Source organism: Streptomyces sp. SD15, assembly GCF_054462255.1.
Window position 1 is genome coordinate 1 of record NZ_JBTLMO010000065.1, and the last position, 41,479, is coordinate 41,479.

Annotated in this window: 34 protein-coding genes and 3 pseudogenes; 18 read left to right on the forward strand and 19 right to left on the reverse strand. The window is 70.2% G+C overall.

Annotated elements, in window-relative coordinates; all coding sequences use genetic code 11:
- Positions 1 to 581: 581 nt before the first annotated feature.
- Together rho and ACX28W_RS38270 are read left to right on the forward strand one after the other, a co-directional pair.
- Positions 582 to 1,727, forward strand: a complete 1,146-nt coding sequence (gene rho, locus ACX28W_RS38265) for a transcription termination factor Rho (protein WP_459004715.1) — start codon at positions 582 to 584, stop codon at positions 1,725 to 1,727.
- 114 nt (positions 1,728 to 1,841) lie between these two features.
- Positions 1,842 to 2,681: pseudogene (locus ACX28W_RS38270) on the forward strand (D-alanyl-D-alanine carboxypeptidase family protein); the annotation flags it as partial.
- A 59-nt stretch (positions 2,682 to 2,740) separates the two neighbouring features.
- Here the strand turns inward: ACX28W_RS38270 and ACX28W_RS38275 are convergent.
- From ACX28W_RS38275 to ACX28W_RS38330, 12 genes are all read right to left on the reverse strand, one after another.
- Positions 2,741 to 4,123, reverse strand: coding sequence for a glycosyltransferase 87 family protein (locus tag ACX28W_RS38275; protein WP_459004717.1), 1,383 nt, complete (start codon positions 4,121 to 4,123; stop codon positions 2,741 to 2,743).
- Positions 4,120 to 5,508 (reverse strand): polyprenol phosphomannose-dependent alpha 1,6 mannosyltransferase MptB, encoded by a 1,389-nt coding sequence (gene mptB, locus ACX28W_RS38280; protein ID WP_459004719.1) that lies wholly within the window; start codon positions 5,506 to 5,508, stop codon positions 4,120 to 4,122. Before mptB ends, ACX28W_RS38275 begins: the two co-directional genes overlap by 4 nt.
- A 200-nt stretch (positions 5,509 to 5,708) precedes the next feature.
- Positions 5,709 to 6,641 (reverse strand): glutaminase, encoded by a 933-nt coding sequence (locus tag ACX28W_RS38285; RefSeq protein WP_459004720.1) that lies wholly within the window; start codon positions 6,639 to 6,641, stop codon positions 5,709 to 5,711.
- A gap of 48 nt (positions 6,642 to 6,689) precedes the next feature.
- Positions 6,690 to 8,105, reverse strand: a complete 1,416-nt coding sequence (aspA, locus tag ACX28W_RS38290; RefSeq protein ID WP_459004721.1) for an aspartate ammonia-lyase — start codon at positions 8,103 to 8,105, stop codon at positions 6,690 to 6,692.
- A 93-nt stretch (positions 8,106 to 8,198) separates the two neighbouring features.
- Entirely contained in the window at positions 8,199 to 9,257 is a 1,059-nt protein-coding gene (locus ACX28W_RS38295) for an asparaginase (protein ID WP_459004722.1), read from the reverse strand.
- The gene (locus ACX28W_RS38300) at positions 9,254 to 10,693 is read right to left on the reverse strand and encodes an amino acid permease (protein WP_459004723.1); all 1,440 of its coding nucleotides are present in this window, start codon (positions 10,691 to 10,693) and stop codon (positions 9,254 to 9,256) included. The genes ACX28W_RS38295 and ACX28W_RS38300 overlap by 4 nt, the downstream gene beginning before the upstream one ends.
- Positions 10,690 to 11,367, reverse strand: coding sequence for a FadR/GntR family transcriptional regulator (locus ACX28W_RS38305; RefSeq protein WP_459004757.1), 678 nt, complete (start codon positions 11,365 to 11,367; stop codon positions 10,690 to 10,692). The genes ACX28W_RS38300 and ACX28W_RS38305 overlap by 4 nt, the downstream gene beginning before the upstream one ends.
- 195 nt (positions 11,368 to 11,562) lie before the next feature.
- Positions 11,563 to 12,399, reverse strand: a complete 837-nt coding sequence (locus ACX28W_RS38310) for an undecaprenyl-diphosphate phosphatase (protein ID WP_459004724.1) — start codon at positions 12,397 to 12,399, stop codon at positions 11,563 to 11,565.
- Positions 12,400 to 12,471: 72 nt separating this feature from the next.
- Positions 12,472 to 12,846 carry a fluoride efflux transporter CrcB gene (gene crcB / locus ACX28W_RS38315; RefSeq protein WP_459004726.1) on the reverse strand — a complete coding sequence of 125 codons (375 nt, stop codon included), beginning with the start codon at positions 12,844 to 12,846 and terminating at the stop codon, positions 12,472 to 12,474.
- A 9-nt stretch (positions 12,847 to 12,855) separates the two neighbouring features.
- Positions 12,856 to 13,314, reverse strand: coding sequence for a fluoride efflux transporter CrcB (gene crcB / locus ACX28W_RS38320; protein WP_459004727.1), 459 nt, complete (start codon positions 13,312 to 13,314; stop codon positions 12,856 to 12,858).
- A gap of 265 nt (positions 13,315 to 13,579) precedes the next feature.
- Positions 13,580 to 15,148: a glycoside hydrolase family 53 protein gene (locus tag ACX28W_RS38325; protein WP_459004758.1), complete on the reverse strand. Its 1,569-nt coding sequence runs from the start codon at positions 15,146 to 15,148 to the stop codon at positions 13,580 to 13,582.
- Positions 15,149 to 15,431: 283 nt separating this feature from the next.
- Positions 15,432 to 17,453: a beta-galactosidase gene (locus tag ACX28W_RS38330; protein WP_459004729.1), complete on the reverse strand. Its 2,022-nt coding sequence runs from the start codon at positions 17,451 to 17,453 to the stop codon at positions 15,432 to 15,434.
- Between the two features lie 186 nt (positions 17,454 to 17,639).
- Between ACX28W_RS38330 and ACX28W_RS38335 the strand changes: the two genes are divergently transcribed.
- From ACX28W_RS38335 to ACX28W_RS38355, 5 genes are all read left to right on the forward strand, one after another.
- The gene (locus ACX28W_RS38335; RefSeq protein ID WP_459004730.1) at positions 17,640 to 18,959 is read left to right on the forward strand and encodes a type 2 periplasmic-binding domain-containing protein; all 1,320 of its coding nucleotides are present in this window, start codon (positions 17,640 to 17,642) and stop codon (positions 18,957 to 18,959) included.
- Entirely contained in the window at positions 18,956 to 19,879 is a 924-nt protein-coding gene (locus ACX28W_RS38340; RefSeq protein WP_459004731.1) for a carbohydrate ABC transporter permease, read from the forward strand. The genes ACX28W_RS38335 and ACX28W_RS38340 overlap by 4 nt, the downstream gene beginning before the upstream one ends.
- A complete protein-coding gene (locus ACX28W_RS38345; protein ID WP_459004732.1) occupies positions 19,876 to 20,781 on the forward strand; it encodes a carbohydrate ABC transporter permease in 906 nt (301 codons plus the stop codon). The genes ACX28W_RS38340 and ACX28W_RS38345 overlap by 4 nt, the downstream gene beginning before the upstream one ends.
- Positions 20,778 to 21,809, forward strand: coding sequence for a LacI family DNA-binding transcriptional regulator (locus ACX28W_RS38350; RefSeq protein ID WP_362074864.1), 1,032 nt, complete (start codon positions 20,778 to 20,780; stop codon positions 21,807 to 21,809). The genes ACX28W_RS38345 and ACX28W_RS38350 overlap by 4 nt, the downstream gene beginning before the upstream one ends.
- 309 nt (positions 21,810 to 22,118) lie before the next feature.
- Complete coding sequence (locus tag ACX28W_RS38355) at positions 22,119 to 22,514, forward strand: MarR family winged helix-turn-helix transcriptional regulator (RefSeq protein WP_459004733.1); 396 nt, start codon at positions 22,119 to 22,121, stop codon at positions 22,512 to 22,514.
- A 14-nt stretch (positions 22,515 to 22,528) separates the two neighbouring features.
- Here the strand turns inward: ACX28W_RS38355 and ACX28W_RS38360 are convergent, their stop codons facing one another.
- On the reverse strand, positions 22,529 to 23,377 hold the full coding sequence (locus ACX28W_RS38360) for a LysR family transcriptional regulator (RefSeq protein WP_459004734.1): 849 nt from the start codon (positions 23,375 to 23,377) through the stop codon (positions 22,529 to 22,531).
- Positions 23,378 to 23,729: 352 nt separating this feature from the next.
- Between ACX28W_RS38360 and ACX28W_RS38365 the strand changes: the two genes are divergently transcribed.
- The 9 genes from ACX28W_RS38365 to ACX28W_RS38405 all read left to right on the forward strand — a co-directional run bounded on the left by ACX28W_RS38365 (position 23,730) and on the right by ACX28W_RS38405 (position 32,900).
- Complete coding sequence (locus ACX28W_RS38365; RefSeq protein ID WP_459004735.1) at positions 23,730 to 24,452, forward strand: alpha/beta hydrolase; 723 nt, start codon at positions 23,730 to 23,732, stop codon at positions 24,450 to 24,452.
- The gene (locus ACX28W_RS38370) at positions 24,449 to 25,291 is read left to right on the forward strand and encodes a sulfurtransferase (RefSeq protein WP_459004736.1); all 843 of its coding nucleotides are present in this window, start codon (positions 24,449 to 24,451) and stop codon (positions 25,289 to 25,291) included. Before ACX28W_RS38365 ends, ACX28W_RS38370 begins: the two co-directional genes overlap by 4 nt.
- A gap of 260 nt (positions 25,292 to 25,551) precedes the next feature.
- Complete coding sequence (locus ACX28W_RS38375) at positions 25,552 to 26,448, forward strand: ABC transporter permease (RefSeq protein ID WP_459004738.1); 897 nt, start codon at positions 25,552 to 25,554, stop codon at positions 26,446 to 26,448.
- A 15-nt stretch (positions 26,449 to 26,463) separates the two neighbouring features.
- Entirely contained in the window at positions 26,464 to 27,234 is a 771-nt protein-coding gene (locus tag ACX28W_RS38380; protein ID WP_459004740.1) for an ABC transporter ATP-binding protein, read from the forward strand.
- A complete protein-coding gene (locus ACX28W_RS38385) occupies positions 27,231 to 28,202 on the forward strand; it encodes an ABC transporter substrate-binding protein (protein ID WP_459004742.1) in 972 nt (323 codons plus the stop codon). Before ACX28W_RS38380 ends, ACX28W_RS38385 begins: the two co-directional genes overlap by 4 nt.
- A gap of 44 nt (positions 28,203 to 28,246) precedes the next feature.
- Positions 28,247 to 29,347 carry an LLM class flavin-dependent oxidoreductase gene (locus tag ACX28W_RS38390; RefSeq protein WP_459004744.1) on the forward strand — a complete coding sequence of 367 codons (1,101 nt, stop codon included), beginning with the start codon at positions 28,247 to 28,249 and terminating at the stop codon, positions 29,345 to 29,347.
- A gap of 27 nt (positions 29,348 to 29,374) precedes the next feature.
- Positions 29,375 to 30,379 (forward strand): ABC transporter substrate-binding protein, encoded by a 1,005-nt coding sequence (locus tag ACX28W_RS38395; protein WP_459004746.1) that lies wholly within the window; start codon positions 29,375 to 29,377, stop codon positions 30,377 to 30,379.
- Positions 30,376 to 31,530, forward strand: coding sequence for an acyl-CoA dehydrogenase family protein (locus tag ACX28W_RS38400; RefSeq protein ID WP_459004747.1), 1,155 nt, complete (start codon positions 30,376 to 30,378; stop codon positions 31,528 to 31,530). The genes ACX28W_RS38395 and ACX28W_RS38400 overlap by 4 nt, the downstream gene beginning before the upstream one ends.
- A complete protein-coding gene (locus tag ACX28W_RS38405) occupies positions 31,527 to 32,900 on the forward strand; it encodes an FAD-binding oxidoreductase (RefSeq protein ID WP_459004748.1) in 1,374 nt (457 codons plus the stop codon). Before ACX28W_RS38400 ends, ACX28W_RS38405 begins: the two co-directional genes overlap by 4 nt.
- A gap of 26 nt (positions 32,901 to 32,926) precedes the next feature.
- Here ACX28W_RS38405 and ACX28W_RS38410 read toward each other — a convergent pair whose 3' ends face one another.
- Together ACX28W_RS38410 and ACX28W_RS38415 are read right to left on the reverse strand one after the other, a co-directional pair.
- The gene (locus tag ACX28W_RS38410; protein WP_459004749.1) at positions 32,927 to 33,343 is read right to left on the reverse strand and encodes an SseB family protein; all 417 of its coding nucleotides are present in this window, start codon (positions 33,341 to 33,343) and stop codon (positions 32,927 to 32,929) included.
- 290 nt (positions 33,344 to 33,633) lie between these two features.
- Positions 33,634 to 36,615 carry a carbohydrate binding domain-containing protein gene (locus ACX28W_RS38415; protein WP_459004751.1) on the reverse strand — a complete coding sequence of 994 codons (2,982 nt, stop codon included), beginning with the start codon at positions 36,613 to 36,615 and terminating at the stop codon, positions 33,634 to 33,636.
- A 208-nt stretch (positions 36,616 to 36,823) separates the two neighbouring features.
- Here ACX28W_RS38415 and ACX28W_RS38420 point away from each other — a divergent pair, with 208 nt between their 5' ends.
- Positions 36,824 to 38,086 carry an alpha-L-fucosidase gene (locus ACX28W_RS38420; protein ID WP_459004752.1) on the forward strand — a complete coding sequence of 421 codons (1,263 nt, stop codon included), beginning with the start codon at positions 36,824 to 36,826 and terminating at the stop codon, positions 38,084 to 38,086.
- Between the two features lie 24 nt (positions 38,087 to 38,110).
- Here ACX28W_RS38420 and ACX28W_RS38425 read toward each other — a convergent pair whose 3' ends face one another.
- Both ACX28W_RS38425 and ACX28W_RS38430 read right to left on the reverse strand, forming a co-directional pair.
- Positions 38,111 to 38,506, reverse strand: coding sequence for a GtrA family protein (locus tag ACX28W_RS38425; protein ID WP_459004760.1), 396 nt, complete (start codon positions 38,504 to 38,506; stop codon positions 38,111 to 38,113).
- 55 nt (positions 38,507 to 38,561) lie between these two features.
- Positions 38,562 to 38,799 (reverse strand): annotated as a pseudogene (locus ACX28W_RS38430) (MFS transporter); the annotation flags it as partial.
- Between the two features lie 23 nt (positions 38,800 to 38,822).
- On the opposite strand from ACX28W_RS38430, the gene ACX28W_RS38435 reads away from it, so the two are divergent.
- Entirely contained in the window at positions 38,823 to 40,049 is a 1,227-nt protein-coding gene (locus ACX28W_RS38435) for a PP2C family protein-serine/threonine phosphatase (RefSeq protein WP_459004754.1), read from the forward strand.
- Between the two features lie 29 nt (positions 40,050 to 40,078).
- On the opposite strand, the gene ACX28W_RS38440 is transcribed toward ACX28W_RS38435, so the two are convergent.
- On the reverse strand, positions 40,079 to 40,756 hold the full coding sequence (locus tag ACX28W_RS38440) for a class F sortase (RefSeq protein WP_459004755.1): 678 nt from the start codon (positions 40,754 to 40,756) through the stop codon (positions 40,079 to 40,081).
- A 145-nt stretch (positions 40,757 to 40,901) separates the two neighbouring features.
- Positions 40,902 to 41,479, reverse strand: a pseudogene (locus ACX28W_RS38445) (hypothetical protein); the annotation flags it as partial.

Here is a 41,479-nt window from a genome sequence, read left to right on the forward strand (position 1 = left end):
AGACAGCTCCCACCCCACCGGAGGTCTTCGCCACGTTCAAGACCCGACCAGTGTCAACAACGCTCGTGATCAATACACCTAGGACCGAGCACCTGGGCAGCGCGGTCCGTGGCGCTCGGCGTTCGCCAGGCAGAACTCGCCGCACGACCACACCGGCCGCGTCGAAGCCGATGACGTCCCGGATACGGGATCGGGGGCCTCTCCCGTGGTCGGCGACGACTCGTCACGCATCAACCCTCGTCGATCCGGGGTTCTTCCCGCCTCGGCGAGCCACCACCCCGCGTCTCGCCGCTGAGGCGCACATCACAGCCCGACCCGCCCATCGGGTGGTACAGTGCGGTCAGCACTTGTGTACGCCCAGTCTCGGGCGCCGGTGCCGGTTCCACCTCCTTTTCGCTGATACGCCCGTCGTTGTCCGACCGGTGGACCAGCTTCTCCACATCACCTCTCGAGATCGAGTGCGGTGTCTGCCGTACCGAAGTGATGTTCCCCGCCGCAGCGAGGCGTGAGCACGCCGCCTCCCCCGGCACATCCCCCCTCCTCATGACTTCATGAAACCGTCCTCGAAAGGACCCCCTCTCATGACCACCACACTCGAACACCCTCCTGTACAGCAGAAGCTCCCGGCCCAGGCCGCCACCGGTGTCCTCGACATCGCGCACAACGGGCAGGGGTACCTGCGCGCCGCCGAGAGCCTGCTGCCCACACCGACCGACGTCCAGGTCTCCGCCGCGCTGATCCGCCGTCACGGCCTGCGCAAGGGCGACACCGTCGAAGGTGTACGCGGCGGCCCGCGCGCCCTCGCCGAGGTCGAGCGGATCAACGGACGTACGCCCGAAGAGCTGCGCCGCCGCCCGCACTTCCGCGACCTCACCCCGCTGCACCCGCGCGACCGGCTCCGCCTGGAACACCCGGCGAGCGGCATGGCAGGACGCCTCGTCGACCTGGTCTCGCCCGTCGGCAAGGGTCAGCGCGGCCTGATCGTCGCCCCGCCCAAGACCGGCAAGACGGTGCTGCTCCAGCAGATCGCCGCCGCCGTCGCGGGCAACCACCCGGAATGCCACCTGATGGTGGTGCTGCTCGACGAGCGGCCCGAAGAAGTGACCGACATGCGGCGCTCCGTCCGGGGCGAGGTCTTCGCCTCGACCTTCGACAAGACGCCGAAGCAGCACATCGCGCTCGCCGACCTCGTCATCGAGCGCGCCAAGCGGCTCGTCGAGCAGGGCGAGGACGTCGTCATCCTGATGGACTCCCTCACCCGGCTGTGCCGGGCGCACAACAACGCCGCCGCCGCCGGTGGCCGCACCCTCAGCGGCGGCGTCGACGCCGCCGCGCTGCACGGCCCCAAGCGGTTCTTCGGTGCCGCGCGCCTCGCCGAGGAGGGCGGCTCGCTCACCATCCTCGCCACCGCCCTGGTGGAGACCGGCTCCCGCGCCGACGACTTCTTCTTCGAGGAGCTCAAGGGCACCGGCAACATGGAACTCCGCCTCGACCGGACCCTCGCCTCCCGCCGGGTGTTCCCGGCCGTCGACATCACCCCGTCCGGCACCCGCCGCGAGGAACTTCTCCTGCCCACGGCCGAGTTGACCGCCGTACGGGGTCTGCGTCGTGCCCTGCAGACGCGGGACGGCCAGGCGAACCTGGAAACCCTCCTGGAGCGGATGCGCACCACCCCGGACAACGCGACCTTCCTGCGCCAGGTCCAGCCGACCCTGCCGGCCGCCTGAACCCTCCCAGGAACCCCTGTCGGCGACCCTTTCGCGTGCGGCATCCGGGTGCACGATCCCCTCACCCGGGCCTGGCACCCCGGCATACAGCGACTCCGTTCCTACGTTTGCGGTATGACTATCGGATTCTCATCCCGCGTCGCAGTCTCCCGCGTCACCGTCTCCTGCTCCGCCGTCTGCGTGGTCGGCGCCCTGGCCCTCGCGCCAGGTGCGGCCGTCGCCCGTATCAGCGCGGACCCGGGTCTGCCGAGACCCGTGACCTCCCAGGAGCCGTCGCTCCACCGGTCCGGGACGCAGGTACGGCCACGCACCGAGGCGCCCGAGGTCCCGGACCTCTCCGCGCTGTCGTGGCTGGTGGCCGACGCCCGCACCGGCGCGGTGCTCGCCGCGCACAACGCACACCGCAAGCTGCCGCCCGCCAGCACCCTGAAGACCCTGTTCGCCCTCACCGTGCTCCCGGCGCTGCCCGGCGGCGTCCCCCACACCGTCACCGAGGAGGAGCTCGAAGGGATCGGCGAAGGCAGCAGCCTCGTGGGCGTCCGCGAGGGGCACACCTACCGCGTGGCCGACCTGTGGCGCGGTGTCTTCCTCAACTCCGGCAACGACGCCGTGCACGTACTGGCCGCGATGAACGGCGGCTGGAAGTCCACGGCCGCCCGGATGCAGGCCAAGGCCCGTGCACTCGGCGCCCTCGACACCCACGTCGTCTCACCCGACGGATACGACGCACCCGGCCAGGTCTCGTCGGCGTACGACCTCGCGGTCTTCGCGCGGGCCGGGCTGCGCAACCCGGAATTCGCGCGGTACTGCTCGACCGCCGTGTCCACCTTCCCCGGCGACGGCTACGCGTACGAGATCCACAACACCAACCGACTGCTGACCGGCGCCGACGGAGTGGACGAGTACCCGGGCCTGATCGGCGTCAAGAACGGCTACACCACCGAGGCCGGCAACACGCTCGTCGCCGCCGCGCGGCGGGACGGGCGCACCCTCATCGTCACGGTGATGAACCCTCAGGAGGGCGACGGAGGCACGGTGTACGAGGAGGCGCGCGAGCTGCTCGACTGGGGTTTCGCCGCGAACGGGCGCGTCCACCCCGTCGGGTCGATCCTCGATACCCGGGCCGTACCGGCAGCGGGACCCGGCGCCGAGCCCGTGGCCCCGCTTTCCAAGAACGACGGCCCCGGCTGGCCCGAGGCTGCCGGCATCGTGGGCGCGGCCGCTCTGGGAGCGGCAGCAGTGGCCCTCGCTCTGCGCCTCAAGGTCGGGCGGCTCACGCGCGACTGACCGACCGGCAGCCACAGCAGCAGCCCCAGCGTGATCCACGTATACGTGTTGCTGCCGAGGAATCCGTCGAGGCCGGACGAGTCGTCGAACCACAGCCACACCACGCTGCTGCACAGCACCGCGTACAGGGCGGCGGCGACGCGCAGCCGGTGCCGGTGCAGCAGCACGGCGAAGGACGGCAGCAGCCAGACCAGGTGATGCACCCAGGTGATCGGGCTGACCAGGCAGGCGGCGAGTCCGGTCAGGGCGAACGCGGCCGTCCAGTCCTCGTCGGCCAGGGCACGGGACGTCCGCCACGCCCACACGCACAGGACCACCAGGACGGCCGACGCCCAGGCGGCCCTGCTCGGCTCACCCGGTGCCGCGAGCCGGGCCAGGACGCCCTCCAAGGACTGGTTGGAGACATAGGCCAGGCGGCCGATGCGGTCGGTGTCCCACAACGCCTCGGTCCAGTAGAAGCGCGACGCCTCCGGCGCCACCCAGGCCGCCAGCGCGGTGGCCGCCGCGGCGACGGCCGTGGCGACCCCCGCGGCGCGCCGGCGGCCGGCAAGCAGCAGCAGGGCGATGAAGATCGCGGGAGTCAGCTTGATCGCGGCGGCCAGTCCGATGCCGACGCCCGCCCAGCGGCCCCGGCCGGTCGACAGCAGCCACGCGTCGCTCAGCACGAGGGCCAGCAGCAGGAGGTTGACCTGCCCGAAGCTGAAGGTGTCGCGGACCGGTTCGAGCAGGGCAAGGAGACAGCCCGCGAGCGCGAACCCGAACCACCCGTAGCGGCGCAGCGCGGGCCCGACCAGGATCCACACCACAGCGGCCAGCGCCGCAAGATTGAGCAGCAGCGCGACGGCGATCGCGGTGTGCAGCCCGACCAGCGTCATCGGCAGCATGCCGAGGGCGGCGAACGGCGGATAGGTGAAGCCGTACGTCGTCCCCGGCAGCAGGTAGTCGTAGATCCGGCCGTCGTGATGGGCCCAGGCGTCGACGGTGCCGTAGTAGACACGCAGGTCGAACCAGTCACGGAGCAGCGGCACGGTGGCGGTGAACACACCGATGGCGACGGCCAGTCCGCACACGAGGAGCAGGCGTCGGCCATTCGTGGCGAGCCCCTTCACGCCGTCCGCCCCAGCACCGGTGCCTGCGCCGCCTGATGCGCCTGCCAGAGCACGACGAGGGCGAGCGCTCCCCCGGAGACGGCCAGGATCACCTGGTCGGCGTCCGGTGGGGCTCCACTCGGCAGCACGGCGAGGGCGAGGACTCCGCTGGCGGCCGCGACCCGGTGGCGCACCGAACCGCTCGGCGCCGCCGCGGCGATGAGGAACAGGCCCCACAGGGCGTACCAGGGGCGGATCGCCGGACCGAACACGGCGACCGCCGCCAGGCTCAGGCCCAGCGCGTAGATCGGGCCGGGCTTCAGGCGCAGCCATATGAACAGGACGAGGATCACGGTCACCACCAGTCCGGTCGCGTGCCAGACGGGCAGCGCGAACGGGGCGAGGCCGCTGCCGAGTTCCTTGAGCAGGGAGCCGGTGACACGGCCGAGCACGCTGGTGGGCGACCAGTTGTGCGGGGAGATGGGGGTCTTCAGGGCCGCGATCCAGCCGTAGCCGGTGCCCGCCGCCGCGGTGGCCGCGACGGTGGTGGCGAGCGCGACCGCGGTCGTGGTCAGGACGGTCCGCACCGCTCCGCGGCGTCCGCGCAGCGCCACGACCGCCAGCAGACCGAGCACGGCGGGTGCCTTGACCAGCGCGGCGAGGGTGATGAGGACGACGCCCAGCAGGTGCCAACGGCCGCGCGCGGCAACCAGGCCGAGGCCGAGCAGCCCGAGCATGATGGCGTCATTGTGCGCACCGGCCACCAGGTGCAGGAGGACGAGGGGATTGAGCACGCCCAGCCACAGCGCGGCGGCCGGATCGGCGCCGCTGTGCCGGGCGAGGCGGGGCAGCGCCGCCGCCATCAACGCGACGCCGAGCAGGGCGACCAACCGCATGCCGAGCAGCCCGGCCGGAATCTCCCCGCGCGTCAGCCCGGACAACGTGGACGCGACGGCGAGGAAGACCGGTCCGTACGGCGTGGTGGTCTGCTGCCACACGGGCGCCACCTCGTCGGCGAGTGGCCCGCCCAGCTGGGCGGGCCCGTACGCGTACACGTCGATGTGCGCGTCGACCATGGCGCCCTGCGCGAGATAGCTGTACACGTCCCGGCTGAACAGCGGCGGCGCGAGCAGCAGCGGCGCCGCCCACGCGGCCAGCACCAGGAGCAGGGCGCGCGGGGTGGGCGGCTCGGGACCCCGTACGACGGTGCCGAGCAGCGCCCATGCGGCGATCAGCAGGACGACGCCGAAGTACACACCGACCAGGCCGAGTACGGCGCGGCCGGAGCCGGGGGCGAGGAAGTCCCGCGCGGGCAGGGCTCCGGCCGTTTCGCCGCCGAGGGCGAGGAAGGCCGTGCCGGCCAGGCCCAGGGCCTGGCAACGACGGAGATCGATGGGGAAAGCCATGGCCAACACTCGGGCAGTGTGTCAACTACGGGTGGCCGGAAAGCGACGCGGTGCCCTCCGGGCGGGGGCTGTGGGGTGACCTGCGGGTGGGTCGTCGGGTGCCGGTTCGGCGTGGCTGGTCACGCCCACGCGGCGGAGCCGCACATGGCACAGCCCCGCGCCCCTGACGGGGGCACGGACGAGCCCCACTGGAACACCGACTAGAACACCGACAGCCCCGTCAGTGTCGTGAAGCGGTCCAAGGCCGTCACCCCCGTCACCGAGTTGCCGCGTTCGTCGAGGCCGGGGCTCCATACGCACAGCGTGCAGCGGCCCGGTACGACCGCGATGATGCCGCCGCCGACGCCGCTCTTGCCGGGCAGGCCGACCCGGTAGGCGAAGTCGCCCGCCGCGTCGTACGTGCCGCAGGTCAGCATGACCGCGTTGACCTGCTTGGCCTGGCTGCGGGTGAGCAGCCGGGAGCCGTCGGCGCGGATGCCGTGCCGGGCCAGGAAACCCGTGGCGAGCGCGAGGTCGGCGCAGGACGCGGCTATCGAGCACTGGCGGAAGTACTGGTCGAGGAGTACCGGCACCGGGTTGTCGATGTTGCCGTACGACGCCATGAAATGGCCGAGGGCCGCGTTGCGGTCGCCGTGGGTGGCCTCGGAGGCGGCGACGTCCTTGTCGAACGTCAGCGAAGGGTTGCCGCTCTCGGCACGCAGGAAATCCAGCAGCGTGCCGGCCGCGTCGCCGGTACGGGTCTGCAGTCGGTCGGTGACGACGAGGGCACCCGCGTTGATGAAGGGATTCCGCGGGATGCCGTTCTCGTACTCCAGTTGGACCAGCGAGTTGAAGGGGTTGCCGGAGGGCTCGCGGCCGACGTGCTCCCACAGCTCGTCGCCCTCGCGGGCCAGGTCGAGGGCGAGGGTGAAGACCTTGGTGATGGACTGCGTGGAGAACGGCTGCCGCCAGTCCCCCACTCCGTACACCGTGCCGTCGAGCTCGGCCACGGCCATGCCGAAGCGGCGCGGGTCGCAGGCGGCCAGCGCCGGGATGTAGTCGGCGGGCCGCCCGCGGCCGGGTGTCTGCTCGATCTCGGTGGCGATGCGCTCCAGGACCGGCTGAAAGGGCAGGGACGGGGACATGATCACCATTCTGCCGTCCGCCCGGCCCCGGTGCTCATCGGTTCGGACCTCCTGGGTTCAGACCGCCTGCGGGGTGCCGCTGCCGGCGAGCACCTCGGGGCGCAGCAGGGCCTCGAGCCGCTCGGCGGGCAACAGCCCCTTCTCCAAGACCAGTTCGGCCACGCCGCGCCCGGTCGCGAGGGCCTCCTTGGCGATGTCGGTGGCGGCCGTGTACCCGATGTACGGGTTGAGGGCGGTCACCAGGCCGATGGAGTTCTCGACCGCGGCGCGCAGCACCTCCGTGTTGGCGGTGATCCCGGTGACACAGCGCTCGGCAAGAGTCAGGCAGGCCGTCCGCAGATGGGTGATGCTCTCGGAGAGGGAGTGCAGGATGATCGGCTCGAAGGCGTTGAGCTGGAGTTGACCGGCCTCCGCGGCCATGGTGATGGTGACGTCGTTGCCGATCACCTCGAAGGCGACCTGGTTGACGACCTCGGGGATCACCGGGTTGACCTTGCCGGGCATGATGCTCGAACCGGCCTGCACCGGCGGCAGGTTGATCTCGCCCAGGCCCGCGCGCGGCCCGGAGGACAGCAGGCGCAGGTCGTTGCAGCTCTTGGAGAGCTTCACGGCGATCCGCTTGAGCACGCCGGACATCTGGACGAAGGCGCCGCAGTCCTGGGTGGCCTCGACCAGGTTGGCGGCGGTGACCAGCGGCAGCCCGGTGATGTCGGCGAGATGGCGGCGGGCGGCATCCGCGTATCCGGCGGGAGCGTTGAGCCCGGTGCCGATCGCGGTGGCACCGAGGTTGATCTCGTGGATCAACTCGACGGCCTCGGCCAGTCGGCTGCGGTCCTCGTCGAGCATCACCGCGTACGCCGAGAACTCCTGCCCGAGCGTCATGGGCACCGCGTCCTGGAGCTGCGTTCGCCCCATTTTCAGCACGTCACGGAACTCGAAGGCCTTGGCGGCGAACGCGTCCTGGAGCACGGCCATCGCCTTGAGCAGCCCGCGCACCGCGAAGACGGTGGCGACCTTGACGGCGGTCGGATAGACGTCGTTGGTGGACTGGCCGAGATTGACGTCCTCGTTGGGGTGCAGGTACTGGTACGCGCCCTTGGCGTGGCCGAGGAGCTCCAACGCCCGGTTGGCGACGACCTCGTTGGCGTTCATGTTCGTGGAGGTGCCGGCGCCGCCCTGGATGACGTCGACGACGAACTGGTCGTGCAGCTTGCCGTCCCGGATCTCCCGGCAGGCCGCGACGATGGCCATGGCCTTCTCCGGGACGAGCAGGCCGAGTTCCTCGTTGGCCCGGGCGGCGGCCTCCTTGACGGCGGCCAGGGCGTCGATCAGGTGCGGGTAGGCGGAGATCGGCGTTCCCGTGATGGGGAAGTTCTCCTTGGCGCGCAGGGAGTGGATGCCCCAGTACGCCTCGGCGGGGACGTCGCGGTCTCCGAGCAGGTCGTGTTCGCTGCGGTGGGCTGCGGCGGTCATGGCGGTACGGGTCCTCTTTCGGAGGGCGGATACGGGCGTGCGGGTGTGCGGGAAGGGATCTGCAGGGAAGGCGGAGGGGGAGCGGGTCAGGCGTTACATGGAGCGCGGCGGGAGCGGGTCGAGTGTCCGGGCGGGTCGGATGCTGCCCACCACCGCGCCGCCCCCGAGGAGCGGCACGGACGCGAACTCCGCGAGTGCCGCCGGGTCGACCCCGGCGCGGGCGAGGGCGGCCGCGGCCACCGGGCCGCGCGCCCGGTCCGCGCCGTCGGCGATCTTCACCGCGACGGCCCGACCGTCCGGCAGCGCGGCCATCTGGACACCTTCGAAGCCGTCCTTGGTGAGCAGTCCCGGCACGGCCCGCATCATCGCGGCGACATCGCGACCGGAGCCGGACGCCATCTCGGCGTGCTCACGCATCGCATCGGCCACGCGCGCCTCGGGTGTGCCCGGCGGGGCGGTGGCGATCCGGGCCGCGGCGCGCGCCAGCCCATGCAGCGAGACGGCGAAGAGGGGCGCGCCGCAGCCGTCGACGGTCACCTGGGCGACGGCCTGCCCGGTGAGGTCCTCGACGATCTCCGCGACGGCCTGTTGGAGGGGGTGCGCGGGGTCGAGGTAGTCGTCGAGGGACCAACCGCTCAGCCGGGCGGTCATCAGCATGGCGGCGTGCTTGCCGGAGCAGTTCTGTGCGAGCCGGGACGGCAGCCGCCCCGCGCGGATCCAGGCGTCGCGCACGACCGGGTCGTACGGCAGGTCCGGCACATTGCGCAGGTCGTCCTCGGTGACTCCGGCCAGCTCCAGGATCCGCCGGGTGCCGACCAGGTGCCGTTCCTCGCCGGAGTGGCTGGCCGCGGCCAGCGAGAGCAGCTCGCCGTCCAACGGGAGCCCGGCCCGAAGCATCGCGACGGCCTGGACGGGCTTGAGCGCGGAGCGCGGATAGAAGGCGGCTTCGATGTCACCGATCTGGAGTTCCACCCTCCCGTCGGCGGCCAGCACGACCACCGAGCCGTAGTGGATGCCTTCGACGACTCCACCGCGGACGAGATGCGCGACAGGGGCGTGGAAGGGCTCGCGGATCGCCGGGGCCGCGGCGACAGGGGCCGCAGCGAGGGGGGCAGCGTCGACCGAGGCGGCGTACGTCGTGGTCCGGCTCATGCGTCCACTCCGTCGCGTATACCGGAGACCCGGCGGCGCACCCCGTACCACCCGGCGACGAGCGCCGCGGCGATCAGCGGCAGACACAGCACGGTGGTGCGTCCCGCTCCCCCGTCGGCGTACATCAGGACCAGTACGGAGACGAGGAAGCCGATCGTCACGATCTCGGTCCACGGGGAGCCGGGCAGGCGGTAACTCGGCCTGGTCAGCTCGCCGTTCTGCGTCTTCCGCCAGAACATCATGTGACAGAGCATGATCATGCCCCAGGTGGCGAGGATGCCGATCGCGGCGAAGTTCAGGACGATCTCGAAGGCGTCGGCGGGGACCACGAAGTTGAGGCCGACACCGAGGACGCAGATGCCGCTGGTCAGCAGGATGCCGCCGTACGGGACCTGGCTGCGGCTCATCACGCCGGTGAACCTGGGGGCGGAGCCGGACATCGCCATGGAGCGCAGGATGCGGCCGGTGGAGTACAGGCCGGAGTTGAGCGAGGACATGGCCGCGGTGAGGACGACCAGGTTCATCACGCCGCCCGCCGCGGGGATGCCGATGTTCGACAGCACGGTGACGAAGGGGCTCTCGCCGGACGTGTACTTGTTCCAGGGCAGCAGCATCGACAGGAGGACCACGGAGCCGACGTAGAAGAGGCCGACACGCCACATGATGGAGTTGATGGCCTTCGGCATGATCTTCTCGGGGTTCTCGGTCTCGCCCGCCGCGACGCCGACCAGTTCGACCGAGGCGTAGGCGAAGACGACGCCCTGGATGATGAGCAGCATCGGCAGCAGGCCGCTGGGGAAGACGCCGCCGTTGTCGGTGATCAGGGACGGGCCGGGGCTGTGGCCGTCGACCGGGTGCTGGGTGACCAGCAGGAAGATGCCGATGAGCATGAAGATGACGAGCGCGCTCACCTTGATGATCGCGAACCAGAACTCCAGTTCGCCGAACAGGCGTACGGATATGAGGTTCACGGTGAGGACGACGGCGAGCGCGATGAGCGCGATCACCCACTGCGGGATGTCGGAGAACATGCCCCAGTAGTGGGTGTAGACGGCCACGGCCGTGATGTCGGCGATGCCCGTGGTGGCCCAGTTCAGGAAGTACATCCAGCCCGCGACGTACGCGCCCTTCTCGCCGAGGAACTCCCGGGCGTACGACACGAAGGCGCCGGAGGACGGCCGGTACAGGACGAGTTCGCCCAGCGCGCGGACGACCAGGAAAGCGAAGATGCCGCAGACCGCGTAGGCGAGGAACAGCGAGGGGCCGGCGTCGGCGAGCCGGCCGCCCGCACCGAGGAACAGGCCGGTGCCGATGGCGCCACCGATGGCGATCATGTTGACGTGCCGGGCCTTCAGCGACTTGCTGTAGCCGGCGTCTCCGGCGTCGACATGACCGGTCGCTCTGCGCGTCTCGGTCTGCAGGGATTGCTCGCTCACGCCTCGGGTCCGCCTTCCGTGGGGGTGTCCGTGCGCGCGGGGCGCACGATGTCGGTGAGGGTCGTCGAGACCCGATCGAGGTGGTGGGACATGGCCTGCACCGCGTCGTGCTCACTGCGGTCGATCAGCGCTTCGACGATCGCCCGGTGCTCGCGGTTGGACTGCTCGCGCCGGCCGCCCAGTTCGTTGAGGAACGCCGACTGGCGGGCCAGCGCGTCGCGGATCTCCTCGATCACCCGGCGGAAGACCGGGTTCTGCGCGGCCTGCGCCACCGCGAGGTGGAAGAGCGTGTCCATCGCGACCCACGCGGTGGTGTCGGTCTCCTGTTCCATGCGGTCCAGCAGGTGCGCCAGGTGGTCGAGGTCCTCGGGCGTGCGCCGTACGGCGGCGTAGCCCGCGACCGGGATCTCGACGTGCCGCCGGACTTCGAGCAGGTCACTGGCCGCGTAGTCGCCGAAGGTGGGGTCCTCGACGGTGTTGGCGACGACGAAGGTGCCCTTGCCGGTCTTGGAGACCGTCAGACCCATCGTCTGCAGGGCCCGCAGCGCCTCGCGGAGCACGGGCCGGCTGACCTCGAGCGTGCGGCACAGCTCCGCCTCCGAGGGGAGCTTGTCCCCGACCACGTACTGACCGCGCTCGATGGCGCTGCGCAGATGACCGAGGACCGCTTCCATGGCGCTGATGCGCCGCGGCGCCGAGCCAGCTGTCTGGCTGTCTGACAGGTTCACGGGCTGATCCTCCGGGTGACGAGCGGGGGCTGTCAAGGGGTGCGGAAACTAAACTTTCAGGGGACGTGAAGCCTGAATATTCGCTTTACGTCCCCTGAACGGTCGGCGAGCCGACCCGCGCGGCCCGTTCGTGCTCGCCGCTCAGCCGGCGAGCACGCCGGTGCCGAGCAGCCCGAACAGCGCCAGGCCGATCACGATCCGGTAGATCACGAAGGCGTTGAAGGAGTGCTTGGCGACGAACTTCAGCAGCCAGGAGATCGAGCCGTACGCGACCACGAACGAGACGATCGTGCCGACGGCCAGCGGGGCGGCACCCACCCCCGTACCCAGGGCGTCCTTGAGCTCGTACAGACCGGCGCCGGTCAGGGCCGGGATACCGAGGAAGAAGGAGAGCCGGGTGGCCGCGACACGGTCCAGGTCGAGGAGGAGCGCGGTCGACATGGTGGCGCCGGAGCGCGAGAAGCCCGGGAAGAGCAGCGCGAGGATCTGCGAACCCCCGACCAGCATCGCGTCCTTGAACGAGGTGTCGTCCTCGCCGCGCTTGTGCCGGCCCATCTGGTCCGCCGCCCACATCACACCGCTGCCGACGATCAGCGAGGCCGCGACCACCCACAGCGAGGCGAGCGGCCCCTGGATGAGCGGCTTCGCCGCCAGGCCCACGATCACGATCGGGATGGTCGCGTAGATGACCCACCAGGCGAACTTGTAGTCGTGGTGGTACCGCTCCTCGCGGTCGCGCAGGCCCCGGCCCCAGGCGGAGAGGATCCGCACGATGTCCTTGAAGAAGTACACGAGCACGGCGGCGATCGCGCCGACCTGGATGACCGCGGAGAACCCGACGACGGCGTCGTCGTCGACGGGGATGCCCATCAGCCCCTCAACGATCTTGAGATGGCCGGTGGAGGAGACGGGGAGGAACTCGGTCACTCCCTCGACGGCCCCGAGGACGACGGCCTGACCGACGCTGATGACGCTCATGGAATCCAGTTCTGAGGAGTTGGTCGACAGTGCTGTAGACAGTCTTACTACGCGCGCGTGCCGTCCCGGCGCCTACGTCCACAAAGCTTGGGCAAACCAGACGCCCGCGAACGCCGCGCCGAGCCCGGCGGCCACGCTCACGATCACGTTCGCGGCAGCGTAGAGCCCCGCGCCGGTCTCGGTGAGTCGCAGTGTCTCGTACGAGAACGTCGAGTACGTGGTCAGCGCGCCGCACAGGCCGGTGCCGAGGAACAACTGAAGGTGCGAGTCCGCGGCGCCCGCGGTGATTGCGCCGGTCAGCAGGCCGAGGATCAGCGAGCCGACGACGTTGACGGCGAGGGTGCCCCAGGGGAAGACCGTGTCGTGCCTGGTCCGCACCACGCGGTCGGTCAGGTAGCGAAGGGGTGCGCCGAGCATTCCGCCGACGATCACCAGCAGCCAGTTCACGCCTATTTCTTACCTTCCCAGAGCGCGGCGGGTCGCCGTCACCGCGAGCCATACCGCCGCGAGCGCCGCGAACAGGGTCGCGGCGAGATAGGCGAACCCGGTTCCGACGTGGCCCGCGTCGATGAGTCTCTGGATGTCGACGGCGTACGTCGAGAAGGTGGTGAAGCCCCCCAGCACACCGGTGCCGAAGAAGGGCCGCACCAGCCGGTGGGCCGCCCACACGTCGGTGATGACGACCATGAAGACGCCGATCACGGCGCAGCCGACGACATTGACCCAGAACGTGGTCCACGGGAATCCGCCCGTCTGCGTGGGCCACAGCAGCGCCGCCCCGTAGCGGGCGGTGGCGCCGATGCCGCCGCCGAGCGCGACCATCGCGACGACCGGTCCCTGACCCTGCCACGGGGACGCGGAGCGCGCGGGCGGGCGATCGGGGACGTCGGCCCTCTCGGGGTGCGGGACTGTCATGGCCTTACGCCTCCTACTCGCCGGGCCCGGGGGCACACGTCATCGCAAGTAGGGACCGTTGGCGGCGTCGACGCCGCGGTTCGGGTACGGCGGGCCCCACCGCCGCGCCACGACGGATGATCGCGGCCGGTCAACAGGGTAACGCCGGGGCCGGCTGCCACGCACTCCGTGAGCGGGAAGCCGGTGAGCCGACGCGTGCCGCCCGCCCTCCCTGCCCAGGGAACCGAAAGGGCCCGGCTGCCTCAGCAGCCGGGCCCTCGCCCGCTCAGCGGTGGTTGAACTGCGACATGGCCGGAAGCGCCTTGTCGTCGTAGCCGAACAGCGCCTGGTTCTCCCAGCCGTTGCCGGAGGCGGCGTCGGTGGGGTCCCAGCCGTTGCCGGTGACGGCGGTCCAGGTGGTCTCCCAGTAGAAGACACCGAGGCCACGGCCGTTCGGGACGGCCTCCACGACGTTCATCACGTCGCGCAGCCAGGCGGACTGACCGGCCGTCGTGGCCTGGTAACCGGCGACCAGCTCACCGGTCGTGTCGATGATGTTGGTGAGCGAGTCCTCGCTGTCGAGACGGAAGGGGTAGGCCGTCTCGGCGAGGAAGACCGGCTTGGCGTAGCGGGCGGCCGCGTCGTCCAGGGTCGTCTGGAAGTCGGCGAGCGAGCCGTGCCAGTAGCCGTAGTAGGACAGGCCGATGGCGTCGAACTTCACGCCGCCCGAGACCGCGCTGTCGAACCACCAGCGGGTGCCCGCCAGGTCGCCGCCCTTGGCGAGGTGCAGCGCCACGACGGTGGACGAGTTGACCGCCTTGACCGCGTCGTAGCCGGAGTTGAGCAGCCCGGCGAGCTGCGACCAGTTGTCGGTCGAGCCCTCGGACCAGAGCATGCCGCCGTTGATCTCGTTGCCGACCTGGACCATGTCCGCGGTGGTGCCCTGCGCCTTCAGCGCGTTCAGCACGTCGTACGTGTGGTTGTAGACGTCCGTCTTCAGCTGGCTGTAGGAGTGGCCCGCCCAGGCGGCCGGCTTGGACTGCGCGCCGGGGTCGGCCCAGGTGTCCGAGTAGTGGAAGTCCACCAGGAGCTTCATGCCCTGCGCCTTGACGCGCTTGGCCATGGCCAGGACGCGCGCCTTGTTGTTGTAGCCGTCGGCGGGGTTCACCCAGACCTTGAGGCGCGCGTAGTTCATGCCGGAGGACTTGAGGATGGCGAGCGCGTCACCGGTCGTGCCGGAGCTCGTCTTGTAGACACCGCCGAACGCCTCGCTCTTGGCGAGGGAGGAGGTGTCGGAGCCCTTGATGGCCAGGCCGGTCGAGCCGGACGTGAAGGTCAGGTCGTCGACGTTGATCCAATTGCCCGCGTTCGCATCGGAGTTGATGCTGATCGTGCACTGGTTGTTGGTCACGGCGATGGAGGTGACGATGCGGATCCAGCCGCTGCTGGAGACCGGCAGGTCGGTGCGCTGCTCGGCGCTGCCGCAGTTCTTCAGCGCCAGGTACGCGGAGTTCTGGCCGCCGCCGGACCGCACCCAGGCGGTGAGGGTGTAGTTCCCGTTGGTCAGCCCGGAGAGGTACTGGTAGGTCTCCACCTTGTAGGCGGAGGCCGAGTAGTGGCTGAGGCGGTAGCTCCCGCTGTGGCCACCGGACTCGGTGAACGAGGCGGCGTTCTGCCCGCCCGCCGAGTACGTCGACCAGCCGGTCGGCGTCGCGGTCCCGGCGCCGTTCGACTCGAAGCCACCGTTGGTGAGCGTCGAGGCGGCCTGCGCCGATGTGGCGGGGAGTGTGGTGAGAGCCAGGCCTGCCATCAGCGGTATCAGCAGGGTCCGTAGGGCTCGTCTCGCGTGGAACATCGTCGTCCCTTCGACGAAGGCGGGGAGACTGGAGTTGACGGCGGCGCCGTGCCCGAAGGCCTGCGACACGGCGCCGCCGAGACCGACCGGATGTCCCCCCGGAATCCGGCCGGGGTCTAGGGAGGGGGATGGATCAGCCCTCGCGTCGAGCGGCTGACGCGTACGGCGTGCGGAGCGGCGGTTTGCGGCCGCCGTGTCCGGCGTGCGGTACAGCTCGGTACAAGGCCTTTGCGTCCGGCCTGCGGTAGAGCTCGGCACAAGACCGCCGCGTCCGGCGTGCGCTTCACCCGTCCAGGCGTACGACCCTGACGGCGCCCGCCGGCACGGACAGGCGGCCCGCGGCGCGTTCACCCGTGAACAGTTCCGTGCCGGGTGTCTCCAGCGGCACCTTGGCATCGGTGCCGGTGTGGTTGACGGCGAACAGGAAGGTGCCCGACTCGCCGGTGCGGCGCACCACTTCGACGTCGCGGGGCAGGTCGGCGCGGGGTGCGATCCGCGCGTCGTCGGACGCCCAGCCGATCAGGGCGTCGAGGCCCTGGGCGCCCAGGCGGGTGGAGACGTACCAGGCCGAGCCCTCGCCGAGGCGGTGCCGGGTGACGGCCGGGCGGCCCGCGGTGAGGCCGTCGGCGTACGTCCAGACGGTCTCGGCGCCGCGCGGCACCACGAACTCGGTCCACACGTCGCCGGTGAGCTCGGAGCCGTCGGGGCCGGTGATCCGGACCCGGTCGTCCTTGAGGAGCGGCGAGAACTCCTCGACGGTCAGCCCGAGTACGTCGCGCAGGGCTCCGGGGTAGGCGCCGGCGTGCACGGCGTCGTGCTCGTCGACGATGCCGGAGAAGTACGAGACGACGAGCGTGCCACCGTTCTCGACGTACTCCTTGAGGTTGTTCCCGGCGGCCTCGGTCATCAGGTAGAGGGCGGGCACGACGACAAGGGGATAGGCCGACAAGCCGGCTTCCGGGTGGGCGAAGTCGACCGTCAGGTGGCGGTCGTACAGCGCTTCGTAGAACGCGTCGGCGCGCTCGCGCGGGTCGTGGTCCTCACTGGGGCGCCAGTCCAGATTCTGCGCCCACCAGGAGTGCCAGTCCCAGAGGACGGCGACGTCGGCGACGGTCCGGGTGCCGCGGACGGAGGTCAACGAGTCGATGGACGCGCCGAGTTCGACGGCCTCGCGCCACACCCGGGAGTCGGTGCCGGCGTGCGGCAGCATCGCCGAGTGGAACTTCTCGGCGCCGCGCCGGGACTGCCGCCACTGGAAGAACATGGCACCCTCGGAGCCGCGCGCGACATGCGCGAGGGAGTTGCGGGCCATCTGGCCGGGGGCCTTCGCGGGGTTGCGAGCCTGCCAGTTGACGCCCGAGGTGGAGTGTTCGAGCAGCAGCCAGGGGGCGCCGCCCGCGACGGAGCGGGTGAGGTCGGCGGCCATGGCGAGGTTGACGTGCGTGCGGCGGCCGTCGGTGATCAGGTAGTGGTCGTTGGAGACGAGGTCGACCTCGCGGCCCCAGGCCCAGTAGTCGACGGAGTCGCACTGGCTCAGGGCGGTCATGAAGTTCGTGGTGACCGGGATGCCGGGGGCGAGGCGGTGCAGGATGTCCCGCTCGGCGACGAAGTTCTCGCGCATGGTCTCGTCGGCGAAGCGCTTGTAGTCGAGCGCCTGGGCCGGGTTGCCGACCGTGGGGGCGACGCGCGGCGGGTTGATCTGGTCGTAGCCCGCGTAGCGCTGGCCCCAGAAGGCGGTTCCCCAGGCCTCGTTGACCGCGTCGACCGTCCCGTACGTCCGGGCGAGCCAGCGGCGGAAGTGGGCGGCGCAGGAGTCGCAGTAACAGGCCGAGACGGGGACGCCGTACTCGTTGTGGACGTGCCACATCGCGAGCGCGGGGTGGTCGGCGTACCGGGTGGCGAGCTGCGTGGTGATGGCCGCGGCGGCGGCGCGGTAGTCGGTGTTGCTGTGGCAGATGGCGCCGCGCGAGCCGAATTCATAGCGGGTGCCGTCGGCGGCCACGGGCAGCGCGTCAGGGTGCTCGCGGTAGAACCAGACGGGCGGGGCGACGGTCGGGGTGCCGAGATCGGCGTGGATGCCGTTCTCGTGCAGCAGGTCGAGCAGCCGGTCGAGCCAGTCGAACTCGTAGGCGCCCCGGGCGGGTTCCAGCAGCGCCCAGGAGAAGATCCCGACGCTCACCATCGTGACGCCCGCTTCGCGCATCAGCCGGACGTCCTCGTGCCAGACGCTTTCCGGCCACTGCTCGGGGTTGTAGTCCCCACCGAAGGCGAGCCTGGTGAGGCCCCTGGGGGTGGTCTCCGGCATGGATCTTCTCCCGTTGGATCGAACATTTGGGAACGTGCACACACAGGTTCAGCGGCGCAGGGCCAACATAACCGCACTGCAACAACCATTGACAAGTGTCCGGGATGTTTCTCTACTGTGAACGCTCACAGAAGCATGGCAGGTCCGCCGCAGCAGGCGGGGACCCAGCTCAGGGGAGATAGATCCATGCCAAACACGAAGCTGCGTCGCCTCGTGGCCACCTCCATCGCCGTCACGCTCGGCGCCACCGCGCTCGCGGCGTGCGGCTCGTCGGACGACGACAGCTCGGCCGAGTCGGGGCCGGCCAATCTCACCTACTGGTCCTGGACCCCCGGCATGGACAAGGTCGCCGACCTGTGGAACAAGGGGCCCGGCAAGGAGCAGCAGATCACCGTCACGGTGAAGAAGCAGGCGTCCGGCGACACGCTGGTCACCAAGATCCTCACCGCGCACAAGGCGAAGAAGGCCCCGGACCTGGTCCAGGCCGAGTACCAGGCGCTGCCGACCCTGGTCAGCAATGACGCGCTCGCCGACATAGCGGACGAGTCGAAGGACGCGAAGAGCAAGTTCGCCGACGGTGTCTGGCAGCAGACGACGCTGGGCTCGGACGCCGTGTACGCGATCCCGCAGGACATCGGGCCGATGATGTTCTACTACCGCGAGGACCTCTTCAAGAAGTACGGCCTGACGGTTCCCACGACCTGGGAGCAGTTCGCGGAGACCGCCCGCGCGCTGAAGAAGAAGGCCCCGGACACGGACCTGACCACCTTCTCCGCCAACGACTCCGGCCTCTTCGCCGGTCTTGCGCAGCAGGCCGGCGCCCAGTGGTGGACGACCTCGGGCGACAAGTGGAAGGTCGGCATCGACGACGCGGCCTCACAGAAGGTCGCCAAGTTCTGGGGCGACCTCGTCAAGGAGGGCGCGATCGACAACCAGCCGATGTACACGCCGTCCTGGAACAAGGCGCTGAACACCGGCAAGCAGATCGCCTGGGTGAGCGCGGTCTGGGCGCCCGGCACCCTCACCACCGCGGCCCCCGACACCGAGGGAAAGTGGGCCATGGCCCCGCTGCCGCAGTGGGACGACAGCTCGAACGTCACCGGCAGCTGGGGCGGCTCGTCGACGGCCGTCACCACCGACTCCCAGCACAAGGGAGCGGCCGCGAAGTTCGCCTCCTGGCTGAACACGGACCCGGAAGCGGTGGCCGCGCTGGCGAAGGAGGGTGGCATCTACCCCGCCGTCACCACCGCGCAGACCAGTGAGGCGTTCGCCGAGCCGCCGGCGTTCTTCTCCAACCAGCCGGACTTCTACACGAAGGCCTCGGAGATCGCCAAGACCACCGCGCCGTCCGCGTGGGGCCCGAACGTGAACGTCGCGTACACGACCTTCAAGGACGCCTTCGCCTCGGCCGCCAAGGACAAGTCGGACTTCACCGCCGCTTTGAAGAAGATGCAGGACGACACGGTCGCCGACCTCAAGAAGCAGGGCTTCGGGGTCGCCGAGTGACCAGCGCACGTCGGAAGTCGTACGGGGTCAAGGGGGCCCCGTACGCTTTCCTCCTCCCCGCGACGATCCTCTTCGCCCTCTTCTTCGCGCTCCCCATCGGCTACGCCCTCTGGCTGAGCCTCCACAAGGCGCAGGTCAAGGGCCTGGGCCTGGGAGCGGGCGCGCGCTCGGAGGTCTGGGCGGGCCTGGAGAACTACCAGGACGCCCTCACCGACTCCGAGCTGCTGAGCGGCGCGCTGCGCGTGGTGGGCTACGGCGCCATCGTGGTCCCGGTGATGCTCGGCCTCGCGCTGCTGTTCGCGCTGATGCTCGACTCGGACAAGGTGCGCCTGGCGCCCTTCACCCGGCTCGCGATCTTCCTGCCGTACGCCATTCCCGGCGTCGTCTCCGCGCTCCTGTGGGGCTTCCTGTACCTCCCGGACGTCAGCCCCTTCTACTTCGTCCTGGACAAGCTGGGGATGCCGCAGCCGGACCTGCTGGACGGCGGTCCGCTGTACTTCGCCCTGTCCAACATCGCGGTCTGGGGCGGCACCGGCTTCAACATGATCGTGATCTACACCTCGCTGCAGGCCATCCCGGCCGAGGTGTACGAGGCGGCGAAGCTGGACGGCGCCACCCCCCTGCAGATCGCACTGAAGATCAAGATCCCGATGGTGGCGCCCTCGCTGGTGCTCACCTTCTTCTTCTCGATCATCGCGACGCTCCAGGTGTTCAGCGAGCCGACCACCCTCAAACCCCTCACCAACTCCGTCTCCACGACCTGGAGTCCGCTGATGAAGGTGTACCAGGACGCCTTCGGCAAGGGCGACATCTACGCGGCCGCCGCGGAAGCGGCGATCATCGCCGTCGTCACCCTCCTTGTGTCCTTCGGCTTCCTGCGGGCCGCGAACTCCCGTAACAAGCAGGAGGAAGCACGATGAGTTCTCTTGCCGTGGGCAAGGCCGCGTCGGCCGCGGGTACGACCCCCGGGACCGCGCAGCGCCCGCCCCTGCGCCACCGGATCGCCCTGGCCCCCACCCTCACGCTGCTGCTCGGCGCGATCTACTGTCTGCTGCCCGTCACCTGGGTGGTGATCGCGGCCACCAAGTCGGGCAGTGAGCTGTTCTCGACGTTCACGTTCCTGCCGGGCTCCGGCTTCACCCAGAACGTCAAGGATCTGAGCGCCTACCGCGAGGGCGTGTACTGGAAGTGGATGGGCAACTCCGCCCTCTACGCGGGCCTCGGCGCCCTCCTGTCGACGGCTGTCTCGGCGTTCAGCGGCTACGCGCTCGCGATCTACCGCTTCCGCGGCCGGGAGACCGTCTTCGGCATCCTCATGGCGGGTGTGCTGATGCCGCCCGTGATCTTGGCGATCCCGCAGTACCTGCTGCTGGCGAAGGCGGACCTGACGGATTCCTATGCGTCCGTCCTGCTGCCGCTCGTCCTGTCGCCGTACGGCGTCTACCTCGCCCGGATCTACGCCTCCGCCGCCGTGCCCGCCGATGTGGTCGAGGCCGGACGGATGGACGGGGCGAGCGAGTTGCGGATCTTCAGCCGGATCGCGCTGCCGATGATGGTGCCCGGACTGGTGACGGTGTTCCTGTTCCAGTTCGTGGCGGTGTGGAACAACTTCCTGCTGCCGTACATCATGCTCAGCGACGACGAGAAGTTCCCGATCACCCTCGGTCTGTTCACGCTGCTCGAACAGGGCTCCAACACCCCGGCGCTGTATACGCTGGTGATCACGGGAGCGCTGCTCGCGATCATTCCGCTGATCGCACTGTTCCTGGTCATCCAGCGTTTCTGGAGTCTCGATCTCCTCTCGGGAGCCGTAAAGTCGTGACCATGACCAACGCGGGGGGCCGGCGCAAACCGCCGACGATCCATGACGTCGCGCGAGAGGCCGGCGTGTCGCGGGGCACGGTGTCGCGGGTGCTCAACGGCGGACACTACGTGAGCCCCGCGGCACAGGAGGCGGTCAACGCCGCCATCCGCAGAACCGGCTACGTCGTGAACCGGCACGCCCGTTCGCTGATCACCGGCCGCTCCGACTCGATCGGCTTTCTGCTGACCGAGCCCCAGGAGAGGTTCTTCGAGGACCCGAACTTCAATGTCCTGCTGCGCGGCTGCACGCAGGCCCTGGCCGCGCACGACATTCCCCTCCTGCTGATGCTCGCCGGCACCGAGGACGAACGACGCCGCATAACGCGGTACATCACCGCGGGCCACGTGGACGGGGTGCTGCTGGTCTCCAGTCACTCCGGCGATCCGGTCGCCGAGCAGCTGGGCGAGGCGGGTGTGCCGCTGGTCGCCTGCGGCAAGCCCATCGGTCTGGGGTCCAAGGTGAGTTATGTCGCCGCGGACGACCGGGACGGTGCCCGCGACATGGTCAAGCACCTGGTGGCCCTCGGCCGTCGCCGGATCGGCATGGTCACGGGACCGCTCGACACCCCCGGCGGTGTCGAGCGACTCGCGGGCTACCGTGAGGTGCTCGCCGAAGCGGGCTTCGAGGCCGACGACCGACTCGTCGCCTCCGGCGACTACAGCCGGGCGAGCGGCGAGGCCGGCGCCGAGCAGCTCCTCAAGAACGCCCCGGACATGGACGCGGTGTTCGTCGCCTCCGACCTGATGGCGCAGGGTGTGCTGGCCGCGCTGCACAAGGCCGGCCGCCGGGTCCCTCAGGACGTCGCGGTCGGCGGCTTCGACGACTCCTCGGCCGCCCTGGCCGCCCGCCCCCAGCTGACGACCATCCGGCAGCCCTACGACCGGATCAGCGCCGAGATGGTGCGGGTGCTGCTCGCGCAGATAGGGGGCGAGGATCCGGCGGCCGTGATCCTGCCGACGGAACTGGTGCGGCGCGACTCCACCTGAGGCAGTGCGGGCCACCCGTGGAACGGGGGGGAGTTCTGCGGGGCCGGGACGTGACCGGCGCGGCGTCGGAGTCGGGCTCTCGAGGACCCCATGGCGCCACTGGCCGCCCGGGCACACGGTGCCTGCGTCGCCGCCACTCTCATGCGCCGACACGCCAGGCGCCCCGGACGTGATCACCATCCCCCGTGGCGCTTGGTCCGGATCCGAGCGGACACCCGGCACTCCCCCGACAGGTGTGCGGCGGCAAGGCGACGCGACCACACTAGTTGCACTCTCAATTAATGCCGGGAGCTCTGTTACCGTGCAGATATGGCAGCGAACACGGCGGATGAGGTCCGACTCGAGGACCAGTGGCGGGACATCCTGTCGGTGCACGCGCGCACGATGTGCGAGATCGACCGCGCGCTGCATCCGCACGGTCTCGGCGCCAGCGACTTCGAGGTGCTCGACATCCTCGCCTCGGGCGAGCTCGCGGGCACGGGCGAACAGTGCCGGGTGCAGGACATCGCCGATCGCGTCCATCTGAGCCAGAGTGCCCTGTCCCGGCTGATCGGTCGGCTGGAGAAGGACGGGCTGGTGGAACGCTCCGTCTGCCTGGAGGACCGACGCGGGGTATCGGTCGCGCTCACCCGCAAGGGGCGCGACCTGCACACCGAGGTGCGCCCCCTGCAACGCGCGGTGCTGGCCCGCATGCTGGACGACTGACGACACCCGTCGCGTCAGCGCAGCAGATCCCGTACGGCGTCGAAGGCGGCCGTGACCGTCGCCGGGTCCGCGCCGGGGCGGGCCAGCGCGCTCATGGGGATCGGCGTGACCGGAGGTAGCGCGTCGCAGGGGGTGAGGCCGTCCGGCGCGGAGCCGACCGCGGCGAGCAGGGCCACACCCTGGCCGGTGCGGGCGATGTCGAGGACACCCGCCAGATAGCCGGCGTCGCCGACCACCGTCGCCGGGACGCCGTGGGCGGCGAGAGTGGCGATGGCCCGGCGACGGATCGCGCACGGATCCGCGATGGCCACCAGCGGGACCGGAGCGGGCGCGGTGGGCGGCTCCCAGCCGGGCGTGGCGTGCCAGGTCAGGGGCAGGCCGCCGACGGGAGTGCCCTCGGTCGCGGCGGCCTCCGTGACGTACACCGCGACGTCCACGCTGCCGCGCTCCACAGCCTCGACGAGGCGGGCCGAGCGGTCGATGCGAAAGCGCACCCGGCAGCCGGGGCGCACCTCCTGGACGGCCGCGGTCAGCCGGGGCAGGAACTGGTCGGCGGCGTGCTCGGTGGAGCCGATGGTGACGGTGTCGCCGTCCACGTCGAGCAGGGCGCGCACCGCCTCGTCATGGACGGCGAGGATGCGACGGGCCTGCTCCACGAGCAGCCGCCCCTCGGGGGTGAACCGCATGCCGCGACCCTCGCGTTCCACGACCGGGCGGCCGAGCGTCTTCTCCAGCCTGCGCACATGCTGGCTGACCGCGGACTGGCTCAGGGCGAGGGAGCGGGCCGCGCGGTGGAAGCCGCCGCAGTCGGCGATCGCGGTCAGGCTGCGCAGGGCCACGATGTCGAGGACAGGTTGGGGCATGCCATGACCGTAGCCCGCATTCGGCATCGATCGCGATTGCTGATCGGTTTCGATGCGGAATCGTCGTTGGACGCGGGCGGCCACGGACCGTCATGATGAGGTCATGCTTCACACGACCGCTTCCGCTGCCTTTCTGACGCAGCGCCGAGTCATCGACTTCGGCGTGGCGAGCAGCACGCGCTGTCGTTGATCTCCTGAGGCATTCCGCCGGCCGTCACTGACGCGCGCGGTGTGCCTTCCTCCGCTCCCCCTCTCCCTGGTCGTCCGTCGTCGTTCCTGACACGTGACACCGGGTCCTGAGCCGCGCGCTCGTACCCCCGTATATCCGCCCTCCCAAGGGAGTTGCCCCCTCATGCCCGCATCCGCCCCGCCCTGGAACGCATCATCGTGGAACGAACCGGAAGGCCTCGCCGCGCGCGGCACGCTCATCGTGCTGGCCGGGCGCGGTGAGCACGGCGGCGTGTACGAGCGGTTCGGCCGCCGGCTCGCCTTCGACGCCTACCGCGTCCGCGCCCTCGGCGATCCGGCCGACGACCCGTCCGTGCTCGACCAGGCGGCCAAACTCCTCGCCGACGAGTCGCTGCCGGGACCCAAGGTCGTCGTCGGTTCGGACACGGGGGCGCAGTACGCCGCCCATCTCGCCGCCGAGCGGACGGCGGGGATCGACGCGCTGATCCTCGCCGGTCTGCCCACCGGCCCCTGGACCCCGCAGAGTTGGGACGCCGAGGTCGAGGCACGCACCGCCTGCCCCACCCACCAGGCGCGACTCGCCCACGACCCGGACTTCCGGCGCGGGGCGCTCGGCGAAGCGGCGGATCCGCCGGAGCTCCGCCTCGACCTCGTACGGGTCCCGGTGCTCGCCCTGCACGGCGGGGACGACAGGGTCAGCCCCGTCGAGCAGGCGCTGAGCGTGTACGCGGGTCACTCCGGCGTACGGACGGTGACGTTCAACGGCGGCCGTCACGACGTACTCAACGACGCCTCGCACCGCACGGCCGCCGCCGCGGTCGTCCTCTTCCTGGAGCGGCTGCGCCTCTCCCCCGAACTCCCCCTGATCGCCGAGGGCCTCGCATGACCGCCGCTCAGGTGACCACCACCGTCGCCGAACTCGACGCCCTGCTTCGCTCCGACGCCCCGCCCGTGCTCCTGGACGTCCGCTGGGCGCTGGGCGATCCGCACGGCCGCGACCACTACGCGGACGGGCACCTTCCTGGTGCGGTGTACGTCGATCTGGACACCGAGCTGGCCGCGGGACCGAGCCCGGAAGGCGGGCGGCATCCACTGCCGGATCCGGCCGACTTGCAGGCGGCGGCCCGGCGTTGGGGCATCAGCGATGGCCGGTCCGTCGTGGTGTACGACGACCTGGGGAACACGGCCGCGGCACGGGCATGGTGGCTTCTGCGCCATGCGGGTGTCGCTCACGTGACGCTGCTCGACGGGGCGTTGGGGGCCTGGCGGTCGGCGGGGCTGCCGCTGGAATCCGGCGTACCCGCGGATCCGCCACCCGGTGATGTCGTACTGCGGCCGGGCGGGTTGCCCGTCACGGACGCGGACGGAGCGGCCGAACTCGCCTCCTTCGGACTGCTGTTGGACGCCCGCGCCGCCGAGCGGTACCGCGGTGAAGTGGAGCCGGTGGACCCTCGCGCGGGTCATATCCCGGGTGCCGTGTCCGCACCGACCGGGGAGAATCTCGCGGCCGACGGGACGTTCCTGTCGCCCGAGGAGCTGCGCAAGAGGTTCGCGGGCAAGGGCGCGGACAACGGCGCCCGCATCGGCGTCTACTGCGGCTCCGGCGTCACCGCCGCCCACCAGATCGCCGCACTGGCCCTCGCGGGTTACGAGGCCTCGCTCTTCCCCGGTTCCTGGTCCGCCTGGTCCGCCGATCCCGCCCGCCCCGCCGCGACCGGCCCCTAGGGCCTGTCCGGCGGATCATGCCGGAGACGCGGGGTCTGGCACGCCGATCTGCGGCGTTGTCGTCGGTTGCCGACTCCCCCAAGTTCTCGGCTTCGCTCGAACAGGGGGGACCCCCATCGCGTCGACGCCCTCCTCCGCCTTGCAGCTCGACGCACCACACCCCGCTCACCCGCGCTGACAAGGCGCCGCTACTTCCCTCCGACCTGATCCGCCGGACAGGCCCTACCCGTCCTGAGGCGACGCGAGAGGAATGCTCTGACATGACGACGAAACCGCTCGGTGCGACAGCCCCCGTGCTGTCCCGCGCCGAGACCGACATCCCCACCACCCCTGCTCCACAACCCGCCCCCCGCGTCACCCTCCGCGGCACCGCCCGCACCACCCGCCGCCGCACCGTGCCCCGTTCCGTGCGCCGCGCCGCCGGCCCCGTGGGCCTCGTACTCCTCTGGTTCGTGACCTCGGCCATCGGCGTTCTCCCCGAGTCCGTCCTCGCCTCACCCGTGGACGTCCTGCGCCAGGCCGTCGACCTGACGAAGAACGGTGAACTGCCCAGCGCCATCGCCGCGTCGGGCCGCCGGGCCGCCACCGGGTTCCTCATCGGCGCGGCAGTCGCGCTCGCACTGTCCCTGCTGGCCGGGCTGTTCCGGCTCGGTGAGGACGTCATCGACTCCTCGATGGGCATGTTCCGGGCGATCCCCTGGGTGGGGCTGATCCCCCTGTTCATCGTCTGGTTCGGGATCGAGGAGACCCCCAAGGTCGCCCTGGTCGCGCTCGGCGTGACGTATCCGCTGTACTTCAACATCTACGGCGGCATCCGTTCCACCGACGCCCAACTCGTCGAGGCCGCACGGATGATGGGGCTCGGCAGGCTCGGTCTGATCCGGTACGTGATCCTGCCGAGCGCGCTCCCGGGGGCACTCGTGGGCCTGCGGTACGCGCTCTCCACCGCCTGGCTCGCCCTCGTCTTCGCCGAGCAGATCAACGCCGACGCCGGGCTCGGCTATCTGATGAGCAACGCCCAGCAGTACTTCCGCACGGACATCATCGTGCTCTGCCTCGCCGTGTACGCGCTGCTCGGCCTCGCCTGCGACTTCGCCGTACGGATCCTCTCGCGCCGCCTGCTGAGCTGGCGCGCCAACTTCGAGGGCGAGGCGTAACCCATGGCCGGGAACATGACCAGGAACATCACCGACAGCGTGGAAATCCGCGGGCTTTCGCGGGCCTTCGACGGCAACACGGTCCTGCACGACCTCGACCTCGACATCCGTGCGGGCGAGTTCGTGGCCCTGCTCGGGCACAGCGGCTGCGGCAAGTCGACGCTGTTGCGGATCCTCGCCGGGCTCGACGACGAGATCGGCGGCGAGGTGACCGTGCCCGCGCGGCGCAGCGCCGCGTTCCAGTCGCCGCGGCTGCTGCCCTGGCTGAAGGTCTGGCGCAACGTCGTCCTCGGGCTGCCCGGACGGCCCGACCGGGCGCTCGCCCAGCGGGCCCTGGAGGAGGTGGGCATCGCGGAACGCGCACTGGTCTGGCCGAAGACCCTTTCCGGCGGGCAGGCACAGCGCGTCTCGCTCGCCCGCGCTCTCGTCCGTGAGCCCGAACTCCTGCTGCTGGACGAGCCGTTCGGCGCCCTGGACGCGCTCACCCGGGGCAAGGTGCAGCAGCTGGTCGCCGAGCTGTGGCAGCGGCACGGCTGCGCGATCCTCCTGGTCACGCATGACGTGGAGGAGGCGCTGCTGCTCGCCGACCGCGTGCTGGTGATGGACGAGGGGCGCATCGCCCACGACCTCACCGTCGACCTGCCCCGCCCCCGCGATCTGACCTCGCCGGAGTTCGTCACCCTCCGCGCCCGCCTCCTCGGCTGGCTCGGCGTCACCCCCGCACCCGCCCTCTCCCCCACCCACACCTTGGCCGACGCCAAGGCCCTTGAAGGGAACCCCTCGTGATACGCAGATTCGCCGCCGCCGCACTGAGCCTCTCCGCCCTGCTGGCGCTCACCGGCTGCGGCGCAGACTCCGCCGCGGACGCGGCGGGGAGCCAGGACCAGGTCACTCTCACCATCGGCGACCAGGCCAAGACCCTCCAGACGATCGTCGCCGCCTCCGACGCGCTCAAGGGCGCCAAGTACAAGGTGAAGTGGGCGGAGTTCGAGGGCGCTGCCCCGCTCTACCAGGCCGTGCAGGCGGGCGCCGCCGACACCTCGTACTCCGCCGACCTGCCCGCGCTCCAGGCGCTCAGCGGCGGCGTGAAGTTCAAGAACGTGGCCGCCCTCAAGAACGACGGCCATCACACCGGGATCGTCGTCCGCGAGGACTCCGAGGTGAAGAGCGTCAAGGACCTCAAGGGCAAGAAGGTCGTGGTGTCCTCGGCGAAGGGCAGCATCGCCGAGTATCTGCTCGCCAACGTGCTCCAGCAGAACGGCCTCTCCTACTCGGACGTCACGGTGCAGTACCTGCTGCCGACCGACGCGCAGGCCGCCTTCTCCTCCGGGAAGATCGAGGTCTGGGCGACTTTCGGGGTCTACCAGGCCGTCGGTCTGGAGCAGGGCGGCCGGCTGCTCGTCGACGGTGCCGACGGGCGCATCAGCGGGTACGGCTTCATCGGCGCCTCCGAGAAGGCGCTCGCGAGCCCCGCGAAGAAGGCCGCGCTCGGCGACTTCCTCGAGCGGCTCGGTACGGCCCTGGACTGGACGAGCACGCACCAGGACGCGTACGCCACCGCGATCGAGCAGCGCAACGGCGCCGACCCCGCCATCGCGAAGACGCTCGCCTCCGCCGCGTACAGCAAGGTCCTGCCGATCACGTCCGAAGTGAACGGCACGGTCCAGGACGTGGCCGACCTGATGCACGGCATCGGTGTTCTCGACCCGAACGTCGACGTGGCGAAGTCGGCCGACGCGTCCGTCCTCAAGTGACCTTCAACAGCCTCCAAGTGACCGTAGACAGCAGGGAGTCCGTCATGCCCGTCGAGTTCATCAGTGCCGTCCACACCGACTCGGGAGCGTCCGGTCCCGCCGCCAGTGCGCGTACCGGCTTCGACCCCGACTACGTACGCCGCTACGCCCGCGCCCTGGACGACGGGGGCTTCGACCACACCCTGGTCGCCTACCATTCGGCGTCGCCGGACGCCCTCCAGCTCGCCCAGTTCGTCGCCACGCACACCGAGCGCATCCGGCCGGTCCTGGCGCACCGGCCCGGCGTCATCTTCCCCACGCACGCCGCCCGCGCCTTCGCGACGCTGGACCGGATCAGCAACGGCCGGCTGTCGGTGCACATCATCTCCGGCGGCAGTGACGAGGAGCAGCGCCGGGAAGGGGACTACCTCAACAAGACGGAGCGGTACGAGCGTTCGGACGAGTACATCCAGATCCTGCGGAAGGTGTGGACGGCGGACGGGCCGGTCTCGCACGAGGGCAAGCACTACCGGTTCGAGGGCTTCCACTCCGACGTACGGCCGGTCCACGGGCTCGTCCCGATCTCGGTGGGCGGTTCCTCGCAGGACGCCTACCGGGTGGGCGGGCAGCAGGGCGACATCTTCGGACTGTGGGGCGAGCCGCTGAAGGAGACGGCGGAGCAGATCGCGGCCGTCAACGCGGTCGCCGACGCCGCCGGGCGCCCCCATCCCCGTATCTGGGTGTCGTTCCGCCCGATCATCGCGCCCACCGAGGAGCTGGCCTGGGAGAAGGCGCACCGCACGCTCGGTGTCCTCAAGGAGCAGGCGGCGGGAACCGAGCTGCTGCGCCACTACCGGACGGCCGGGCGACCGGCCAACGTCGGCTCGCAGCGGCTCCTCGACATCGCCGAGCGGGGTGAGGTGCACGACCGCTGCCTGTGGACGGCCCCGGCCGTCGCCACCAACGCCGCGGGCGCCTCGACCGCGCTGGTCGGCACCCCGGAGACGGTCGCGCGGGCCCTGCTCGACTACGTCGACATCGGCTGCGACCTGCTGTCGATCCGCGGATACGACCCGCTCAACGACGCGATCGACTACGCCCGTCATGTCCTGCCGCTGGTCCGGCAGGAGCTCGCCCACCGCGCCGCGACCACCCAGGCCGCCTGATCCCCTCTGATACCTCATGGAGATTCCGTGTTCCGTCACACCCTGCGCGCGTCCGCCGCCGCCCTCGCCCTCCTGCTGCCCTTCGCGGCGGCCTGCGGCGGCGCGGCGAAGGCCGAAACCTCGTCCGACGTGTCCTCCGTGACCTTGAAGGTCGGTGCGACCGGCTGGAAGTCGGAGGAGGCGATCCTCAAGTTCGCCCACCTCGACGACACCCCGTACGACGTCAAGTGGAGCCTCTTCCAAGGCGGTGACCAGCAGCTCCAGGCCATCCGGGCCGGAGCCCTCGACCTCGCCTCCTCCAGCGAGATCCCGCCGATCTTCGCGGCGGCCGACGGCGAGCCCAACTTCAAGGTGGTCGCCGTGCAGCGCGGCACGACCCTCAATCAGGAGGTCGTCGTCCCCAAGGGCTCCGAGGTGACCGACATCGCGGGCCTGAAGGGCAAGAAGGTCGGCTACGTCCAGAACACCACCGCGCACTACTTCCTGTACGAGCTGCTGAAGCAGGCGGGCCTGAAGTGGTCCGACATCGACGCCAAGCCCCTCCTGCCCAACGACGGACTCGCGGCCCTGAACGGCGGCGGCATCGACGCCTTCGCCTCGTACGGCACGTCGATCATCACCGCCCATCAGCAGGGTGCCGTCACCGTCGGCACCGGCAAGGACATCCTCTCCGGGAACTTCCTCTGGTCGGCACGGGAGAGCGTGCTGGGCAGCCCCGCCCAGCGGGCCGCCACCGCCGATCTGATCGCCCGGATCACCAAGGCGTACGCGTATGTCCGTGACGGCCGCCAGACCGCGTTCGCCAAGGTGATCGCGGAGACCACCCACCAGCCCCTGGCCCAGGCGGAGAAGGACTTCCGCGCCCAGCAGGCGCAGCAGCCGACGCAGGCCCGGACGGTGGGCGACGACACGGTCGCCTCGCAGCAGAAGGTGGCCGACGTCTTCACCGAACTCGGCGCGCTCAAGTCCCCCTTGGACGTCAAGTCCTTCTGGTCCCGCGAGCTGAACGACGACCTGAAGCAGGCGCTGTGACCGCGCACGTGACGGCCAGGCTGGCAGAACTGGCCCCCGGCTACGACCGTTCGGCCGCCTTCCCCGCCGAGTCCCTCCAGGCCGTCCACGAGGCCGGACTGCTCACCGCCACCGTCGGCGAGCGGTACGGCGGCCCGGGCGCCGGGGTCGCCGAGACCGCCCGTATCCTGCACGCGCTCGGCCAGGGCGACCCCTCCGTCGCCCTGATCTCGGCGATGACGCTCATCACCCACGCCCGGCAGGCCGCCCAGCCGCACTGGCCCGACGAGCTCTACGCGCGCGTGCTCAAGGAATCCGAGGAGCGGCCCGTTCTCATCAACCACGCGCGCGTGGAGCCCGACCTGGGCTCCCCCGCGCGGGGCGGCCTGCCCGCCACGCGCGCCCGCCGCACCGCCGACGGCTGGTCGGTCAGCGGTACGAAGCGGTTCGTGACGGGCGCCGACGGGCTCGACTGGTTCCTGGTGTGGGCCACGACGGACGAGCCGGAGCCTCGCGTGGGCACCTTCCTCGTCCCCGGTGGCTCCCCCGGCATCGGGATCACCGACCGGTGGGACCACTTGGGGCTGCGCGCCAGCGGCAGTCACGACGTGACGTTCCGCGAGGTGGAGATCCCGTACGAGTATGTGGTCGGCCTCGGCCCGCACGGCCCCGCCGCCGAGCAGGACAACCGCGCGGGGGCCGCCGTCCATCTCCCGCTCGCGGCGCTCTACCTGGGTGTCGCCCGGTCGGCGCAGGCCTTCTTCCACACGTTCGCCCACGCGCGCGTGCCCGCCAATCTCGGTCATCCGGTGGCCCGTACGGAACGCTTCCGGCGGGCGGCCGGGGAGATAGAGGTGCTGCTCGCCGCGGCGGAGCAGCTGGTGTTCGACGGTGCGGCCCGAGTCGACGCCGACGACCCCTCGTACACCCCCGAACAGGCACTCGGGGCGCGCGTGCTGGCCGACCGGCACGGGGTGCGGGCCGTGGAGCTGGCCGTGCGTCTCCTCGGCAACCCGGGGCTGTCCCGCCGGAATGCCTTGGAACGGCACTTCCGCGACATCCAGTGCGCTCCCGTGCACGCGCCCCAGGAGGACATCTCCCTGCTCACGATCGGAACGAAGGCATTGAGCGACACGAAGGCGTTGAGCGACACGAAGGCACTGGACCTGTGACGGCACCCGCGACCACCACGTCCGCCCGGCTTCTGGGCCTCCTCGCCCGTGACCTGCCTCCCGACCGGCTGACCACGGACCCGGTCACCCTCGCCGGGTACGCCACCGACCGTTCCGGCACCCGGCCCGACGGCATCCCGGCGGCGGTCGTCCATGCCCGGCGGACCGAGGACGTCACCGTCACCCTCCGGCACGCGCACGCGCTGCGTGTGCCGGTGGTCCCGCGCGGCGCGGGCACCGGTCTCTCGGGCGGGGCCACAGCCGGTGAGGGCGCCCTCGTCCTCGATCTGGCCGGGATGAACCGCATCCTCGAACTGTCGCCGGACGACCAGCTCGCGGTCGTGGAACCCGGCGTGATCACCGCCGAGTTGGATCGCGCCGCCGCCGCGCACGGGCTGCGCTACGCGCCCGATCCGGCGAGCGCGGCCCTGTCCACGATCGGCGGGAACATCGCGACCAACGCGGGCGGGCTGCGCTGCGCCAAGTACGGGGTGACCCGGGACAGCGTGCTGGGCCTGGAGGCGGTCCTCGCGGACGGCACGGTCGTGCGCACCGGCCGCCGTACGGTCAAGGGCGTCACCGGCTACGACCTCACGGCCCTGCTCACCGGCTCCGAGGGCACCCTCGCGGTGATCACCTCGGCGACGGTGCGGCTACGGCCCGTCCCCGTGGCGACGGCCACGCTCGCCGCGTACTTCGCCTCCTTCGAAGCGGCCGCCGAGGCCTCGTACGCCATCGGGCGGGCCGGGGTCGAGCCCGCGCTGGCGGAGCTGGTCGACGGGCCGGTGCTGCACGCGATCGACCCCGCGCTGCGGGAGCGCGGCGCGGCCCTGCTGCTGGTGCAGTGCGACGGCGCGGGCGCGGCGGCCGAGGCGGCGGCGGTCGGCCGGCTCCTCGCGCCGCGGGCCACGACGGTCGAGACGACGTCGGACCCGGCCGAGGCCGAGACGCTGCTCGCCGCCCGGCGGCTCGCGCTGCCCGCGCTGGAGCGCCTCGGCCGCCCGCTGATCGAGGACATCGCGGTGCCCCGCTCCCGGCTGGCGGAGGCGGTGCGGGAGATCCGCGCCATCTCCGTACGCCATGACGTACCTGTCTTCACCATCGCGCACGCGGCGGACGGGAACCTGCACCCGATCATCGTCGTGGACCCCTCGCTGCCGGGCCTGCCCGACGCGGCCTGGGAGGCGGCCGGTGAGATCTTCGCCCTGGCGCTGCGCCTGGGCGGCACCCTGACGGGCGAGCACGGTGTGGGGGTCCTGAAGCGACAATGGGTGGCGGACGAGCTGGGGCCCGTGGCGCACACGTTGCAGCGGCGGATCAAGGACGCCTTCGATCCGCTGGGCATTCTCAATCCGGGCAAGGGCCTGTAGAGGCGCTCCCTCGTGGCGGTCGGCTGTCAGGCGCGCCCGGCCAGCAGGGTGCGTACGCCCTCGGAGTCGAAGGTCAGACCGTGCGGCGAACTCGGATCGATGGTGAGCGACAGATCGCCGGACGGCCACTGGGACGCGAGCGCGCCCAGCGGAACCAGGCGGTAGCGGGAGACGAACGGCAGCAGTTCGGCCATCGCCGGCTCCGAGGTGAACACCGGGACCACCTGCTCCCCTCCCGGCTGCTCCAGAACGGGCAGCGCGACGGCCGCGGGATCGGTGGCGGTCTCCTCCTCGGCGTCGTCCGGCACGGGGACCAGCACATCGCTGGCGGCCAGCGTGGCCAGTGCCGCCGCGTCCCCGCGGTGCTCGGCGAGGGTGTCCAGGGCTTCCTGGGCCGGCGTCGCGTCGATGGGCCGGGGGTGGTCGTTCGAAGGCGTGTTCATGACGGATCTCCGGGTAGTGGCTGGCGGGCTGCCCGGGACGCGTGTGGTCCCGGGCATGGCACTCGTCGCGTACCCACCCGGGGGCGAGGCAATCCTCGTCCCTCTCCGGTCACGGGATGAGCGGGATGTCGTCCGAGGGCAGCCCGAGACGGTCGCGACCGACGCGATGGGCGAGCGGTTCCGGTGGGTCCGACGTGCGACCAGATCGTCGCGGCGTCCCTGCTGATCGCGGCCGACCGCATCTGACGCGGGTGTCGGGCCCGGACTTCGAGTGTCCGGGCCCCACCCGGCTACTTCAGGTACGGACCGTCGCTCCCGATCTTCCCGGGACCGTTCAGCACGTACACCCGGAGATTGCCCTTCCCGGGGGCCGCCACGGACAGCGTCCCGTTCGAGACGGTCTGTACGGCGCCGGTGACGGCGTCGGTGTAGGTCCCGTTCGGGATGCCGGTGAACGTCGCGCCGCCGGTGACCGTGACGAGCGCGAAGCTGTCCGTGGAGCCGCTGGTGTAACGGCGCTTGTAGGCCATGGAGCCGCTGATGCCGTCGGTGGAGTACTGGCCCATCTGCAGGGCCGGTATCGCCCGGCGGATCTGGTTCAGCCGTTGAAGGTGCTTGACCAGCGGCTGGGCGAGCGTCGTCGCGACCTCGCCGCTCGCCGAGTCGACCTGCCCGAAGTCGGCGGCCGTGACGGATCCGGCGAGGTGGTCGCCGTAGTACGCGCGGCCGGTGGACGCCAGTGGGCAGGTCGGGCCGCAGTCGATCTGCTTGCCCTTCTGGAACTCGATCTCCGAGCCGTAGTACAGGGTCGGGATACCGCGGAAGGTCCACATCAGCGCCATGTTCTCGGCCCAGGCGTCGGTGCCGCCGCTGTAGCGAGTGCTCGACTTGTTCGGACCGTAGTCGTGACTGTCGACGTAGACGACGTTGTACGTGGCGTCGTTGACGGAGTCGTCCGAGTCCTTGCCGTTGCTGTAGGCGTTCTGCGCGTCGCCGAAGTTCATGTGCATACGCATGTCGATGATGTTCATGCCGGAGAACTGGCTGCGGTCGGGCGTGTGGTAGCTGTTTCCGTTGAGGAAGGCGTTGGTGGAGGTCGGCTGGTTGCCGGTGCCGAGGTTGTTCTCGTAGGTGAACTGCTCCAGGGCCGCCGCCTCGTCGTCGGCGCTGTACTCCTTACGTTCCTTCCAGGTGTAGAACTGCGCCGAGTGGTTCACGGAGCCTCGGTTCCACTTGTCGTTGACGAAGGCCGCGACCTCGCCGAAGACAAAGAAGTTCTTCGCGGCCTCGGTGCCGAACTTCTGGGTGACCCGGTCGTGGATGGCGGGCAGGAAACGGCGGTTCCAGGTCACGCGCGGGATGTGTACGGCCGTATCGACACGGAAGCCGTCGACGCCCATGTCGATGTACTTGTCGTAGGCGCCGATGAGGTAGTTCTGGACGGCAGTGTTCTCGGTGTTGAAGTCGGCGAGGTCCTCGTGCAGCCAGCAGGAGCGGGCATCCTCGCCCTCCCAGTTGCCGATCCAGCACTGGTGGTAGAGAGCCTTCGGGAACATGCCCGAAGTGGGGCTGGGCCACTGGCAGTTGTAGAGCGTGTAGCCCTCGGCACTTTTGCCGCCGGTGGGCGTGCCCCAGTTGAGGCAGGTGTTGCCGGAGGGCTCCGTCGTCGACCACAGGTCGCCGTTGTAGTACGACTTCCCGGACTTTGGCTCGACCGTCAGACCGTCGTACTCGAAGCCGTCGCTCGTCTCGTCGTAGTACCAGCTCCACTGGGAGTCGCGGACGCCGTACACGGTCGGCGTGAACAGGCCCTTGGCACCCCAGCGGGAGCTGTGGTTGTAGACCACGTCCTGGTAGATCTTCATACCCTTGGCGTGCGCGGCGTTGATCAGGTCCTGGTAGGAGGCGCCGGCCGACTCCAACCGCGGGTCCACCTTGTAGAAGTCGTAGCCGTGATAGCCGTGGTAGTCGTAGTCCGAGCGGTTGAGGACCACCGGCGTGACCCAGACCGCCGAGAAGCCGAGCGCCTTGACGTAGTCGAGCTTGTCGACCAGGCCCTTGAAGTCGCCGCGGAACATGGGGTCGTTGCCCGCCGCGTTGCCGGACTTGGTGTGCTGGCTGCCGCCGCGGTTGTTGGAGCTGTCGCCGTCGTGGAAGCGGGCGGTGAGGACGAAGTAGATCGGGTCCTTGCGGGGGTCCGTTCCCAACGGGGTACCGGATGCGGGTTCGGGTGCCTGCTCGCCGGTCGTCGCGGCGGCCTCGGCGGAGGCGGGCGAGGTGTTCCCGGCCGCGTCGACGGCCTTCACGGTGTACGTGTAGGTGGTGTTCTCCTCAAGTCCCGTGTCGGAGTGCACCGTTGAGGCGATGTCGGTGACGACCGTGCCCTTGGTGCCGCCCGTGCGAGTGATCTGATACTTCGTCACCGCCGTGTTGTCGGTCGACGCATTCCAACTCACCACCACCGAAGTGTTGGTGGCGCTCGCGGTGACGTTGGTGGGTGCGGTCGGCGCCTGGGTGTCCGGCGGCACGGCGGCACACGGGTCCTCGGCGTTCGCCGTGACCGTCCTGTCCTTCACGGTCGTGGTGCCGGTCGCGATCGTGTAGTCGGCGCTGTTGTTGTTGTCCCAGACGCCGTTGCCGTTGTTGAAGGCGGCCTTCAGTGATGTCGCCGTACCGATGTCGAGGGTCTTTTTCCACCAGCCCGTGCAGGCGCTCTCCATGCCGACACCGGGGACCGTCGTCCAGGAGCCGCCCGTGGGCGCGTAGTGGATGTTGGCGGTGGTCCAGCCGGAGGTGGCGGTGGAGTAGTAGACGGTGGCCTGGTTTCCACTGCCGGTGCCGGTGTCGGCGCACGGGTCGCTGTGCGCGATCACTCCGTCCTTGACGGTGATGGTGCCGGTGCCCAGCGCGTAGTTGTTGCCACCGTTGTTGTCCCAGGTGCCGCTGCCGTTGTTGAAGGTGGCCTGCAGACCGGTGGCCGAACCGAGGTCGACGGTCTTCTTCACCCAGTCCGTGCAGGCCGATTCCATCTGCGTGCCGGGCACGGTGGTCCAGGAGCCGCCGTCCGGCGCGTAGTGCAGATACGTGGCCGGCCAGCTCTTCGTCTTCGTGTAGTAGAAGACGGTCGCCGTGTTGGTAGCGGCCGCGGCCGTCTTCGCCATGGGGACGGAGTCCGCGTCCGGCGAGATGGGTCCTAGTAGACCGATCGCCGCCACGAACGCCACCAGCGAGCGGCGCGGTGGGCGTCGGGGCGTGCGTCTCCTGGGGTTCATGAGGCGTCTCCAAAGCGGGGCGGTGAGTGGGGAGTTGCCATGCAAGAAGAACCGGCAAGTTCCTGTAAGTCCTTGCAGCGCGGAAGCTACAGGTACATGACAGCGACGTAAAGAGATCTCGCAGCCCCCGAAGGCCATGGTGAAAACGGACCAGTAGTGGTGACCGGCGCCCACGCGCCGGGCGGGCCCTGCCTCCTACCGTGGGCACATGCCGATGCAACCCTGGTTTCCCGACGCCAAGCTGGGCGTCTTCATCCACTACGGCGTCTACGCCGTGGGCGGGGCAGCCGAGTCCTGGTCGTTCTACACGGGCGAGATGACACACGAGCAGTACATGAAACAGCTCGAAGGCTTCACCGCGTCCCACTACGACCCGGACGCCTGGGCCGAGCTGTTCGCCCGCATCGGCGCCCGCTACGCCGTGCTCACCACCAAGCACCATGACGGCGTCGCCCTCTGGGACACCGACCACCGCAGTCTCGACGTGGTCCGGGACACGCCGGCCGGCCGCGACCTGGTCACGGGCTTCGTCGACGCGCTGCGCGAGCGGGGGCTCAAAGTCGGCCTCTACTACTCGCACTCCGACTGGAACCACCCCGACTACCCCACCATCCGGCACGTCCGGCCGGGCGAGCCTCCGAGCCCCTACTCGCACGCCGAACCCGGCCAGGAGGACCCCCAGGCCTGGGAGCGCTACCTCGCCTACCGCGACGGCCAGGTCGGCGAGCTCATGGACCGCTTCCGGCCTGACCTGCTCTGGTTCGACGGCGAGTGGGAGCGCACCGAGGAACAGTGGCGGATGAACGAGCTCGCCGACCTGATCCTCGCGGGCAACCCCGACGCCATCCTCAACGCCCGCATGCTCAGCCGCGGCGACTACGCCACACCGGAACAGGGCGCCCCGCTCCAGGCTCCGGACGGCCCGTGGGAGCTGTGCCTGACCATCAACGACTCGTGGAGCTATCGGCCGCACGACCGCGACTTCAAGTCGGTGCGTCAATTGGTGCGTTACTTCACCGAGACGATCGGCATGGGCGGCAACTTGCTGCTCGGCGCCGGTCCCCGCGAGGACGGGACCATCCCCGAGGAGCAGATCGAGCGCCTGGAGGGACTCGGCTCATGGATCGGGCGGCACGCGGACGCGGTGTACGGGACGGTCGCCGGGCTGCCCGCCGGGCACCACTACGGTCCCAGCACCCTGTCCGCCGACCGGTGCACGCTGTACCTGGTGTGCTTCGACGCCCCGCGTGACAACGTCTCGCTGCGCGGCCTGCGCAACAGCGTCAAGCGCGTCACGGTCCTGGGCACCGGCACCGAACTGGGCCACCATGTCACCGGCGGCCTCGACGCCGTACCCGGTGTGACCTGGATCGACGCACCGGCCGCGGCCGACCTCGACGAGTACGCCACCGTGCTCGCCGTCGAGTTGGAGGGGGAGCTGGACCTCTATCGTGGCACCGGGCGCGACTGACGCGGGACGCGGCCGGGTCCCGCGTCAGGAGGCCGGAGCCATGATCGCCCGACTGGCGAGAAAGGTGAACGGCACGGCCGCAGCGGAGGCGAGCAGGGCCGCCGTCCGGGACCCGCTGTGGCCCACCTCGACCAGGACGTGCAGGGCGACCGTGGAGACCACGAGGTTGGTGACCGTGGCCAGCGGAAAACGCAGGAACTTCCCCCAGGTGGGGCGCGTCCGATAGGTGAAGCGCGCATTGAGGAAGAACGAGATGAGCGTGGCCCCGGTGAAGGCCAGGAGATGGGCGGCCAGATAGGGAAGGAGCACCAGGAGGGCCAGGTAAAGGCCGTAGTACACCGCGGTATTGAGCACGCCGACCACGACGAACCGCAGGAACTGACCAACCATCGGCCGACCGGCCGGCGTATGCCTCGGCATGGTGGACAGGGGTGGCCCTTCGAAGCTGCGGCGGGATCGTCCGATCATGTCTTCTTCATTGAAACACGGGCAGGCGGAGCCCCCGAAGAAGCAGCGGGGTCGTCAGGAGACCGGCGATCGCGATCGCCGTGCGGGGAACTGGTGAAGCCGGCCGGCAGGCCCCACAGCGCGGTCATCGCCGCGATCGTGGCTTTGCCGGTGATCGACCACGCGGACAGGGTGCGGACGACTCGGTCCGCCTCCGTCCGCTCGAGCCGGTAGGCGGCGAAGACCGGGTCGAACACGCCCCTGCAGTGCGCCGGGGAGCAGGAGCCCGGTGATCAGGCGCAAAATGGGCTACGTGGGTGTCCGGCGCGTATCAGTGGACCGCCTCGTGGAGCAGCCGTCGGGCCGCGGGCTGGTGCTGATCCCGCTCGCGCTGATCGTCGTGATCACCGTGGTGGACATCCACTCCCCGACCACCATCCACCTCGGTCCTTTGCTGGTCATAGCGCCCGCGCTCACCGCCTCCGTCGCGGGGCCCCGGCAGACCGCTCTGGTCGGGGTGCTGGCTGTGGCCGCGCAGGTTTTCATCGCGATCTTTCACGGCGGGCTGACTACGGCCAACCACATCGCGCAGATCATCGCTCTGTCCGTACTCTCCGTCCTGGTGGTTTTCGTCCGCCTCGTACAGGAGCGGCGTGCCCGGCAGCTGAGCCGGGCGCGCTCGGTGGCGGAGACAGCGCAGCGGGTTCTGCTGCGGCCTCCACCCCGCCGGATCGGGCCGTTGCGCGTGGCCTGGCTCTATCTGGCCGCCGAGGACGAGACCCATATCGGTGGCGACCTGTTCGCGGTCGCCCGCGCCGCCCACCCCTCCACCCGAGTGATCATCGGCGATGTCCGCGGCAAGGGGCTGGCTTCCATCGGAGAGGCATCGGTGGTACTGGGCGCGTTCCGCGAGGGCGCCCACCGGTGTGACACCCTCCCCGAGCTCACGGCCGCGCTCGAGGTGAGCGTGTCCCGCGACCTCGAGGAGGTGGCCGATACCGAGCACGATCCCGGCGAGCACTTCGTCACCGCGCTCATACTCGACATCTCCGACCAGGACCCACAGGGGGAGATGATCAACTGCGGTCATCCCCCGCCCCTGCTGCTGCACGATCACGAGGTCACGGTCCTGCACGCGCGCCGCTCCGTACCCCCACTGGGCATGTCCGAGCTGCCCGCCTCGAGCCACCGCCCCGACCCGTTCGCCTTCGAAACCGGCGACGTCCTCCTCCTCTACACCGATGGCGTCATCGAAGCCCGCTCGCCGGAGGGCGCCTTCTACCCACTCGCCGAGCGGGTCGCTTCCTTCCCCGCCTGCGGTCCCGACGCCCTGCTCCGCCGCATCCACGACGACCTGATCACCCACATCGGCGACCAGCCCGCCGACGACGCCGCCCTGCTGGTCATCCAGCGCACCGCCTCTCACCACCTCCACCGACCGCACCTCATGTCCCGCTCCGTCAACGGCCACCAGCGACTCCACGGCAGCGGATCATCCCCACCCTCAGAACGCTGACCCGCGCCCTGGTGACCGCTGCCGGCGGTTCAGGTGAGGTGGGCGAAGACCACCAGGTTCTCGGTGTAGTCCTTGACATCGCGGTCGTAGTCGCCAGCGCAGGTGATCAGCCGGACCTGGGCCGAGGGGGTGTCGGCGTACACACGCCGGTCCGGGAAGTCGTCCTTCGCGAACGTCTCGACACTGTCGACGACGAAGGAGGCCGTGCGCCCGTCGGCCCTTTTCACCTTGAAGGTGTCCCCCTTCTTCAGTTCATCGAGCCCTACGAACACCGCCGGGTCCGTTTTCGTGTCGACATGCCCGGCGATGATCGAGGTACCCAACTCCCCCGGGGACGCGCCGTCGGCGTGCCAGCCGACCAGGTTCACGTCGTCGGAGGGCGGAGCTTCGAGCTGGCCCGACGAGTCGATGTCGAGGTCGGTGAAAGGTGCGTCCACCGAGATCTTCGGGATGAGCAGCCGCGTCGGCTTGGACCGCGGCAGATGCTTTCCCTTCGGCCCGGCGATCGACGACGGCGGCGCGAGCGCCGCCGAGGCGCCAGGCGTACGGGAGGCGCTGGACGGCTCGTCATGGCCGCCGAAAAGACTCAGCGCCAGGATCAGGATCCCGGCGAACCACACGATCAACGGCACGCCTGGGCGAGAGCTCTGCTCGGGCGGCGCCAAGTCGGTCTGGGTATGGGTAGGGGAAGACAATCGGGATGCCATCGGGCACCACCTCACTGGGACACGGCAGCAGAGCGGGTACAGCAGGAAGAAAAGGAAGGAAGAAAAGGAAGGAAGGAAGCAAGCGAGCCGGGCCGCCGCCCTATGTGAAGGCGGCGGCCACGACTGCTATGTCGTCGGGCATAGGTCAGGACGCGCCGTTGACCGAGTTCTTGCGGCGCACCGCGTAGAAGCCCGTGGCGGCGACTGCCAGCGCGGCCAGGCCGCCGGCCGTGACCGCCGGGTTGGCGAGCCCACCGCCACCGGTGTGCACGCCACCGCTGGGCTTGTCCTTGCCGTAGTCGGAGTCGTCGTCCTTGTCCTTGCCGTAGTCCGAGTCCTTGTCCTCGTCCTTGCCGTAGTCCGAGTCCGAGTCCGAGTCCTTGTCCTCGTCCTTGCTGTAGTCCGAGTCCTTGTCCTCGTCCTTGCTGTAGTCCGAGTCCTTGTCCGAGTCCTTGTCCGAGTCCTTGTCCTCGTCCTTGTCCTTGCTCCAGTCGTCGTCCTTGTCCTTGCTCCAGTCGTCCTCGTTCAGCACGGTGAGGGCACCACCACCGGTGTGCACGCCACCGTTCGGCTTGTCCTTGCCGTAGTCCTTGTCCTTGCCGTTGTCGTCGTCGTCCTTGTCCTTGCCGTTGTCGTCGTCGTCCTTGTCCTTGCCGTTGTCGTCGTCGTCCTTGTCCTTGCCGTTGTCGTCGTCGTCCTCGTCGTCGTCCTTGTCCTCGTCGT

Bases quoted from the DNA above. Each gene is read 5' to 3' on its own strand.
- rho (WP_459004715.1), top strand. From the start codon at position 582: ATGACCACCACACTCGAACACCCTCCTGTACAGCAGAAGCTCCCGGCC.
- mptB (WP_459004719.1), bottom strand. From the start codon at position 5,508: ATGGCTTTCCCCATCGATCTCCGTCGTTGCCAGGCCCTGGGCCTGGCC.
- ACX28W_RS38285 (WP_459004720.1), bottom strand. From the start codon at position 6,641: ATGGTGATCATGTCCCCGTCCCTGCCCTTTCAGCCGGTCCTGGAGCGC.
- aspA (WP_459004721.1), bottom strand. From the start codon at position 8,105: ATGACCGCCGCAGCCCACCGCAGCGAACACGACCTGCTCGGAGACCGC.
- ACX28W_RS38295 (WP_459004722.1), bottom strand. From the start codon at position 9,257: ATGAGCCGGACCACGACGTACGCCGCCTCGGTCGACGCTGCCCCCCTC.
- ACX28W_RS38305 (WP_459004757.1), bottom strand. From the start codon at position 11,367: ATGGAAGCGGTCCTCGGTCATCTGCGCAGCGCCATCGAGCGCGGTCAG.
- ACX28W_RS38310 (WP_459004724.1), bottom strand. From the start codon at position 12,399: ATGAGCGTCATCAGCGTCGGTCAGGCCGTCGTCCTCGGGGCCGTCGAG.
- crcB (WP_459004727.1), bottom strand. From the start codon at position 13,314: ATGACAGTCCCGCACCCCGAGAGGGCCGACGTCCCCGATCGCCCGCCC.
- ACX28W_RS38325 (WP_459004758.1), bottom strand. From the start codon at position 15,148: ATGTTCCACGCGAGACGAGCCCTACGGACCCTGCTGATACCGCTGATG.
- ACX28W_RS38330 (WP_459004729.1), bottom strand. From the start codon at position 17,453: ATGCCGGAGACCACCCCCAGGGGCCTCACCAGGCTCGCCTTCGGTGGG.
- ACX28W_RS38335 (WP_459004730.1), top strand. From the start codon at position 17,640: ATGCCAAACACGAAGCTGCGTCGCCTCGTGGCCACCTCCATCGCCGTC.
- ACX28W_RS38345 (WP_459004732.1), top strand. From the start codon at position 19,876: ATGAGTTCTCTTGCCGTGGGCAAGGCCGCGTCGGCCGCGGGTACGACC.
- ACX28W_RS38355 (WP_459004733.1), top strand. From the start codon at position 22,119: ATGGCAGCGAACACGGCGGATGAGGTCCGACTCGAGGACCAGTGGCGG.
- ACX28W_RS38360 (WP_459004734.1), bottom strand. From the start codon at position 23,377: ATGCCCCAACCTGTCCTCGACATCGTGGCCCTGCGCAGCCTGACCGCG.
- ACX28W_RS38365 (WP_459004735.1), top strand. From the start codon at position 23,730: ATGCCCGCATCCGCCCCGCCCTGGAACGCATCATCGTGGAACGAACCG.
- ACX28W_RS38370 (WP_459004736.1), top strand. From the start codon at position 24,449: ATGACCGCCGCTCAGGTGACCACCACCGTCGCCGAACTCGACGCCCTG.
- ACX28W_RS38375 (WP_459004738.1), top strand. From the start codon at position 25,552: ATGACGACGAAACCGCTCGGTGCGACAGCCCCCGTGCTGTCCCGCGCC.
- ACX28W_RS38380 (WP_459004740.1), top strand. From the start codon at position 26,464: ATGACCAGGAACATCACCGACAGCGTGGAAATCCGCGGGCTTTCGCGG.
- ACX28W_RS38390 (WP_459004744.1), top strand. From the start codon at position 28,247: ATGCCCGTCGAGTTCATCAGTGCCGTCCACACCGACTCGGGAGCGTCC.
- ACX28W_RS38410 (WP_459004749.1), bottom strand. From the start codon at position 33,343: ATGAACACGCCTTCGAACGACCACCCCCGGCCCATCGACGCGACGCCG.
- ACX28W_RS38415 (WP_459004751.1), bottom strand. From the start codon at position 36,615: ATGAACCCCAGGAGACGCACGCCCCGACGCCCACCGCGCCGCTCGCTG.
- ACX28W_RS38420 (WP_459004752.1), top strand. From the start codon at position 36,824: ATGCCGATGCAACCCTGGTTTCCCGACGCCAAGCTGGGCGTCTTCATC.
- ACX28W_RS38425 (WP_459004760.1), bottom strand. From the start codon at position 38,506: ATGCCGAGGCATACGCCGGCCGGTCGGCCGATGGTTGGTCAGTTCCTG.
- ACX28W_RS38440 (WP_459004755.1), bottom strand. From the start codon at position 40,756: ATGGCATCCCGATTGTCTTCCCCTACCCATACCCAGACCGACTTGGCG.